This window comes from Marinifilum fragile JCM 15579 (assembly GCF_001310955.1).
Classification (GTDB): domain Bacteria; phylum Bacteroidota; class Bacteroidia; order Bacteroidales; family Marinifilaceae; genus Marinifilum; species Marinifilum fragile.
In genome coordinates this window covers 173,014-228,382 of the sequence record NZ_BAZX01000005.1, presented here as the reverse complement: position 1 = coordinate 228,382, position 55,369 = coordinate 173,014, and the positions used below count along the sequence as shown (strand labels likewise).

Genomic DNA, 55,369 nt, shown 5'->3' with positions numbered 1-55,369 from the left:
GTTGAGGAAGTACTTTTTTTGAGAAAACAAGCTCCTCAACCAATTGAGGAGGTACTTTTTTGGGAAAACGAGTTCCTGAACCAATTCAGGAAGTACTTTTTTGGGAAAACGAGTTCCTGAACCAATTCAGGAAGTACTTTTTTGAGAAAACGAGCTTCTGAACCAATTCAAGAAATACTTTTTTGAGAAACAAGCTTCTGAACCAATTCAGGAGGTACCCATAAATAGACTATACTTTTGGTAAGAAATAGTTCAAAATAAAAAGCTTGACCCAATACTGAGTCAAGCTTTTTGTTTGTATAACTGATAAAAACAATTATTTAACCTCCAAAAGCATCATTGGTGAAATACCTGTTTCATATTCTTTTATCAAAGTACCTTCGGTATCATAAGTCACAAATTTACCATTCGCGGTTGTACTTGGTGAAGTAAATACACATACTTTATTATCGTAAAATCCTACACCATTTATTCCAGAAACACCTTCAACTAAATTTTTAGCTGCAAAACTTTTGGTCTCTGTATCAAATACTGCAATTGCTCCAGAAATATTGTAGTTAGCATCGTAAGCTGATGTCATAACATATAGCTTTGAAAAATCATTATTTGCCGACATGATGTTTACATAGCTAGTACTGATACCATCAAGTTTATACAATTCATACTCATTCGTAGTTGTATTAATATAGGCTAAACCTGTTTCTGTTGAAGGAGTTGAATAACTGCTAACCTGAGAAGCATAAAGGTTATTCTTATTGTCTTTTACAAAATAACTTGATACTGCTTGAGTTTCGATATAGCTTATATCTTCTGTATCCAAATCTATAACTGCGATGCTCTTTTTATAATTTAATGCAGCATATAGTTTACCGTTAACAACAGCTAAACCTTCTGGTCCACCTTCTAAAGCAATTTTCTTAACAACTTTTTTAGTATCCAAATCTACTTTTGCTATATAAGAAAGTGTTATATCAGCCCAAATATCTCCACCCCAGCAAGAAACATAAAGGTAATTTCCTTCTGCTACACAATAACGTGGTTTGATAATGTCAGCCTCTATTCCATTTGCAGTTTGTTTCCATGATTTGCTATCCACCCAAAAAATCTGATCAGCATTGTTACCCATCATGTACACATTTCCATCGTAGTTGTATGCATATTGCACATTAGAAATCATCGGAACAGTATTCACTGTTTCGTAATGATTATTAGTTAAAATATCACTTTCCTTATCGTAAACTGAGATACTCGATTTATCTCCGGTATAACCACCATAATTAACTACATAACAAGTACCTTCACCAGGATCATTATCACTATCACTTGAGCTACATGAAGCCAATAAAGTAGCAGCAATAGCTAACATTGCCAAAAATTTGAACTTGATTTTCATTTCTATTTATTTTAGTTGATATTATAAGTTAAGCTTAGTCTATAATTAACACCTGGCATCGCATATCCATATGTAGACTGATAATCAGCATCAAGGATATTATTAACCAGACCTTTTATTTTGATTCTATTTTTGTCATTCAATTTAAACTGGTGTCCTACCGAAAAATTAAGAAGGAAATAAGATGACAGAATGTTTTTATCCTCTTCGTTGGTAAATTGTTGGTCGGTATACTTACAATCTATCGAAAAATTGGTGTTTTTATAAGTAAGTGTTGAGTAGACATTACCGCTATGTAATGGAACATACTCCATTTGTCGCCCGATTGCACTTGAATTCGTTTGTGATTTTTTACGTTCTGTTGAGGTATAAGAATAATTAAATCCTGAAGCTGCTTTTAATCCCCAAAGTGAGTAATTCAACTGCGTCATTAATTCCAATCCTTTACTTTCTACTTCCTGAACATTCTTAGGATACCAACCATTATCATTCACCCACAGTATCCAATCATCAACATTCAAATAAAAAGTATTCAGTTGGATATGCCCAAAAGTCTCTTTGTTTGAATAGTTCCACTTAAAACCTAACTCATAATTGATTCCCTTCTCTGGATTCAGATCAGGATTCCCTTGATCACCCCAAAAACGGTCATTAAAGGTAGGTACACGATAACTTTTAGCCACATTTCCGTTGATACTTAAAGCATGAATATCTTTTGAAAACAAAAGATATTTAAAGCCTATAGTTGGTGTAAAAGGAACAGTATAATCCGTTACCAAACCCTGACGCAGATTAATAGTTGCTGTTAGTTTACGATTAATTTTGTGATAATAGGATGCGTAAAAGTCAACTCTATCCTCAAATTCCAAATCACTGGAATAAGTGTAAACCGTTGGATATATTCTACTGGCTTTTGCACCTATCTTATAACTTATTTTTTTATTTAGCTCATGTTCAATTGATGCTTCTCCAATTATTCTCTGAGTCTGAATGGAATCATTGGTATTATCATTGTGAATACCATTGTCATACACATAACCTCCACTAATCTCATACTTAATGGCTCTTTTATGGTTTTTATAAGATGTCCACAATCTAACATGTTTGTCTTCATATGGTTCTTTAAAATCAGGTTTCGTAAGATTAGTTTGCATATTTTGCTGAATCAAATGCCAATCTTTCTCTAACCAAAGATTAAATATGAGTGTTTCTTGCTCCGAAAACTTATAATTGAATTCTTGAATTAAACCTTTGTTTTCAACATTTGCATTTCGCTGTTTATCCTCTTGCTGAAAAATGCCATTTTCAAAATCACGCACCTCGGTGTTCGTGAATTTAAAATCGTTGTCTTTTTTATAATAATAGGCACGGGTCACCGATTCAAACTTTCCATTTCCTAGATATATTTTTGTACCATACAACTCTTCACCAAAAGAACCATGAGATATTCTAGCCTCCGCTTTAACACCTTTTGTCCAATTGTTTTTAAGTCCCAAATGAATAGCTCCTCCAATACTTCCCGAACCATTAACCGTACTGGCACTACCAAATTGAACACCTACTTCATCGAACAAATACATTGGTACATTACTCATGTTCGACTGTCCTAACGTTAAAGAGTTAAGGTTGATACCTCCAAAATTGACACTGGTATGGTCAGGTGAAGTACCTCGCAAACGTATAGTAGATAATGTACCTGCAGTTGATTTTAAGGTAATAGGGAGAGTTCTTGATAATAATTGCTCTAAACTTCCATCGCGATGAGCATCAAATTGCAAAACTGGAATGGTTTCAATTTTTGCCCCGGATTGGTATTTCTTTAGCTTGCCATAACTCACCACTTCATTCAGCAGAATGGTGTCAAATACTGTTACAATTTTCTTCTTATTTGCATAAACAGAAGTACTGTCATTTGAACTATAATAACCATTAGTATAATTTGAATAAGCCGGACTTAAAACAAAGAATAACAGAATATAAACAAATACTCTTTTCATTATCATCTATATAATGAAGAAAATATTGGGATAACAACAGTTTGAGCTAATAAAACCTATCGTTTTCCAAACACCTTCTCCGAATGTTTTGAAAAATTGTATGCAGATTGGCAGGTCTTCTGGCTTGCTCAACTTTTATCAACCTTCCCATCCCCATTTGTGGACAGTGGTATCGCAGAATAAAAGCTTTTTATTTGAGCTTACAGCTACGGGAACAGCTCCGGACTTGAACCGGATTCCCTTTTCATCTCAATTTGTTAAGAAACAAATGTACGAGAACCAAATGCGTTGCAAATGTATGAAAAAAGACCAATAAATCCACTATTAACAAACCACTTTAAAACATGCTGTTTATCAATCATTAACAAAACATTCACTTATACTAAAAAGGGAATCTATTAAGATAGACTCCCCTTGTTTTGTCGTAAATGTTATATCTTAAAACTGATATGAGAATTTTGCCATAAATGCTCTGCCTGGCATATTATATCCATCTTTCTCTGTATAATTTTCATCTAATAAATTTGAAATTGACAAACCAACAGTATAGTTCTCGTTAAAAGAATAACTGGCTGAATAATCAAACACATAAGAAACCGGGTTACGCAACAATTCTTCATTCACTAAATCAGGACGCACCTCTTTCCCATTAAAAACAATTGGCTCTTTGGTAATATTTGGCCAATTGGAATAATCAGCCAAGTACATGTAGTTATTCTCATATCTGTGACCAATATATCTTCCATTCAACCTTGTCGAAAATCCTTTAAGATTATCGAACTCAACACCAAACGATGCTGTGTTATCGCGAACAAACCTCATTTCACCTTCCAGCGGATTACCTTGTGCATCAGTATACTTTACTGTTGCATCAATCAAATGAGTATAATTTAAATACAATCGTAAGGAATAATCATAGTCTTTTAATGCACCAAAATCATAAGAAGCGCTTAGTTCCAATCCATCCATGTCTGCACTTTGCGCATTAATATAGGTTGTACTGTAATCAGGCAAGGAACTTCTGATGATTTTATCTTTGTGATGCGTATTGAAATAGGTAAGGTCGAAATTGATACCTTTTCTGTAATTATCATAAGCCAAACCAAAGTCTGTTGTATTCGATTTTTCAGGGTCCAAATTTGGGTTTCCTACTGTTTTTGAAGTCCCTCTGGTATACTCCCCTGCTACTTGATATGCCTTAGGTGCCAAAAAAGCATCACCCCAACTTGCGTGTGCTGATAAGTCACCAATTAAATTATATTTTACGCCAATATTTTTAGTAAACACAGAGTAGTCCTCATTCTTCTTTGTATTTCCTAATAAATCATCAGCTTCCAGTTTAAACTTGATATGATCTCCTCTTGCTCCAAGCATCAAATTCAACTTGTCGTTTAATAATTTGAATTGCAATTGTGCATAAAACCCTGTAGCAATGTTTTTATAATCCGGTTGATAAGGAGCTTCAACATTACCGCTGGTATCGAAGTTGGTACTTTCGTATTTTTCGGTTTTATTATCCAAACCAAAGGCAAGGTTGTGTTTTCCTATTTGGTAGGAATCAGTTAATTGGAATCCATAGTTTTTGTAAACACTTTCAAAATCGCCATATCCATCGGAACCAACATCAATCGTTTTATTCTCCTCGTTTGAATAGAATGGAGAAAACTTGATGCTATGATTTTTGATTTTACCCACTACATCAAAACCCGTTGTAAAACGCTCAATATCCTTAGAGTCCATTCCTTCGGTATGCCAGAAATTACCAGGAGTTTCAATATCATCACCTCTGTAGTATCCGCCGTTCAGGTTAATCTTCCAATCCTCTGCGAGGGTAATTCCTAATCGAGTATTTAAATTGTAGGTAGTGAATTGTGTATTCACCATTCTTTCTCCATACGAACTTTCATCCAAAATCGATTTTGCATACTTCTCATCATACAAGTTGTGACTACCTGTTTTGTAATCTTTCCCTTGATTATTGAATGAAAATCCCAAATCAAAATCTACTTTTTCAGAAACAGAACCACCTAATGCTGCATTTAACTTAGAAGTTTTAAAGCTTCCATATTCAGCATCAATTCTTCCGCTTAACTCACCGGTACTATTTTTGGTCACAATATTTACAACACCAGCCATAGCTGCCGATCCATATTGGGCAGAAAAAGGACCTTTCAATATTTCTACTCTTTCTACATTCTGCAAATTAATACTTGCTATATTTTCAGTACCTGCTGGTTTTCCATCTACCAAAATCACTGTATACTTTACACTTGGCGAAGGAGTAAAACCACGCATACTAACCGTTGCCTGTACACCTGGGTATTGCAAAATATCAATCGATGCTGATCGTTTTAATAAACCCGCCACATCAACGGCTGGTGAGGCTTCAATCATTCTTTGAGTAATCACCTCAATTTTTTGCGGTAAATCCTTAAGTTTGGCATTCACTCTGGAAGCATTAATTTCAACTTCCTCTAAATTCAAATGCTTTACAACCTTTTTGTCATCAGTTGAATTTGGCACTTCATCAGCTTTTACTACAGCGTTAAATAATGACAGCAATGCAAAAGCAGTTAAAAATGTTCTTTTCATGTTTTTAAAGAATAAAATGAAAATAAGATTAACTAATGCAATGCAGACAGGGAGCTTAAAAGAAATTTCACAATATACCGTAAAGGACCAGTTATGGCAGAAAAATCCCTATTTAGTTATTGATTACTTTTTCGTTCGCTTGCTCTTTTTCCCGAAAGCAATGACTTAAATGTTTGCAGTGGCAGGTCTTCTGACTTGTTCTACTTTTTGAGGCCTTCCCATTCCTAAACAATATGGAACAGTGGCAAGGAGTATTTCAAAAAGCTATATTAGAACTTACAGCTACGGGTATAGTTCCGGATTTTCACCGGATTCCCTTTTCATTTCTACTTCTGATAATAGAGAAGTAAAAAACCAAATGCAGCGCAAATGTATACAAATTTTCTCTACAACTTTCCTAAAAAGATCGTTTATTCAACATCTTTTTACATCTGAATTAACTCGTGTGTAAAGTTTTTTTTAGGTAGGCAATTAACTCTTGAATACTGTTACAACAAATAACACTTTCATTCTGATGGATCTCCCATTTCATAGTATCTTCCAGTAATTTCACACAACAGTCTCCTACTTGCTCACAGGTAACCTGATATCCTTCTCGAGACAAGGCACGCTGCGTCCAAAATCCCATCACATCATTACCCAAAAGTTGTATGGTTTGTTTTTTCTGGTAATTCATGATAAAATTACCTGTCTTTCTATCGAAATTGAAAGATTTATTCTGAAAGGTATCTTCAATGCTTCTATTCAATACCAAATCTTCAGGAGCACCCACTTTTATTGGTTGATTTCTTGCCATTAACCAAATTAAATCGGCTGCTTGTAAAGCCAAATCCAATTCATGAGTAGACATCAAAATGGCTTTATTGGTTTCTCTTGCCAAACGATGCAGCAAACGCATAATTTCAACACGGTTCGGTAGATCGAGATGCGCTGTAGGTTCATCCAACATGATTAATGGAGTATCTTGTGCCAAAGCTTTTGCAATCATTACCCTCTGACGCTCACCATCACTCAATTGATTGATATAGTGATTCGCGTAATGCAGTAATCCCACCTGTTCGAGAGCCCATTTTATTTTATCATTATCAGCATCAGATAATTTCCCCATCCAGGAAGTATACGGATGACGCCCCAAAGAAACGATATGATATACCGTAAGATTGCCAACATTAATCCTTTCTGTAAGAACAATACTAAGAAGTTGTGCAATTTCTTTAAAGTTTCTATCTCGAATGGGAATACCTTCAACCAAAGTGCGACCTTCCAGTGGGGCTTGTATTCCGGCAATGGTTCTCATTAAAGTAGATTTACCTGCTCCATTGGGGCCAAGCAAACAAACCATTTCTCCCTTCCGAATCGTTAGGTTAATATCAGATAGCAAACACAAAGTATCTTTCTTCGATTGCTTGTAACCTATTGCAAGATCTTTGGTAACTAATATATTTTGATGCTCTCTCTCCTCTTTCATAGTTCCATTATCCACCAAAGGATGCTTTTACATTTCTACTCCTCATAATTACCCAAATCACTACTGGTCCTCCAAATAAGGCTGTTACAGAATTAATAGGCAATGTATTTTGATTGCCTGGCAATTGAGAAAAAATATCACAAATTAGCATTATTGCAGCTCCAATTAGCACTACTGCTGGCATTAACACTTTATGACTTGCTGTTCTAAAAATGGAACGAGCAATATGTGGAACCGCAACACCCACAAAAGCAATCGGTCCAGTAAATGCCGTTAATGTTCCAGCGATTAAAGCCGTGCTAATGATTACAGCAATTCTGGTTTTATTTACCGATATTCCTACTCCTCTGGCATAATTCTCTCCTAACAGCAATGCATCCATAGGCTTTATCAGGAAGAATGCCAAAATTAAACCTGCAAATACTATTGGTCCCATTACCTGCATCTCAACCCATGTCACACCCGCCAAAGAACCAAATGTCCAAACAATAAAACTCTGTATCTGTTCAGGCTCACTAAAGTATTGCAATATATTAACGATTGCCCCGGTAATACTTCCGAACATGATTCCTATAATCAATAATGAGACACTATCGGAAATTCGAATTGAGGCTAACGCTACCAGCAAAAACACAAGTGAAGCACCTGCAACAGCAGCAACCACCAAAGCCCAGTTTCCCAAAAAAGCGGAAACAACTCCAAAAAAGGCTGGAACAATTGCCGAGGCCATTACCATTAAAGCAACACCTAGCTAGCACCGGAACTAATTCCCAGAACAAAAGGGCCTGCTAATGGATTTCTAAACAATGTTTGCATCATTAATCCTGTTACCGATAATCCTGCACCTACAAAAATGGCTGTTAATGCTTTGGGTAACCTAAAATTAAGAACAATATAATTCCACGAAGTTTTCACCTCATTTCCTGCCAATATCGCAAACACCTTTTCAAAAGGAATATTTACCGATCCAAAAATTAGATCTAGCAACAATAAAGTGATGATGATAAGCTTAAACCGCCAAATAAAATAGATACAATTTTACCTTTCTGAGAAACCATAGTTCTGTTAATTCAATTTCTGATAAAAATGCAATTCATAATCCGGTAACAATTCCGGATGCAGAATTTTAATAATATCCTTAAATACCACATCAGGCTGTATTACTCCAGATTCAAACCAATCATTGGCACCACTCTCCTTCATTCTTTTGGTATAACAATATACCTGCTTTGTTTTGTACGACTCAAACAATGTGTACCTATCATCAAGGTTCTCCAGATCTTTTATTGTCTTACATTGTCCGGGACCGAACCAAATATCGGCATCATGTTGTTTGTCGAACACAGTTTCAAAACTTAAAGGCATACTCCCACTCGTACTATCCGAAAACCAACAATAATCAGCCTTTCCATCCCTAAGAAATTGAGCCAAATATGATTGTCCTCCTGGCATATACCAAGTACCTTTAAAATTATATCCAGAAAGAATTGTAGGTTTATTTTTAACGGTAGTTACAATTGATTTTAAATCATTATATCTTTTTTCAACCTCATCGAAATGCTGCTCAGCCTCTGCTTCTTTATTAAAAAAGGCAGCTATAAACTTGGCCCATTCGGCACGAGCTAAAGGAGAAGATTCCATCCATTCGATATTATATGCAACAGGCAATCCAGCTTGCATTAACTTTGTTTCTCTATCGGTGATCTTCATAAAACCTGCTACCATCACCAAATCTGGATCTATTTCAACAATCTTTTCGAAATTTAAGGTTTCGGCATGACCTACTGCCTGAATTTTACCGGCCTTAGCTCTTTTGTCAATTTCCTCATCGTAGATTCTATCCGGTAAAGAAACAGCTACAATTTTATCCTCAACGCCTAAGAATTTTAAAATTCCGATTTGAGTGCTCGAAAGTGCCGCAATACTTTTAACAGGAACTTCTACCAACAAACCATCATCAGGAAGCTTTCCTTCAAATTGATTTCCTCTATTTTTAAGGTAATATTTCTGAAAAACCTTGCCTTCGTTCCAAGGATCCCAAACTATCAATTCCTTCAAATTATTATCAAGAATTTTGATTTCGAATCCTTTTGCATACTTCAGTTTTGTTTGATGATAGAAAGCCTTATCAGCAACATTTGATTCTGAATTTTGTAAAGTCTTCTTTTTTTGCTCTCCTGATTGACATGCAACAAAACCTAAAACAGTCAGAAGCAACAAGTTTAGGCCGATCGTTTTTAATAAGTTCATTTCTTCCACAAATTATTGTGGGGAAGGATGATAAGAAAATACAATTCTTAAAATTATACTCCCGTTACTCAGTTCCCCGAAGTCACGAAATAGTTTCATTAATTAGGCAGGTATTCCGACTTAACTATCTTAAGAAAGTATTACGGCTGCGGGGACAGCTTTGGATTTTCACCAAATTCCCTTTTCATTCTTGAAACAAGAAACCCAATTGCTGCAAAGCTATGCAATATTTTGGAAATAAAAATAAGTTTTAGAATAATTGGAATTGCTTGAATTCATAAAAAAAGAGATCAAACCAAGGCGGATCTAATCTCTTATTTAAAATACAATCAGTATGGTTTTATACTGCCACAATTTCTTTCTTCATACCGTACAGAACAAAAAGAACTTCTTCTTTTTCCTTTTGCCCAACATCATTCATTTCAAGTGCCTGCAATATATCATCAAGAACTGCATTAAACTCAACATCACTAATGTTCATTCCCTTGTGAGTTGATAACATATCTTTTCCTTCGTATACACTTGGTCCACCTGTTCCCATGATGAAGAAGTTGGCGGCACTTTTCTTTAAAGTTGTAATATCGCTCTTGGAAAAGCGAGTTGAGATTGCGGCATTTTTAAGATGTAAGTCAACAGTATCACTAGCAATTTTTGTAATCCCATCGCTTCCGCCTAATCTTTCGTAAAGTGATAACTCCATAATTAAATCCTCCTTATTTTAAAATAAATAAGAATTTACGGAGAATTACCAGCAATGTCAATTAATTAAACAAACACTAGCTCAACGAAATTAAATAAAATGGTATCTTTCTCATTCTAAATTATACAAATCAACAAGTATGAAAAAACTACTATTCGCATTGCTTTTCATTCCATTTATGGGAATTGCACAAGATCAAAAACTACCTGAACATTTCTCTTGTCTGGAGTATTTTATGGGTAATTGGAAAAGTGAGACAACGGGAAAAGCAGGAAAAGGTATTGGAAAGCAATCTTTTGAAACAGAAATGAATGGTCGATACATTACATTAAATGTAGAAACCAAGTTTGAACCAAGCGAAAAATATCCTGAAGGTGAGTTACATATCGATAAAGGATACATCAGTTTCGATGGATTTCGTAAGAAAATCATCTATCGACAGTTTAATATCGAAGGCTATGTAAATCAATTTGTATTGGATAATTCAAAAGAGGGTGTATTTGTTTTTGAAACCGAAGCCGTAGAAAATGTTCCGAAAGGATTTAGGGCAAGAATCACTTTTGAGATTGTGGACGAAAACACATTTAAAGAAGGATTTGAATTGGCTGCTCCAGGAAAAGATTATTCGGGATGCATATACAATACATGGAAACGTATAAAATAGATGATGTAAAAATGGACACGCCATGGCGTGTCCTACAATAAATTATTTCGCTGTACTTCTAATTTATTTGTAAATTCATCCATATCTTTTGTGATGAATTCATGAACTACAATCTCTGGTTGCACTTCCGCAATGATTTCCTTCACTCGTTCTGATTGAAAAGGCAAATGTTGGTCGATTTGCAAAACATGCTTACGAGCTGCCGAATATTTTTCCCGCTGAGTAAGTTTTTCCCAATCCTGAGGAAAACCATTTTGTATCTGTTTCAACTGATACTCTCCCGACAAACTGCAATTCAGGTGCAAACTTTTAATTTTGGCTTGTACATCTTTTGACAATCTTGATATTCTATCCAAAACAAAATCGATAGCTTCATCCTCGCAACGCAGAGCTGGATTTGTATTCATTAAATGCCCTGTATCCAACAAAACATTCCAATTGCTAAACTCTAACCTTCCTGCAAAATCATCCACCTCTGCTGGAAATAGCAGATCCAAACCTGGCCACCACAAATTTTCTATAGCCAAAGTAACCGGAGGTTCTCCATCGGTGAATTCTTGTGCCGTACGGTTTAGCATCTCGGCCAAATTAGAACTCACTTCGGTATTCTTATAAGTAAAATCGCGAGAAAAGGCGTGATCTAACTCTACATGGGCCGCATGGATAACTGCATGAGCTGGATTAAACAGACTTGCATGTTCCCACAACTTCTTTTGCGTTTGCACCATTTCGGAAGCATTTCTTCCTCCACAACAAAATTGCAAGTAATCATTATTTACATCCGGGAAATAATATTTTGCAGCTTCCTCTCCTTTTCGCCAAACATCCAACCAAGTTACCCAAAAAGGCAAATGAATTGATTTTACTACTTCCTTTGGGATTTCATCAGATGGATGATCGTACCCTATTAGTAACTCCACACCATCTAATTCTTTTGTATTGATATATTCTTTTAATCCCTCCCATTTGTTATCGAATCGATCCACATCAGAAGGATGAACTGAAAAGTCTATTAAGTTTTGGTAGCTCATTGTCTAAAAATTTTGCACCAAAAATAGTTCAATACCAATAAGCAATCAAAACGATTGGTAAAATATATTAATCTGTGAGTGCATATTAGCACAGAATAAAATTTTTCAAAAAGAATCGAGATTACAATTTTAATGATCCAAATAAGCATTTTCGAAGCAGGAATTTCTATCAATTTTGATCACTTTTTTAGGAGCACAGTCCAAAAAATGACGTTTTGCCTCTTTTTCGAAAATTCCGTAAACGTTATCATAAACATGCAAAATGGTCAAATCATGTTAATAATGACAAAATTCTTTATTAAATCTGTGTAACGCAAACAATTTCGGGAGTTTCCGCAACCGTTATAAGTTCATTTTTTTGTTATTTCTCCACTTTTCAAGGATTTTATTTAGATCATTTCTACGAATAATACATAGATTTACAATGTCAGCATAAGAGAAATATCAAGAGCTGATTTTATTAACATTTAATTATTAAATTTTATTTGTATGAAAACAAAAAATGTAAATCTTAAAGGAATTGTATTGGGAGCATTACTATTCTTAGGCGCAAGTTCAGCTTTTGCCACCGGTAACATCAAAATCAATCAGTATTTGGACACAGATTTGTCTATCGTTTCTATCATCAACCCTACTGAATCGGTTTTAAAAATGAAGATCTACGATAGAGAAGGAAACCTTTACTACTCTAAAAAAGTAAATAGCACAACCACAGATCAGAAACTATTTGACTTTTCTTATTTGGAAGATGGCATTTACAAAATTGTACTAAGTGGTGCAGATGAAAATATTGAAAAAGAGTTCGTTATTGAAGGAAAAAAACTTAAAGTTACAGACGCTAAAGAAATTGCTGAAAAAACTTTATTCAGATCTAAAAACAACGACTTGTTCGTGAGCTACCTTTCTTTTGAAAATACGACTTTCAACCTTTCAATTACGGATGAATTAGGAAATGAAGTATTCGAAGAATCATATACATCAGCTCCAACTTTTTCAAAGAAGTTTAATGTTACTGCATTACCTGAAGGAGAGTACAAAGTACGTTTAGTTTCAAATAACAAAGAATACAATTATGCCTTCAGAAAATAATGACCAATGCGGGTCGTGTGACCAAATGATTCTATTGAATCACAAATTTTTAATAAGTGTATCCCTTTCATGTTAGAGATACACTTATTTTTTATTCCTTAAATTGTTATCGTCTATTTACGACTCAATATTTTCCATTTGAGGTTCTTCTTTTTCTACTACTGGCTCAGTTACAATTGGAGGAGCAATTACCACCGGAGTTTTCTTTGCAGAGATGTTTCTTACTTTTTTGATGATATGGGTAAACATGTACTCATCTGCTTTTTGCTTATCGTGAGCCATTACTACTTTTCCTTTTCTCGATATATCCGAAATCATCGTCCAAAGCGTATCAAATTCGCCAAGATTATTGTTTACATGTTCTCTGCGTTCTCTTAATTTCTGCTCCTGAAGAAGATTCTTCTCATAAATAGCCTTTGTGTCAGACTGAATTTCAAGGCCCAACTCCTCTGTATAACCTTCTGCTTTAAGCTGATCGATATTTTTAGCAATATTCTGTTCAATTACTTTCTGTTTTGCACAATATGCTTCAACATTTCTTTTTCTAATATCTTTTCTAGCTTCACGAATGCCAAAGTCAGCATACTTAACCACAAGCAATTTGTTTGCAGATTGCACATAGCTGGCCAACCTGTTTAGTTTAGGAATCAAATCATCCAAACTTTGATACAAATCACTGGTTATGGTTTTGATTTCCCCGGTTAGGGATTGGGTAGTTGTTAAATCTTGTACCTTGTGAATTTGGGCACTAACAGATGCAGTGAATTCATCGTTGTATTTTGGTGAGTATTCTTCGAATTTTGCTCTATCGCGTTGCAATAAGCTTAGTAGTAAATCACCTACAACTGGTAATTCTTCTCTTCTGAATTTAAAATAAGTTCCCATGACTTTTTTTTGTTTGATTATTATTATTTAGTTGGTTAAACAATTCTTCTCCTTTAAAATTTGTCTCTCCCTCCTCCTTAATAAATCTCAACTTCACAATTCAAAATTCTCTTTATTCATTCCTTCTTTCCATTATACAATTACTTCCTCTTACTCGCCCATTACTTCTTGTTACAAATCGATTCCTTCTTCTTACTTACTCATTACTTCTTGCTACAAAGCGATTACTTCTTCTTACTTACCCATTACTTCTTGCTACAAATCGATTCCTTCTTCTTACTTACCCATTACTTCTTGCTACAAATCGATTCCTTTTTGCTACTTCCTTCTATTTTATTAAAGAACACAAGTAATTTCTTTAAGATTAATAAGATTCCAGTACCACTTAACGAACATCTTTTTATTATGCAACACACCAATTTAGTATTTTTATATTTATATGTCAAGCCTTTAGCTTGATTTAATTTATATTTCCATAGCTTTTATTCTTCGAAAGCACACACTATAAGGAAACATTCGTTTAAAACTTTTTTAACAAATCTGTTTTTTGTAGAGCTTGCAAAACCCACAAATAACAGATATATTCACGCTTCGTTAAATAACGGGGTAATTATTATTTATTAAATAGATCAGAAAAATGAAAAAACTATTATTTGCAATCGCAATCTGCGGATTTGTACTAAGCTCTTGTGGAAACAAAACTAAAAAAGAAGCTTCATCAGAAAAATCATGTTGCCCTCACTCAAAAACTGAAGTAGTTGCTGAGAAAAAAGAAGAATGCACTGGATGTACTCATGGCACAAAAACTGAAGCCACTGCTGAAACTAAAGAAAAGGAATGCTCGGGAGAATGTGACCACCACAAAGCTGAAGCAAAATCGGATTGTAAAAAAGAATGTAGCAAGGAATCGTAAGCTTACATACAAGAATATAGAAAAAGGTCGCAGAAAAATCTGCGGCCTTTTTTGTTACATGCATTTTATTTTTATCGATCAGTAAAAATCATTTGTTCTCTTCACTCCAAATAACAAACTCAAATCAGAAATTGAGAACTCTTTAATAAAATATATCCTCAAGTCGGATAGGCTCTTTCTTTTTCATTGATAAAAAAGAAAGCAAAAATACTAGGGCGTGTAAGCACAAACTTCTTCTACTTGAAAACTTTAAGTGCGGCGGCGTGATCTTCTCAATTCTTCGAAGCTTCCCCGTCTTTCTAAAAGTTTTCTGCGGATAAGCAGCTTGTTCTTCCAATGCCCATTGAGCCACATCTAATTTTTAATTTAAATATTATCATCAATCATACATTCCTAATCATGTAAAATCAAATTTGTTTTGCATTGTGATATTCAGTAATTTAAATAGAATAACAAAATAATCTACAATATTCACATTCTCTGTAGGTTATCACAAAATTTCTTAATCATTCACCTTAAACAAATTTCAACATGGCTAAAGTTATTATTTTCGGAATATTGGATACAGCCGAATTGGCTCATTGGTACCTTGAGCATGATAGTGAGCACGAAGTAGTTGCTTTCACTGTAAACCAAGAATATCTAAAAGAAGACTCATTTAAAGGATTGCCAGTGGTTGCATTCGAAAGTTTGGAAGATATATATCCACCAAGTCAATACAAATTGTTCGCACCAATGACCGGAAGAAAAATGAATCAGTTAAGAGAAAAAGTATACCTGGCCGGAAAAGAAAAAGGTTATGAATACATTTCATACATCAGTTCAAAAGCAACGGTTTGTGGCAATGAAATAGGAGAAAACTGTTTTATTCTCGAGGATAACACATTACAACCTTTCACCAAAATAGGCAATAACGTAGTTCTTTGGAGTGGCAACCACATTGGTCATCATGGTGAAATAAAAGATCATGTACTTTTTACGTCACACGTTGTAATGTCGGGACATTGCACCATTGAATCGAATTGTTTTTTGGGTGTTAACGCTACGATCAGAGATTATTCGCATATGGCAAAAGGCACTTTACTTGCCATGGGTGCAAGTTTAACAAAACAAAAAACCGAAGAATGGGGAGTATATGTAGGAAATCCTGCTAAAATACTTGAAGGAAAAATTAGCCACGAATTATATTAACAGCTAAACAATTCTATTTACAAGCAAATCCATGAAGTGTTTTTCATGGATTTTTTATTAAAGAAATCATAATCATATGTTTTAGGTATTGGATTTCTATTTTTGAAAATTTATATTTGTCGCAAACATTTTCGTAAATGAGGAATTTGAAAAATTATATTTTGTGCCTAACGATGATAATACCAATGTTGGTATTGTTGGCTCATGATATTATTCCTCATAATCATCACCTACACCAGCTTGATGATCACAATCATGTTTCGGTAATTCAGGTTCATAAACATCTATATGAACATTCGCATGCCCAAACACACCAACACAATGGTGTTCATTGGAATCATTCTCATGAAGCAAATGCCGAAACATGTTGTATGCTAACTCATAATAGAGTTCAGAATGACAATGCCTACAAGGTCTTTTTACAATCGGACAAAATTCAGTTGGATTGTGAAGAAACTCAAAAGCTGCAAAGCTTTAATGTATACAATCAAAAATTAACTCCCGAACCACTTAGGTTCATTCCACACAGGAGGGGTCCGCCCAATTCATTCTTAGCCTAAGACTGAAATTCAACAACTTATTGAAGTTGTATTGATATTATTGTATAATATACTCATGTATAATAATACAATAAAGTCAAGCGTAAATACACAAAGTATTCAAATCATTTATAACAAAAGTTGTAGAGGTTTCACTTGGTATTCTTAAGTGAATTGCAATGAGATACCTACAACCTAACTCAAATTTCAATCCAATGAAAAAATTATTATTTGTTCTGTCCATTTGTGGACTAATGTTTACCTCATGTGGTAATGCAGGTAAAAAATCAGAGAAGAAAGAAGAGATCCATTCTCATGAAGGACACGATCATGACCATGACCACGGTGATGGAGCACATTCTCACTCTCATGATAGCGATGCACATGATCAAGAAGAATTTGATGTTGATAGCACCAAGTATGAAGAAGGACACGATCATGACCATGAACATGAGCATGATCACGAACACAATCATTAAGCATTAATACTGATTCGGAGTTAACTTTCTCCGAATCAGTCAATGAAATTTTGAGTTATAAATACAAGAAAAGAGAAAATGAAACAATATATCTGGATAAGCTTAGCCTTATCATTATTAATGGCATGTAAACCAAATACCAATTCGCATGGACACGATCATGGCGGACACTCACATGAAACCGATACTCATGCAGCACATGATGAAGAAGATCATTCGACCATGAGTTTAACCCTGTACAACGAGAATACAGAGTTATTCGTAGAGTTTCCTAAACTCATGTTGGATCATGTTTCAAAGTTTACTACACATTTAACCAACCTGGAAACCTACAAACCTTACAAAGAAGGAAGCGTTAAGGTCATTTTAATGGTAGCAGGGAAAGGTTATTCGAACACGGTAAATTCGCCTGCCAGAGATGGCATTTTCACGCCTTCATTGATGCCTAAAAAGGCTGGCTCAGCTACATTGGTTTTTGAGGTAAATTCGAAGTATGGCAAAGAAAAGTTCGTTGCTAAAAATATCCCTGTTTATAAGAATCATGAAGAAGCAGATAGTGCAGCTGATCAGGAAACATCAAGTGACAATGAAATTAGCTTTTTAAAAGAACAAGCCTGGAAAATTGATTTTGCTACTTCTGAAGTTAAAAATTCAAACTTCCAAAACATTATCAAAACAACTGGTACATTACAACCTGCGGTTAATATGGAAAAGCAAGTGGTTGCCAAAACCAGTGGTGTAGTTCATTTTAGTTCTACCGATATTGTTGCAGGTAAAACAGTTGACAAAAATACTTCATTATTCCTCATTACAGGGAAAGGATTGGCTGGTAACAACTTGTCTACTCTATATACTGAAGCAAAACTAGAACTAGAAAAAGCCAAGGCTGAATTTGACAGAGCAAGTACCTTACGAGAAGATAAAATTGTAACGGAAAGAACATTTTTAGAAGCTAAAGCGGCCTACGAAAATGCCCAAGTTAAATACAACAGTATCAACAAAAACTATAATGCCAGCGGACTTTCCATTCTTTCTCCGGTAAACGGATTTGTTTGCGACGTATTTGTGAACGAAGGTCAATATGTTGAAAAAGGCACTGTACTTGCCAAAGTAGATCAAGGTTCAAAATTGATGTTGAAAGCGGATGTTTACCAAAAGCATTTAAAAGAACTTCCTAATATTAAATCGGCAAACTTTAAACTTCCTTATCGCAATAAGGTATTTAGCACCGAAGAGTTAAATGGCAGAATGATTGCCTATGGAAAAGACATTCATGAGGATGATTATACTACGCCATTGTTTTTTGAATTGGACTTAACGCCAGAACTATACTCAGGCTCATTTGTTGAGGTTTATCTAAAATCTGAACATGCCAAGAATGTATTACACATCAAAACATCGGCAATTCTTGAAGATCAAGGTTTGAAATATGTATTTGTACAAACCGGAGGAGAAAGCTTTGTGAAAAGATTTATCACAATAGGTGTCGATAATGGTCGTGAAGTTGAAATCCTTAAAGGTCTCCGTGCAGGAGAAAGGGTGGTTAGTGAAGGAGCATATTTTGTAAAACTTGCTTCCCTTGCAGGATCATTGCCAGCGCATTCTCACGAACACTAGAAGCCTGGATCAATTAACTGATTTAAGAATTAAAAAAGATACATTGTGCTAAATAAAATCATACAATATGCATTGCACAACCGCATTCTTGTAATGTTTGTTTCTGCCTTACTAATTATTGGCGGTAGCTACACTACATTAAATATGGATGTGGATGTGTTTCCGGATTTAACAGCTCCAACAGTAGTTGTTATGACCGAGGCTCACGGTATGGCGCCCGAAGAAGTGGAAAAACTTGTTACTTTCCCGATAGAAACAGCCGTAAATGGAGCTACTGATGTTAGAAGATTACGTTCATCCTCATCGGCAGGATTCTCGATTGTTTGGATTGAATTTGAATGGGGAACCGATATTTACAAAGCCAGACAAATTGTTAGTGAGAAACTAATGCCATTGTCGGAGATGTTACCCGAAGGAGCTGGTAACCCTACCCTTGCGCCTCAATCCTCAATTATGGGTGAAGTATTAATGATTGGACTTCAATCAGATAATGTTGATCCTATGGAGCTAAGAACCATTGCCGACTGGACCATCAGACCACAATTGCTTGCCATTAATGCGTTGCCCAGGTTGTTGTTATTGGAGGTGAATACAAGCAATATCAGATTCTTGCCAATCCACAAAAAATGCGATATTACAATGTAAGTATCGATGAGTTGATGAAAGCGGCTGAAGCCACAAATCAAAACTCAGCTGGTGGATTCATTAACGAGTATGGAAATCAATACAACATTAGAGGAATTGCCAGAACTTCTAATTTTGATGAACTTGGCAATTCGGTTGTGAAAATGTATAAGAATGTTCCGATCCGAATTAGCGACATTGCTGAAGTTAAAGCTGCAGCCGCTCCAAAAATTGGTTTGGGAACCATTAATGCCAAACAGTCAGTTTTACTAACCGTTAAAAAGCAACCTGGCGTTAACACCCTAAAATTGACAGAAAAACTTGATGCTTCGATTGAAGAGCTCACAAAATCATTACCCGAGGGAGTAAATGTAAATACACACATCTTCCGTCAATCGGATTTTATTAATTCATCCATTGGCAATGTGCAAAAGGCTTTACTGGAAGGATCAGTTTTTGTAATCGTAATACTGTTCTTGTTTTTAATGAATTACAGGACTACTATGATTTCACTCTTGGCGATTCCAATTTCCTTATTGGTAACAGTAATTACTCTTAAATTTCTAGGTATTACCATAAATACCATGACCCTTGGAGGTATGGCAATTGCAATTGGTGACTTGGTAGATGATGCCATTATCGATGTGGAAAATGTTTACAAGCGATTGAGGCAAAATCATCTTCTGCCAAAAGAAGAACGTAAAAACCCTTTGCAAGTAGTTTACGATGCTTCTTGCGAGATTCGTTCATCCATTATTAATGCAACCTTTATTATTATTGCTGCATTTTTACCTCTTTTCTTCCTTACTGGGATGGAAGGACGAATGCTGCAACCTCTTGGTATTGCATTTATCGTTGCCTTGTTTGCTTCATTAATCGTTGCCATTACACTAACTCCTGTTTTATGTAGCTTCATGCTTACAAGCGATAAAATGCTTGATAAGAAGAGCAAAGAAAGTTGGTTGGTATCTCGTTTAAATAAAGGGTATGAAGCCTCGCTTCAAAAAGCGTTAAATCACAAAAAATTAATATTAAGTGGTGCTGGTATTTTGTTTGTCGCATCCATTATTACTCTTACAAACCTTGGACGCAACTTCTTACCTGATTTTAACGAAGGTTCATTAACGATTACGGCCATTACCAAACCAGGAATCGCTCTTGAGGAATCAAATAAAGTTAAGGTCTTGGCTGAAGAAGCACTTCTTACCATTCCCGAAGTTCGATTGACAGCCAGAAGAACAGGTCGTTCAGAATTGGATGAACACTCTTTTGGTGTAAACACTTCGGAAATAGAAGTTCCATTTACTTTGACCGATCGAAGTAAATCAGAATTTCTACAGGAGGTACGTGAGAAGTTGAATCAAATTCAAGGAGTAAACTTTGCTATTGGTCAGCCTTTAAGTCACAGAATTGACCATATTCTGTCTGGTACAAAAGCCAATATTGCAATCAAAATGTTTGGTGACGATTTGAATCTCATGTTTCAGACTGCGAATCAAATTAAAACATCTATTTCAACTATTGAAGGTGTAGTGGATGTAAACGTTGAACAGCAGGTAGAAATCCCTCAGATAAGAATTACTCCAAGAAGAGATATGTTGGCAAAATATGGTATCTCCATCACCCAGTTTTCGGAATTTATTCATGTAGCATTTGGAGGTGCCAAGGTTTCTGATGTATTTGAAGGGATCAGAGCTTTTGACCTGATCGTGAAATATAACGAAGAGAATCGAGGAAGTATTGAAGCCATAAGAAATGCACTAATTGACACATGGGATGGGAAAAAAATTCCATTTAGCTATGTGGCAGACATCCAATCTTTATCAGGACCTAATACCATAAACAGGGAAAATGTACAACGTAAATTGGTGGTTTCGGCCAATGTTGCAGATCGAGATTTAAGTGGTATTGTAGCTGACATTCAAAAAAGTGTAGATGAGAATATCAAACTACCAGAAGGATATCGTATTGAGTATGGAGGACAATTTGAAAGTGAAGCAAAAGCATCAAGAGTCTTAATGATCACTTCTATTTTCAGTTTGCTAATCATCTTTCTGTTGTTATTTCAGGAATTTAGAAGTTCTCAATTGGCTGGAATCATCATGCTTAACCTTCCTTTGGCATTAATTGGTGGAGTATTTACCATTTTCTTCACTTCAGGCATGCTAAGTATTCCCGCAATTATTGGTTTCATTACCTTATTTGGAATTGCTACCAGAAATGGAATTTTGCTAATATCCAACTATCAGAGCCTAAAAGAAAAAGGTTTACAGCTAAAAGAGATCATTTTAAATGGATCGGTGAACCGACTAAGTCCTATTTTGATGACGGCATTAACGGCAGCACTGGCATTAATTCCAATGGCTTTGGCAAGCGATCAACCTGGTAATGAAATTCAAAGTCCAATGGCAGTTGTAATATTGGGTGGCTTGCTTACCTCTACCCTTCTGAATATCTATGTTATTCCGATAGTTTATTTGGTGTTAAACAAGAAAAAACAAGAAGATGAATAAAATTGTATTCGTAATCATGATATCAATTCTGAGCCTTTCTGCAAAGGCTCAGAATACTGTTCAGGATGTGCTTTCTGCAATTGAAAAAAACAATCCTGTGCTGAAAGCAAATGAACAGTTTTTTGAAGCGCAAAATCTAGGATTTAAAGCGCAAACCAATTTGGACAATCCTGAACTGGAATGGGAAAAAAGCTTTTCATCAGATGAAGGAAAACCATATGAAATATTGGTAAGTCAAAGTTTTGATTTTCCTACGAGTTACTTGTATAAGAATCAGCTTAAAAAGGCGCAAATTGCTAATACGGAAAACTACAAAGCAAAATCGAGACAGGAAATATTGTTGGAAGCAAAACTGCTTTGCATTAACTTGATTTATTACAACAAACAAAAAGCTGAGTTGAATAATCGTTTAAGTAATGCAGAAAAGTTAAATGACTTGTTTCAAAAAAGATTGGAGGAAGGAGATGCAACAATTCTTGAAGCCAATAAGATTAAAATGCTTCGTTTGAATACCGCAAATCAATTAAAAATGATTGAGAGTAAAGTTTCTAACCTTACGGATGATCTTATTAAACTAAACGGAGGTAAACAAATTGATCTCAACTTGCATGAATATCCTTTAATGAGTATCGATCAGGGTATGAAGGAATTATTAACTCAATCATTGAATGCTGATCCACAATTAAAGCTATTGAGTACTAAAGAGGAAATTTCTGCCAAAGAAACTTCGCTTGTAAAAACAAACTCGCTACCCAAGTTTAGCATTGGATATCGCTATTTAAATTCGGATATCTTGAAACAAGCCAATGGAATAAAACTTGGACTTAGCATTCCATTATGGGAAAATAAGAACAAAGTTAAAAGAGCAAGGTTGCTGGAACAATTTAGTAGAGAAGAATATCTAATTGGCAAAATGGAACTTGAAAATAAATTTCTGAAACTTTTTCGAAACTTTTTGAACCTTGAGAAAAGCATGAAAGAGTATGAGGGAGTTTTTACAGAGAAGCATTACGATACACTTCTTCAAAAAGCCTTAACTCTTGGAGAAATATCAAGTATTGAGTACTTTACAGAGAATATTTATTATTATGAAAGTGTTGATACTTATCTCGAAATTGAACATGAATATTACAAAACCATGTCAGAATTATTAAAATTTCGTCTTTAATATTATTTAGAATGAGTTAAAATACCGTTTTTTTTAGAACCTTTTAAAAACATACGGCGTAGAACATTCAAAACGATTTCCGTTTTTAAGGTTTAAAGTGAATAGATAGAAGAGGATGGAGTGGTTACCATCCTCTTTTGTATTTTACACCTCTCCTATTTTTCCTTTTTTACAGATCTTATCTATATGATATTTAATCTGTTCGACAACACCATGTTTAATTATTTTTAATCTTTTTATTGTTCCATTTTAATTTTATTCATATATTGCTCACGAATTTTCCATGGAAAGTTCAGGTTTTAAAGTGAATATGGAAAAGGACGGAGTGGTTGCCGTCCTTTTTTATTAAACTAAAAGCCAAAAAAAAGCGAATAAACCAATTGATTATCCGCTTTCGATATTATCTTTTATTCGTTACTTAAATAGTTTCTTTAACAGATCTTTTCCTTTTTTCTCTAATTCCTTTTTGGTTTTTCTTTCCAGCTCTTTTGCAATTGCTTTCTGAGCCTGCTTTATTGCTTTACTTAAATCAGGTTTTACTATCGGATTATCAACCGTTCCGGTAATTTTAACTGCTACATCAAATGCTGGCACATTTTCAAGACCTGGTACTTGAGTAAAAAGTTTGTTGATGTCACCTCCCAAATCTTCTTTTGGCAATTTCATATCCATAGTAAAATCAAGCTTTCCATCAACCGACTGTGTTCCATATACCGTTGCTGGATTTCCTGCAATTTTTGTCGTAAATGGCTTCACAACCACATTCCCATTTGTGATTTCAAATTCCATATCGAACTGAGAAACCGAAATTCTTTTGTACTTATCATTTTTTAAGGCTGCAGCCAAAGCATCAAAAGCTTTGTTTTCCTTAATTAAGATTTTGCGAGAATGTAAAGCTCCTTTCCCATTTAAGCTTGCAGGAATTGGATTCATTTCAGTATCAAGCAAACCAGTAATATTCATATCTGACGAGACCTTTCCTTCACAGTTCATGGCTATTGGCATCATCTTCTTAATCATACTAAGGGAATGGTAAGCATTATTGATGTCAAAGTCATTAATATCCAGACCAAAATCAATCTCAGGCTTAGTAACATCAATGGTTTTGTACATCCCATTCATGGTCATATTCCCTTTAAGCAAATTCATAGAAAGGTTGGTAAGTTTGGCAGATGCATTCTTTACCACAATTAAGCCTTTCACATCTTCAATGTCCATTTTATCAAAACGAATGGTATTAAAGTTGGAGCTTAATCTTAAATCCAGATTTGCAGGAACCTCGATAACCGATAACGGCAATGTATCCTTCGAATTTTCAACTTCCTTGGTTTCTTCGGCCATAAACTCGTTCAAATCCATCATCTTCGAACTCAAGTTAAAATTGCCTTTAAGAACTTTCCCCTTCATGGTATATGGAATGTAATTCTCAATTTTTCCTTTCAGTTGAATATCTGACTTTCCAATTCTAGAATCAAATGAACTAAGACTAATATAACGTGGAGTAAAATCAAGAACTGATTTTATAATTTTAACTCCCTGCGGAAAATCTGGTGTCGTGAATACAAAATCATTCAACACAACACTTCCTTTCGCCATAAATTTCTCAAACTCCTCGTTTTCGATTACCGAATATCGTCCCTTAAAAACCACATCAGAATTAACCATACCAGCAATATTTATACTATCCATAGGAATGGCATGCTTAATCTTTTCAAAATCAACAATTCCTTTAAAGAATCCACTTATCAATGGATCTGTCATTGGATTTTTCACATGTATTTCAGCATCGAAAGGATTGTTAGCTACCTCAAAATGGAATTTATTGACATCTGTTGTAAGCAAATCCAATTCACCTCCTGGGTGATTCACCTGGGCATCAATCTGAATATTCTGAACTGACTCTGGCAAGTCAACATATTTTAAACTTGCTTTGTCCACTTTCAATTTGGCGCCAAAAGCAGGATATGATTCTTCTTTATATTCTCCTTTTGCAAAGGCATTTAATTCAAATTCACCAGAAGTTTCCAAACCTTCCAAATCAGATTTAAATACATCAGGCACCATAGCCAACAATGATTTGAAATCTGTCTTCTCAGCATTTAATTTAAGGTCCATGCTATATCCATTGTCAAGCATTCCGACCTGGCCATCAATTCCAAAATGCAGATCATTAATACCCAATTGATTTTCCATGAATTTAAAGATCATGTTTTCAAGATCAGCTGCAAGATTAGCAGTTAAATTCATGCTTGCATTGTTCAAGTATCTTGCTCCTTCATAATCAAAACTAATACCGGTTAAAGTGGTTGCAACATTTAAGTTGGTTTCCTTTGCCGAAAAATCACCACTTAAGTTCAAATCCAAATCTTCCACCGCAAAAACAGCCTTCATAGAGGCATCATCATATAACAATCCGAAATTCTCTATTTTAACCTCATCAAAAATTACTTTAAAGTCAGAAGCTTCTCCCGATTCTTCAACAACAACTTCTTCACCTGTCGACTTTACAATATCCCAATTGGCCTTACCTGTTTCTAAAACTTTCGCCTTAACTTTTGAATCTGCCAACACAATAGTACCAACTTTGATCTGAGATCCTGATAAAGCTGAGGATAAATCTACAGCAGTATAAAGTCTACCCACAAAAGCCAATGTATCCGATGCAAATTCATTTTTACCTACCACACTTACATTTTGTAATTCAATATAGAGGTTGGGAAAATTTTTAAGCATAGATAGAGAAAGATCTCCAATTTCTACTTTTGCATCAACGGCATTATCAATTTCAGCCTTTACTCTTTCAAATATCTGATCTTTAAAAAAATAAGGCAGAATAATCAATAGCGCTAAAAGGAAAACTAAGATTCCTCCAAAAATTTTAAGAAACTTCTTCATTGCTAAAAGTTAATTTGGTTTTACATAACAAAAATAGAAAATACTTAAAGAAATACATCAACTGATGGTTTTAAATTCCTGTAATTGTAAAATTAATTTTTTTTCGATTGATCTTTTCCTTCTATCTGAAAGATTTATAGTTTTTTAAGATTTAGAAAGGATTTTAGAAGTTTTTTTTTTATAAAAAAAAGACAAAAAACACTTGCATTACATTTCTAATTTTCCCTATATTTGCAGCGCCTTTAAGGCAAGACGGACGCGTAGCATAACTGGATAGTGCACACATTACGGCTGTGGAGGTTGGGGGTTCGACTCCCTCCGTGTTCACCAGAAAAGACTCATCAAACAAAGATGAGTCTTTTTTTTATGCAATAAACTTTGCTAGAATCAGACACAAAAAAACAAAAATTTAAATACTTGATTGTAAAACAAAAAAGATATTTTTTCGTATTTTTTACTGAGTAGCTTGCAATTAATAGGTAATTTTCCCTATATTTGCACCGCCTTTTAAAGGAAACGGACGCGTAGCATAACTGGATAGTGCACTTGGTTACGGCCCAAGAGGTTGGGGGTTCGAATCCCTCCGTGTTCACTGCAGGACTTATCAGTAATGATGAGTCCTTTTTTTGTACCCTAATTCTTACTGGTTTACTGTACATCTTTTGCTACCAAAACTTTCCTATGGAAGAGAAATGAAAATAAAGTTGCTACCCGACTAATCCATTTTTTTTAATTTCGCCTCTAAGAATTAAACATTATGGCAAAAACGATTAAAACAAACGCATTACGACTACTTGATAAACATAGAGTAAACTATGAGGCGAAAGATTCCACCAATCTAAAAGCCAGAGATATGAGTGATCCAGATGCTTCTCTTATTCACAAAACTCTTGTTACACGTAGCATTAGCAACGAACTCTATGTTTTTATCATCCCACTGTCGAGTGAATTGGATTTGAAAAAAGCTGCCAAAGCTGCAGGTGAAAAGAAAATATTGATGTTACCAGAAAAGGAATTATTACAAAACACTGGTTACATAAAAGGAGGATGCTCGCCGATTGGCATGAAGAAACAATATAAAACCTTTTTAGAGCTTAGTTCTGTTTCAATGGAGCAAATTATTGTTAGCGGTGGAAAAGTGAATTTTAGAGTAAAACTAAATCCACTGGATTTAATGCAAATTACCAACGCCAAAGAGTTTGATCTGATTCAAGAATTATAATATACTTACAACAAGTAAATCATCAATTTCAATAAGTCATTCACCTTATTTTTAATAAGATGGTACAGTAAAGACTTAAGCTTCAAAAATCTCATGTTAACTGTAAAAAGAATACAAGCTTCAGTAATTACTATACATTTTCGAATTTAGATTCATCTAATTTTGTCATTACCAACAAAATAAGATAATTTAAAAGAAAAAGTATGACAAAAATGAAATGGGATGAATCCAATATTCCAAATCAAAAAGGAAAAGTTATAGTTGTAACAGGATCGACAAGTGGAATTGGAAAAGAAGCTGTGAGAATTCTTTCCGACAAGGAGGCTACTCTGGTTATGGCTGTTCGAAACACTGAAAAAGGAGATTTGGTTGCAGCTGAAATTCAAAATACAAATCCGAAAGCCATTATTAAAGTTATACCACTTGATTTGACCAGTTTGGAATCGATTAAAGATTTTGCGGAAAACTTCAGCCAGTATTTCAACAGGCTGGATGTTCTCATCAACAATGCTGGTATCATGATGTGTCCTTTTGGCAGAACAGAAGATGGCTTTGAAGTGCAAATGGGAACCAATCATTTGGGACATTTTGCTCTTACAGGGCTTTTAATGCCTCTGCTTAAAAAGACCAAGAATTCAAGAATTGTGGTTACTTCAAGTGTTGCACACAAATTCGGAAATATTAATTTATCAGATCTGAATTGGGAAAACAGAAAATACAATACCAACAAGGCATATGGCGACAGTAAATTAGCAAACCTTTATTTTGCCTATGAATTGGTTCGAAAATTCAAAAATGATGCTGATGCACCCATGGTAACTGTAGCTCATCCTGGGTGGACAAGAACAGAACTACAAAGACATAAAGGTGGAATTCGATTTCTGAACAATTTCTTCTCTCAAGTTCCTGCTATGGGAATTTTACCATCGCTTCGTGCGGGATTCGACCCCAATGCAAAAGCAGGCGAATACTATGGTCCTGCTAAATTCTTCGAAATGCAAGGATATCCGGTTAAAGTAAAATCGAATAAACTTTCACATGATGAAGAGATTGCTAAGAAATTATGGGACTTGTCGGAAGTAATAACCGGAGTAAAATATTAACAGTGAACAGTTATCAGTAAGCAGAAATTAAAATGACGATCGTTTATCGTAATCGAACATATACTGTTGGATAATCCAACAATTGTTTTAATTCACACTCTACAACTTACTGTTAATCTTACATATGATGATTTGGCACAATACTTGGCTGGCAATTAATAAATTGTTAAAAGTTTGTATAACTTACAAAACCTAAATTAATTGTTAAGCTAAGTATCATTGCTATGAAATTAATACACCTGAGCATTTTAACAGCTCTTCTTCTATCCTCTTTACTACTTTTCGCAAAAGATTACCAATACAATGAAAAAAATGGAATCAGAACCTTCCACCAGGGAAGTATGTTTGTAAAGGAAGGAGTTCCTTTCCTAACTGTTAAAGGCGATTCTTACGAAATGGGTTTGCAGTATGGCGTTCTGATGAATGATCAAATAGTGGAAATGCAGGTGAAAGTTGACAGCGTAGTGGAAAAATATGTTGGCAAGTTTTTCCTGAAAAAATGGATTGCCAATATGGTATTGAAGTCCAAAATCAGGAAAATAGAAGAGCGGATTCCTAAAGAATTTATACAAGAATTGGAAGGAATGGCCGAAGGTTGCGACCTAAGCTTACGAGAAGTAAAAACCATTGCTTACTTTCCTCAAATCTTTTTTGAGATCAGCTGTGCTTCCTTTGTTTTAAAAAATGAAAATGGCATTGTGCATGGCAGAAACCTTGACTGGCCTGGAATTGAAATTTTTTCCAAGTTTCCATTAATTGTAAATTATCATCGAAAGGATAAAATTCCAACTACCATTTTGAGCTTTGTATGCTATCCAGGAGCTTATACAGGCATGAATCACAATGGATTAAGCATGTCGATTAATATGAATGGCTGCCCAATACCCGAAGACAAAGAAGAAAGTGAATGTGACCGGCATGCCAATGCCTTTTGAGTTGCGTTATGTAATGGAAAATGCAGATGAACTAAGCGAGGTTGATAAAATCTTTAACAATTACAGTACACATGGTTGGTTTATCACCGTTGGTAGCAATAAGGATCAATCTGGTGCGATGTATGAATTGACCAGAGGACAATGCATCAAAAATAAAATGCAGGATAATTATGTTGGCGTAACCAACCTTGCTGTATCTGAAAAAGGAAGATATGAATACAGTCCGATTAACATGCATGGAGAAAGAAATATCACACGAGAAGACAAACTTAAAGAGCTTTACCAAAACATCTCTAACGAAAACTTGGTAGACAAGGCATACCAAATGGTTTCGTCTACTACCTACTACGAATTACCACATGATACTTCGTGGGGATGTTCCATAAACAATGATATCACTGTAAAATCATGCATCATGGACAACACCAATCAAAAAATCTATTTTGCCTATGGCGAAATGCTTGCCGGATGCAATCAATTTTTAGAATATGATCTTGCAACACAAGATGTTTCTGTCTATAAAGAGAAACAAACTATACCCGATGAAGACTACCTAAAAAACAGATTGGTCTTTAAAAAATGGTATAGGGAAAATTGTTCCGAAAAAAAGAAATTGGAGAAGGAAGATTACCTTCAGATGATTGAAAAAGTGAATCAATTGGAATTACAGCCAGCTTACAAATACAATCTGCTTTCGAGATGCTATATAAATCTTGAGAATAAAGAAAAGGCTAATGAATATGCAAGTAAATATATAGCTGAAATGCCAACATTTGGCTCAGCCTATATGACACAATTTACAATCAGCCGACTATCTAAAGATTATGAGAAGGCAATACAATCTATTCAGGAAATGCTTGAAAAAGCACACAACACTCCTTCAGATTATTTTTGGGCAAAACGTCAAATGATTCTAATGTATGACAAACTTCAGGCACAATCACCCAAAGAAGAATATGTGAATAAGATAAAAGTGCTGAATGAAGAATTAAAAGAACTTTGCAAGCCCTTCTTCCTTCGAAATGGGTAAAATCGGAATTGGAGAAGATGGATGAGATTGTAAAAAAGTATTTGTAGGAATCTAAAGTCTTTTCAAAATAAAAAAGAGGGTGTCCAAAAAGTAAGTTCAATCGAATACAATGTCATGTTGAATGAAGTGAAACATCTGTTAATCAAAGGGACAGATTCTTCTCCCGAGGCTTCGGGAGAAGAATGACAATAATATTGAACTTTTTGGACACCCTCTTTTGTTATGTATTTATTTTTTTCGATACTTCGGCTTCATCTTTAATTCAGTAGGACGACTTGAGTATTCCTTTTTGCCAAGCTCAGGAGCTGCTTTGAAATTTTCAGGAATCTCTCCCCCAGTTTTGGCGCTTCTCTCAAGCATCATTTCCAAGGCCAATGCATAATCGTAATGTATTCTTGCATCATCCCTTGTTGTATCATTGTATGCGATATAACGCAAATATTCTACACATTTGTAAAACCATTCATCAGGATAATCTGCTCCATAACGTTTGTTAAGCCTTACCATGAACTTTAATCGATCAATCACCTTTTGTTTGTTAAGGGTGGAATCGGCTAACAATGCATCAATCGATTTTATGGCATGAGTATAGTCTTTTTTGAAATGAATGTTATCAGAGATCTTCTTCAATCGAATATTAAACTCTTTTCCTTCAAAATCACACAATGTAGTCATTACTTCTGCACTGCAATACTGTGTTTCATTTGCCAATTTCTTATCCACCTCTTCCTTCCCGAATAGTTCAACAAACTTGTTGTAATTATCGGAAACCTCCTTCAAATATGGGTTATCATATCCTGAAATGCAATCATTATACAGTTTCCATATGACAGGTTCAGTTAATTTTCCTCCATTCTTAATGATTTCATCGAAGCCTGCCTTTACAGCATCTCGTTTGTAAATTGATGACATATACCTCACATAATTGATCATGAAATCCTGATCACGATTCCCCTCATCATATTGTGAAAGGATGTATTCCGATGTGGTTTGAGGCTGCAATGCTGCTTTCCCAAGGGCAATAAATTTTTCTGATGATTTTCTCCCTCCACTTCTGTGTACAATCTTTTCATTTTCAGGTTTTATGAATGCATAAGTTGGGTAAGATTTCACTGCATATTTCTTAGCCAGCAATTTACCTTCTTCTGTTTCAGCATCTATCTTTAGGCAAACAAATTTACTATTGTAGAATTCCCCAACCTCTGGCAAAACAAACACTGTTTTAGCCATATTTAGGCATGGTCCACACCATTGCGTGTAAAAATCTATAAATAGCAACTTGTCTTCCTTTTGAGCTTTTACCTTGGCCTCTTTCCAATTGCCATGAAAGAACTGAATTCCCTCTGTTTTTTCCGCAAACACACTGCTACTAATAAAAAGTAACAATGAAATTTGCAATATTTTTAGTTTCATCTGTTTATAATTTATTTCCTATTGTCAGATGGAACTCTCGATGAATTTTAATCATTACCTCCCGTGAGCACTCAAACTCTGTTCTCATGTGTGCATTTTAGAATATTAAAATTCATGTTCGTTTCATCATTATATCTCTCTTATTGCGATAACTCTCCCTACTTTTTTAACAATATCACCACTAAAAAATGAACTGATAAAGACAGTCATCTTCAATCTAAAATAAGGATAAGATATGCAGTATTCTACTGATACTGCATACCTTATAAGAATTTATTTTTTTAATATCCAGGATTTTGATCCACTGGATTTCCATTCGTTTCACTTGATGGAACTGAAGAGATTCTGAAATTTTCGATTCGCTGACGATATTGTGCTTCAGCATCGCTTCCTTGGGCAATTGCTTTATCCAATGCTTCCCTAAGAATATCATTTCTCTCCAACAATTTTTCTGCTCCAAATCTTCTTAAAGCAAAATATTCATGCCAGTTTTCAAATGACATCTCGATTAACCACTCGTTACAAATTGCAGTTTCAATTTCCTCCTGTGTTGCATGAGGAACAGGATTGGCTCCTGCACGCGCTCTGATTGCTGCAATTGGAGCATATGCATTTTCATATGTACCACCACTACGATATATAGCCTCTGCTTTCAACAAATAAATTTCTGCTGTACGCAAATACATTAATGGTAAGTTATTTGATGAGTTAACAAGTTTTTTAACCGTTGGGTTGGTATAAACCGTTCCTGCCGTTCCGTAACGATAATCAACTACAACGGTATCACCAATAATTGCATTGTATCTTGGATCATCTCCCAATAGATTGATGTAGTTAGAAGATGGGCCCCATTTTCCAGAACTAAAAGAAGTTATTCTTGTTTCAAGACTGGATGCTTCAGTGTCTCCAAATACTCTACCAAAAAGAATTTCGCCGGTACTTTCCCAATCGGAGAAAATTGTTGAGTAATCAGGTGCCAAGGCATTTTCAGCATGAGCCAGTACTTCATCTGCCATACTTATACAGTCAGAATATCTTTCCATTTGAAAAAGCACTCTTGTTTTTAAAGCTTTGGCAGCCACTTTTGAAGCTTGTGAACATCCCGAATAGTCAGGACAATAATCTATTGCAATCTCCAACTCTTCCAGAATCATTTCATAACTATCAGCAACTGTAGATCGATCTTTCTTCACATTTTCAATTGACGGCAAATCGTTACGAATAATTAAACCCAACTTACTATCCATATCCCAATGCTGGGTGAATCGTAGCATTAATCTTTCATAGGCCAAAGCTTTTAAGAAATGTAATTCTCCAACAATTTCTTCTTTTCTGTTTCCTTCAAAATCATCAATTCCTTCAATAGCAGACAACAAAAAGTTGGCATTCTTTATTAATCCATAATCATAGGACCATTCATTACTTCCATTACCATACAATACTGGCCAATAGCGTTCGTAAAACCAAACAGCATTTCCTCTTGTCCACCATTCAGGTTTTCTCATGGTACCAGCTTTAAAACTACCTTCAACCATAATATCCCTTGAATCGTAAGCATCAGCAGATAAGTTTGCATATACCCCGATTAAAGCCAATTCAACCTTTTTAGCATTGGTGATGGCCCCATCTAAATCAGCCTCGTACGGAGGCAATTTTTCTAAAAAATCATCTGTTGAACAACCAAACAGCAAAACACTGATTAGTAATATATTTATATATCTTTTCATAGAATTTGCTTTTATAAGTTTAACTTCAATCCAACTGAATAAGTTCTAATTCCAGGGTAACTGGTTTCATAGTTACCTCCAAAATTACCATTAGCGTTCACTGTCGCAGGATCGGTTCCCGGATAGGAAGTAATTGTGAATACATTCGTGCCTGACACATAGACTTGTCCACTTACAGGTAAACCTTTAATCTTTGGAATATTATACGAAATCCTCAAGTCCTGTAATCTAAAATAAGAAGCATCGTGTAAACTCAATGTAGTCAATGCAGGAACTCCCTGTCCCAAATAAATTGCCGGAATCTCAGCATCGGTATTCTCTGGTGACCAACGATTGTACAAATTGTAATCAACAAGTCCTGTTAATTGTCTTGGTACATTCTGTAATGTTTTACCATAGTACTTCAAGCCTCCAATCTGGAATCCAAAATTGGCAGTTAAGGAGAAGCGCTTGTACTTGATATCTGTATACATTCCTCCAAACAAATCCGGATCAGGATTTCCGATGAGTGTCTTGTCTTTACTGTCTACTTTCCCATCACCATTTAAGTCTGTAAATTCAAGGTTTCCAGGATACAATGTTCCGTAATAAGAAGAGTGTCCATTGTCTACAGCATTTGCATTCAACTCATCAATTCTTTCCTGATTTTGAATGATGCCATTGTACTCATATCCAAAGAAAGAACCCATGGCATGTCCAACTGCCAATACCTGTGATCCTGTTCCCTGAACAATGGTTCCACTGGAATTCTCAACTGCACCCTCTTCTTCCAATTTTCGAACTTCATTCTTATTGGTAGCAAGGTTCAGTCCCAAATCAAACACAAAGTCTTTTCTATCAATAATCTTTGCTTTAATATTGAACTCAAATCCCTGATTTCTTACACTCCCAATATTGTAATACATATCCTCTACAGCCATACTTGAAGGAAAAGAGAATAGTCTTATTAGGTCTTCTGTATCTTTTCGGTAATAACCTAATGATCCTGTCAATCGATAATTGAACAATGCAAAATCCAATCCTGCATCATACTGTGTTGAAAGCTCCCATTGGATGTCTTTGTTACCTATCTGAGAATGCTCAATACCTGGCTGATCATTATATTTGGTAGCCCTGTACAAATCTCTGTTCGAATAACTATTTAGGTTCTGAATACCAGTCTTACCCGCTGAAACTTTTAATTTTAGGTCATTTATAAAGTCAGCATCACTTAAAAAGTCCTCTTTGTTGATTCTCCATGCAATTGCTCCCGATGGGAAGAATCCGTAACGATTGTTCTTACCAAACATAGAAGAACCATCGTAACGAGCAGTAACAGTAAAAAGATACTTATCATCATACTTGTAATTTAAACGAGCAAATGAAGAAAACAGGGATCTCCCTCTCTTTCTATCTTCTGATCTATCAAAATCAGTTCCTGCAGAAACATTCGTGTAGATCTCATCCATTGCAAAACCACTCTTTGCAAGGTAACCCGACTGGCTTTCAAAGTCTTCATAAGAAACACCACCAACAAAGTCAATATTATGAACTTCATTAAATGTTTTTGCATAACTCAAGGTATTGTCAAGCACCGTATTGTAACCTCTGCTTTCAGCCTTGCTTGCCGATGCTTCATTGTACCAACTCAAATAACTTGGCGAGAATTGATAATTGTAATTCATGTATTGATTTACCGAGAAACTGGTCTTGAATTTCAGGTCTTTCAATACGGTTAGTTCTCCGTAAAGATTACCGGATAGCCTGTATTCATCTGAGTTGTTGATCTCGTTTGATTCTGCTACTGGATTCACATCGTAATAAGAAACTCCATCCTCACCATATACAGGTAAATCAGGACGTTCTCCCTGAGCTAAAAACATGGAAGTACCTGATCGGCTCTGATCTGTGTAAGACAAATTGATTCTTGTCCCGATCTTAAATTTAGAATTGATATTGATATCCAAGTTCACACGTCCTGAATATCTTGTCAGATCATCATGAACAACCATCCCCTTGTGATCCATTACGGAACCGGAAATAAAATAAGAGATATCCTTACTTCCACCACGTACTGACAGGTCTATATTCTGTCTGTTTGCTGTTTGTTTTACCAAATCAAACCAATCGGTGTCTGCGTCACCAACATATCCACCATCCGGATCAAGAATGTTCTCTGCCGTTCTGTTTCCCGGATCTACTACCAATGTTTGGTTGGCCAATTCAGTTAAATAGGAACGGAACTCATCTCCATTAAGCATTGAGAAATTTTTAATCTGAGAATCCGTAGAGTAATTATAGGTAACAGAAAATTTAGCTTTCTCATTCAACCTACCTCTTTTGGTAGTGATCATCAACACACCATTTGCAGCCCTTGATCCGTAAATGGCCGAAGCAGAAGCATCTTTCAACACATCAACCGAAGCAATATCAGAAGGTGGAATGGAATTTAAAATCTCCGAATCATCGGTTGGAACACCATCAATCACATACAATGGTTCATTACTACCTGTAAGCGATGTGGCACCACGAACTCTTACTCTTACCGTTTCACCCGGACGACCTGTGTTTCCGCTTACCATTACCCCTGCAGCCATATTCTGCAACAGTGAGATAGAGGATGGAACGTTTTTCATTTCCAACTCCTTCTCAGAAACACGGGCTACCGAACCTGTAAAATCTCTAACAGCAGTTGTTCCATATCCAACAACAACAACCTCTGCCATCTGCTCTGTATCCGAAGTTAATGTAATGTTTTCTACCTCCTGTCCATTGTAAACAACTTCCTGAGGCAACATTCCAACAAAAGAGAAAATTAATACTGCATTTGGATTTTCCAATTCCAAAGTATAGTTCCCGTTGATGTCGGTAGCAACACCTGTAGTGCTCCCCTTAATTACAACAGATACACCTGGTAAAGGCTCCCCATATTTATCGGTTACTTTTCCTTTCAATTTTTTCTTTTCCTGCACTTCCTTGATAACGGGAACAGGATCTTTTTTGGTAATGATTACAAAATCTTCAACAATTTCGTACTTTACCGGTGCTTGCTGACAAATTTCATTCATCACCTCTTCCAAACTGGCATCTTTCATATCCAGCTGAACTTCAATCTTATCGTTTATTTCATGCACATTGTACATGAAATAAGTTCCTGTTTGATGGTTTAAATCTTCCAACACATCAACCAATGATGATTTGACCTGAACACTAACTTGTTGTCCGAGAAGAACAGATGCAGAAAGCTGCAAACTTCCAACAAGAATTAAAATAAAACTTAGCTTCATAACAAGCAGGGTTTTTCGAATGGAAGGTGACATACACCTCCACATAAGGTTTTTTTTCATAACTTTATGGTCTAGATTAATACTGCCATTGACAATTCTCAATGGTTGTTATTTGTTAAAACAGGGAATGTGGCCGCATTTCCTGTTTTTTATGTGCTCTTGGGTGGCCGCCACAAAAGCGCAATATCTTTATTCAGGTTTCCCTACAATTATTTTATCATCTTTAATAGCAAACTTTACATCAGCTATCTTTTCAATCATTTCAAGTGTAAAGTCCAAGGATTTGTCTTTCTTGGCTGCACCTGTAAATCTGTATTCACGATACTTGTAATCGGTAAAGAAGAATTCAACATTGTACCATCGGCTTAACTGATGGCAAATTTCTTCCAATGACTGATCTTTATAACGAAACACTCCATCTTTCCATGAGGTATACAATGCTGTATTTACCTTTTCTACCTTAAATCGATTGTCTCCTTTTTTTACTGTAGCCTGAAATCCGGGCTTCAACAACTCCTTATTGCCCAAACAACTTAGCTCTACGCTACCCTCAACCAAAGTCGTTGAAATGTGCTCCTCATCATCGTATGCTGATATATTAAAGCTTGTTCCCAGCACCTTTACTTCGGTATCGTGAGACGCTATCACAAATGGTTTGCTCGGATTGTGCGTAACTTCGAAATAGGCTTCTCCAGTTAATTCCACTTTCCTTTTGTTTCCCACAAACTGCACAGGATATCTTAAGCTCGATTCCGAATTCAACCAAACTTTTGTTCCATCCGCTAATACCAGCGAGTACTCTCCTCCTCTTGGTATTTCAATTTGATTGTAAATCACCCTGTCTTTAGCAGAAGAAGCATTATCATATATCAATTCGCTATCGGCATTTTTTTGAATCAAAGTCCCATCCGCTTCAGTTATCAACTCCTTGTCACTCTCTTCAAGATTCACTTTCTGTCCATTTTCAAGCGTAAGTACCGCCTTTTTAGTGCCAATGCTTGATATTTCCGCAAAATTGTAGTCCTTTTCAAAATCATAATCATTTCTTACCTGCTCAATCATGAAATAGCCAACTGTAAATAAAACAACAACTGCTGCGGCATAAGGCAACCAGGTATGTAATTTTCTTACTTTCGATCTCTTTTCAGGCTTCGATAATGATTTGCTAATATTCAACCATGCATTTTCTTTTCGAATTTGATCCAGCTTGCTCAAAGCATCACTCTCTTTAAAAAGAGCCAAATATTTGGCAAACTCCTCCGTATTGGCCTCATCTTCTTTCAGCCATTCCTGTAGCTTTTGAACCCCCGAATCAGAAATCCTTCCTTGCTGATATTCTTGAATTAACTCTAATATATGTTCTTGCGAAATGTGCATTTTCTTCATTGTTTAAACCTATAAGTGTGTTTTTGAGAAACGGGTGACAAGTTTTTTCAATTTTTTTCCAAAATATCTTTTAAAGTAGTGAATAATGGGAAAGTTGAATGAGTAATGAGTATGAAAAGTTCGGAACTCATAGCTACTTCCTCAACTTTTTACTTTATATCCCGATTCTCGGGACCAGAAGAGCTGGCTTTATACTTGTAGCTTTACGGTATCAAAATCATCACCAATACATCCAAATTACTGCGCAACTGCTTTAAAGCTCTAGAATAATGTGTTTTTACTGTATTGATGGAAATATCCATTTCTTCAGCAACTTCGGCATATTTCATTTTCTCAAAAGCGATGGCTTCGAAAACGGCTTTGCATTGGGCAGGTAAAAGAGCAATCTCTTTATAGAGTTTTTCTTTTCTTTCTTCCAATTGCTGACTTTCGTATTTGTCTTCGATGATATCGTAGGCCTTATTCTCTATTTCTTCGAATCGAAATTTTTGATCTTTTTTTATCTGATTAATGGAATTGTTGCGAACAATAGTAAACAGGTATGACTTTATGGAACCAGTAAATTCTATCATCCTCTCCTTTTCCCACAAGTTGATGAAAGCTTCCTGTACAATGTCTTCTGCTTTCTCGTAGGAATCGAAATATTTATAGGCAAATACGCAAAGCGGGGTGTAGTACAAATCGAACAACATACGAAGACCTGTTTGGTCTCCACTCTTAAATTTTTGAATGATATTTTGTTCGTGTTGCTTCATATTTACTGCGGTAAAAGTAAAAAAGCTTGTGGAAAATACAAAAGACCATTGGATACAAGCCATGAGCTAAGAACAATTCCATTTTTCCATAACTACGAATGACTTACGGTCACACAATAAAAAAAGAGACTCTCCGTATTTGACCAAAGTCAACAGAAAGTCTCTTACCACCAACTAAATTGTAATGAAAGGGAAGGCTAGTACAGATTCCTTCCCTTTTATACAGATCATGTTCATTGTGCTTGCAAAAGCCCAGCTTACATCCCCAACCCACTCCCTTAGCAAAAGAGTAAAAACTTTACCAATTGGGTTGGATCGGGTTTTATGAAGCAAGCTGAGGCTCTTGCACACATCACTTACCTTTGTTAAGCTGCAAGAGGCAACAACAAAGATCAAAACAACAATAAAAAGCTACTAATTTCTAAACCATACTCTTGCTGTCGGAAATATTATGCAAGAGTGGCTTATCTTAAAATTAGAGTCTTTCTGCCTGTCTCAAACAAAAAGACTCTGCTCTATCTAAAGATTATTTAATACAATTCACTGGCAGGCAGTTTACCCACCAGTGATTTACTTTTCAGAAGTTATCGCATTGTAACCACAAAATTTTCCATCCAGTTAGCTGGATTGTCGTTGTTACCCAACTCAAAAGTATAGATCTCATAAATTCCGAATGGAAAATAATCAACAGCTACACTCCAGCCATTTTCTGAACAAAGAATATCCAGGTAGTCATTGATATCTGCGTCGTTATTTATTTTATCAATTGCACCGGTCCAGTCTGCACTGGTAATGATATCTCCTCCAGTACGTACAATTTTGAATTGGTGCTCTGCTGTTATTTCATAAGTAACCGGGACAAATGCAAAGTTGTCGCCTGAGTTGTCTCTAAATACTAACCCATCGCCCAACTCTACTCCATCAGGGCTAACATATCCGATCACAGCCAATAGCTTATCAAACACAGGCTCCTGATCTCCTCCAAGTATCTTGCCTGCCAAATCTTTCATTGGGCCTTCCGAACCATAAGCTCTCAACAGCATTCCTTTCATACCGGAACGGTCGGCAGTAGCCAATGATTTATCGAACAACAACTGAGCTACACCAGGCTGAGGATAAACAGGTACAAGAGAGAAAACAAACTCACCAAGCATACCTTTATCGCCAACCATCCACTTGTCCTGAGCTTCATCGAACACCAATTTACTAAGGGTATCCCCTTCGATAACAATCGGGTTCGAAAGCTGAATTCCTTCGTGAGTATACACAAAAGCGGCATCAGCCTGTTCTATATCTTCGCCATCAACATTGTAGGTAGCACTATAGGTAAGGTCTTCCTTGCCTTCAACATTCCATCCTGCATCATCGAATCGTACATAGAAAGGATTCTCTTCAGAAGCATTGTTAATTCCTGATGTAATACGAATCAATTGGTATCTGCTATTTTTCCTTTTAGCAGTGAAATCCTCAAAGCCGGCCTGAATATCGGTCATGTCCCAATCCTGTGCAGTCGCTCTTTCAAGTACCATGTCTGCATCATTCATTTTGCCGCGGAAAAACAATTTACCATTTTCCTCTTTCATGAAAATGTATTCCACTTCGCCACCTAAACCTTGTGCGCCAAAGTATGCGCGAGGCTCAACCATCCAGTATAGCACATCGTTTGGAGTATTGAACTGCAAAACAGTTCCCTCCTGGTGATTGATAAAGAATTCAGATGTTCCCTCATCAAAACCGCTATTCATAAGTACCGTTCCGTTATTCTGATCTTCGGTTTGGGTAAACTTAAAAGCAATAAAACTACCCGAACTATGCTCATCGGTTCCAATGCCTGTGAAAACAGTTTTCCATCCAAACTCTGCCTCTGTTAATAAGCTGGTCAAATTCGACTTGGAGCCTTCTATCCTTTCGCTTACCGTTTCATCGAACACATACTCAAAGTCTTTCTCACAAGAGGAGAATACCGTAAGTATTGCCAATATGTATAATAATTTTTTCATGTCTTTAAAATTAGCATTCAGCCCTTTCAACCCTAAGCATCACTGGCTTACATATTCGCCAGTGAGCATATAATGGCTGATCATGGGCGTTTCATCTGTCTAAAATCTACTCTTCTTAATTAGCTACAACAACTTCGTTTACAGCATTCTCAAGACGTTTCTGCAAACTATACAGGTCAATTCCCCATATTTCTTTGTAATAGGTGGTAGCAATATCAACTTTCGCATTGAATTTGTGATAAGCATCCACAGCCTCAGGGGTGGTCATCTTGTTCCATGTATCGTAGTTCCATGACCATGCCCACTCGTGAAGTTCTTTCTCCCAATCGGTTAAATACAGGTCACCAAATTCCTCGGTCAACACGCCATTTTCATCTCTTAGCTGAGTATTATACAAAAGCGGCACATTGCTGTTCATTACACGATCAAGCATTCCAGCCACAGTCTCAACAAAATCCTCATTCTCTTCAGACATGGCATAAGGGGTGATAAACCTTTCAGGCGGGCATCTCCTGACCACACGTCAATCCAGTTTCCGGTATAATCACCTTTACAAATTTCCTTGAAATCCAGAGGATAGAATTTGGTTTGGTGCATAATGTGAGCAAACTCATGATGTACCACATGAAATGCTTCAAGCACAGCCTTTTTCCTTTTTTCCAGTTTCACTTCAGGTGAATCCCAATCGTAGCCAGCTACACCAAAATTATTCACATCAAAAATGGTCACTTTACGGCCTCCTTCTGCAAGACCAAGGGTATAGGATCCATCCTTGTTGAATTGTTTACTTCCTACCAGCACCAATAACTTAGGCATGTACTGCTTCAGGAAATCAGGATTTCCCCCTACAGTTGCTTCTTCCTCATAAGATTTGATCCAGATGTTCAGGTATGCCTCAAGAAATTCCTGTGCCTTCTCAATGGTAGGAGGTGTTACATGAAACTTATTTTCAATTTCCGTGTCGTCCCACTTGTATTTTACTTCCACATTGTAAGGAACTGTCAGATTATTATAAATCCACGTATCCAGGTCATTCTGGTGGCCTTTTTCAACCACCACAACTGATTCATCAATCAAGCTATCTTCTTTATCACATGAAGACAAAGAAAACATCAGGGATGAAATGAATAATAATATATATAACTTTTTCATCTGTTTTAAATTTGTGTCGTTTAACGATTATTTGCTTCCAGTCCATATTGTTGAGCCATAGCAGGAATTTGCAATACTTTTCTTGCATCCTTAGCCTCCAATACGACAGGCGTGCTCTCATTTACTTCATGGATTACCTTTATATTGAAACGACGAATATCAAACCATCTCAGACCGTTGTAGGCAAATTCTCTTCGGCGCGTATGGATGGCACAGTTCAGGTAAGTACGTGTCTTTTCATCCAAGTCATACCAAGGATCCAAATCTGAAGCAGCATGTGAATCCTTACTGAAACGTTCCGTTATCTTTTCTTCGGTCACCTTGTTTTCATCCGTAAAAGGAGCTAATCTCTTTTCAAAGTAAAGATTCAAATCATCCTCGGCCTCGGTATACTTTTTCAGCATGACATTGGCCTCAATGCGGTTAAACAAAGCTTCTTCCGCAACGATTTTCGGTGTCATGGCATAGTAAAGCCCGATATCAGCATTCACATCCATTCTTTTAAAGAAGTAGCCCCATTTCCAGACAACAAGATTATTGGAAACTGTAACTGCACTTTGAGTCCATGCGTTACTGCTCGCTCCTTGTACAAAAACATTGTCGAACACTTTTGAAAAAATATCATGGGACAGACCATAGCGAAGTAATCCCTGGAAAAGGCTAAAGTTATAAGTGATATTACTTGTTAACATCAGGTTAGCCGGCTCTGTAGCTTTTGAATATTCAGCTGCCTGCTCATTAATACCCATCAGGTTGTATTTTCCGGCCAGGTCTCTCAACTTGGCAGAAGGATGAGCTCCCAAAGCTGCAGTAGCGTAGTCCTTCACCTTTTGCCATTCGCCCTTGTACTGGTAAAAGCGGGAAGCAAAAGTATTAGCCGCAGCTACATTAAAGTGATATTTTGGCACATCATAAGCGTTATCCTCGATATGCTTAAGTCCTTCAAGCAAGTCCTTCTCTACCAATTCATATACCTTGGCAACAGTTTCTCTCTTGTAGTCTTTAAATACCACGTCTTCCACTTCGGTTACGTAAGGCACACCCAAATCGGTATCGGCTGTAGCCGGATTGTAGTGCTGTCCCCACAAGTTCACCAACATGAAATGGCAGTAGGCTCTTACCAAAAGTGCTTCTCCGTAATAAGGCAGATACTCAAAAGGAATGTCCCCCTCCACTTTGGTGCTTTCAATAAACTCCAAAGCCTGGTTGGCATGGGCAATGGCATTGTAGCAAGACTCCCAATAACCTGATGGAGAATCCTGCAGGGTTTCGGTAAACTCTTCCCAAAAGTAGCCTTGCTCGTTGTTTCGGAACACTTCGTTGCCTTCGCCTCTATCTGCAACATTATCAGACATAGAGTAGCAAAACAATCCATAGGTCATCTCAGGGTACGCACTGGTAAGCAGTTCTTTGACTTTCTCATCTGAATCCAACACCGTGCGGTTGTCCGGGGTGGTATCCAGATATTTATCACATGACATTAATCCAAATGTCACTACAATGCTCAGTATATATAGTATTTTCTTATTCATCTTCTATTATTTTAGAATCCTAATTTAAGCGAGAATGTAAACTGTTTTGGAACCGGAAGAGCAACACCACCTGTTCCAAAGAACTCCGGATCTTGTCCATTAAGAGATTTATCTGAATACAACAGGTACAGGTTGGTACCCTGTGCTTTCAGCGATGCACTTGCAATTCCCATTTTTTTTAAGAAGTCTTTTGGCACTTTGTACTCCAACGAAACCTCTTTCAGGCGAATGAAATCACCCTTGGCCACTCTCTGATCCGAATAATTGTAGGCGTTATAAGTAGATTCCAGTTCAGATCCATACTTGTCCTTTAATCTTTTGGAAGCAATCACCGGAATATTGGTGTACTTCTCATCGCCAGGAAGAAGCCATCTGTTCTTCATATCCTTGGTAATGGCATCCATATCGGAGTAAGATGCATGGAAAGAAGGGTACAAACGAATCACATTTCCAAACTGATAGCTACAGAATACGTTCAATGTCCAGTTCTTGTATTTGAAATTATTGGAAAGTCCACCGGTAATCTTAGGATCGATAGAACCCTCGTACTTCAAGTGGTCAACAGCATCATCCTGGAAATAAACTTCACGTGTTACATTTCCCTCCTGGTCGTAAAACTGAGGCAATCCCAATTCATCTAATCCGGCAAAAGGAATCGAGTACAAACCACGAACCGGTCCTCCCTTAAAGGCTCCCCCTTCAGCTTTCACCAAATCGAAAATCATTGGACTGTTCTTCAGGTTGGTGATTTCATTCTTGTTATAAGCGAAAGTCAGGTTGGTATTCCAATTGAAATCTTTACTCACAATATTTTGAGTTCCCAAGCTGAATTCAACACCTTTGGAAATCATATCGGCATAGTTGGCAAATTTCCAACCTTCACCACCCACTCCGGATGTTCTTACATAAGCAATCAGGTCAAATCCTTTACGATGGTATGCATCAACACTTAGAGACATACGTCTAAACAAACCTAAATCAAAACCGATATTGGTTTCATACTGCTTCTCCCAGGTTAGTTCTGAGTTTTCAAGTGAAGCTATATACATGGCATTTTGCTTCTCAGAATCGTAAGGAGTTGTGGTAATTCTGTTTCGGAATACCACCGATGCATTGTTAGCAGGCCCCATGGAAGCAGTCAGACCATAAGTTCCTCTGAACGACAGGTTGGACAACCACTCAACATCGGTTAGGAAATCCTCTTCCTTGGCATTCCACTTACCTGAAAGGTTCCATGTTGGCAAGTATCTTGCACTTTTCGATTTCCCCAATCGGTTCGAGCCATCAACACGAACGGTACCATTAAGGGTATATTTTCCATTATATGAGTAGGCTGCGTTTGCAAAAGCAGCAACAAATCGGTCTCTAAATTCCTCCATTCCAAAATAGGAGAATCCAGATTCGTTGGTAGCTTTAATTATATTAGGGTCGGTAAATACCACGCCACCTTTGTTGTACTGGTATCCGTATCCATTACTAAAATCGTACTGACGGTCCACATATTTCAGTTCCTGCCCTAACATTACATTTACCGAATGAATCTCATCAAAAATACGGTTGTAGTTCAACATATTTCTGAAGTACAAATTCTTCATGGTATTGTTTTCCTTATTGTAGAAACCACCATTAGGAAGCACCGAAATTGGTCTAGAATTGGGAAGTGTAATATCTTTCCACAAGTATTTATTGTCATCAGCAATAACAGGATCATCAACCCCGGCATTATAGGCTGCCACAACATTAGAACCTTCCTTAATTAGATGCTCGTTTGATGATTTCACATATCGAAGCGATCCTGTAAAATTGTAATTCAAATATTTGTTGAATTTGTAGTCCAGGTTTCCTTGAATTGACAAATCCAACACATCAAGGTTGATCTGATTATTGTCATACTCCTCAAGGATATTAAATGGAGCGTAGTTCATACGAACATATTCCAGATTACCATTTTCATCGTAAGGAGTAATGGTTCTACTGGTGTTCATTGCATAAGAGAACGGGTTGATATCAAACTCTCTGGAGTAATTTCCGCTTACAACATCATTGGTACGGTTAAAAGTACCCGGAGTTTTTTGCTCACGAATAGACCCTTTGGTTTGCAAGCCAACAGAAAGTTTTTCGGTAATTTCAAAGTCACCGCGCATATTCACCGTGTAGCGATCTACTTTATCGGCGATGGTCCATCCCTCATCGTTCAACCACGAAGTTGACACATAGAATTTAGAAGCTTCAGATCCTCCGGAAAAAGAGATTGAATGATTTTGCTGCAAAGAGTTTCTAAACAGAATATCAAACCAATCGGTATTTGCTTTTTCGTATCTGCGTAGAAAATGAGCTCTGGCCTCAGGCGTATTTTCCAAACCAAACTTACCATTCTCATAGGAGTTGATCAGGTTGTACATCTTGTAAAAAACACCGGCATCTTTGGAACGCATCATACCTGCATGATCCAACCATCCCTTGTCTTCCATCTCCATGAACATGGCCATCTGATCCTGAGAATTCATGATATCGTAATCGCCATAATTAGGCTTCATTTTAATGGTGAATTCCGAACTTACGCGAATTGAATTCTTCCCTGTGCGCCCTTTTTTGGTAGTAATCACAATTACACCGTTCATGCTCTTGCCCCATAAAGTGCAGTTGCCGAAGCATCTTTCAAAATCTGGAAATTCTCGATATCATCGGCATTCAAACCTGCCACAGAAGAAGAGATCAAGGTTGCAGCATCGCCCGAAGACAACTGGTCTGGTGATATGTCAACAACATCTTCCAATACAACTCCGTCAACTACCCATAAAGGCTTGGTATCACCGTAAATAGAAGAAGCTCCACGAACACGAATTTTAGGAGCTGCACCAAAAGTTCCCGATACATTCTGTACAGAAACCCCTGCTACTTTCCCTTCCAACATACGTCCAACATCGGCAACACCGGCAACTTTTGCATCTTCTGCTTTCAATATAGTTGCAGAACCAGTAAACAATTTACGGTCGATTTTCTGGTAACCTGTAGTAACCACAACCTCAGCCAACTGCTCCGACGAAGCTGTTAATGTAATATTTAATTGAGTTTGGTTTGTAACAACAATTTCCTGAGGTTGCATTCCAATAAAAGAAAACACCAATACATATTCCTCTCCTGCTGGAAGTTCCAATAAAAAATTCCCATCAAAATCGGTAGATACACCTGTATTTGTTCCCTTAATGATTACAGACACACCCGGGAGTGGTAAGCCCTGATCATCGGTTACCGTACCTTTAATCTTTTTTTGCTGTGGTGCTTCCTTTAATGGATTAAGCTTAACAATTTCCTTAAAGGTGATCACTTCTTCTTCTACTTCACATTCCAGTCCTCTTTCACGAAGTATTTGATCCAATAACATTTTCACCTCTTCATTTTCAACTTCAATGTTTACTCTTTCAAAGTCATCAAATAACCCTCTTTTGTACAAAAATCGAAGTCCTGTCTGATCCTTAATTTCATTCAAAACGTCCAGAATTGTAGCCTGTTCCATCTCCAAACTCACTTTTTGATTCTGCGAGTAAGTCTTTGCCATTGTACTATATGAGAGCACAAGCACCAGAAATACAAGGATTTTCATTTCCAATAGAATTTTAAGCCATCTCCTTTTGAGAAAACAGCCCATTTGGTTGTTTTTTTTCATAAATTTGTAATCTAACAAGTTAAAATTGAGGGTAAATATTTTGCAGATATTTAGCCCGGTTTATTTAAGCGGAAAGTTTTTGCAGAACTTTCCGTTTTTATTTACGACTTACTATTACAACATCCTCCTTCACTTCAAATTTTACGCCTGATGATTTCTCAATGAAATACAGCAACTTATTGATTTCTGTATAACGCTTCATGTCACCAATGAATTGAATATCCCTGGCAGAATTGTCCGCAAAGAACACTTTTACATTGTACCATCTTTCCAGCCTCAACATGATTTCTTCCAGGCTTTCATTATTGAACAGGAAGTTCCCATCCTTCCAAGCAATGTAGGGATATACATCTACCTGCTCGGTAGTCATGTTTCCCTCTACAGTGTTGGCATTTAGCAAATCACCAGCTTTCATTCTCTTCTCTTCTGTTCTTTCGGCGATTTTCACACCTATACTACCTTCCACAAGTACAGTTTTTATCAATCTCTTGTCATAAGCATTTACATTGAATTTTGTCCCGTACACCCGAAGGTCCTGATCAAAAGAATTTACAATGAAAGCTTTCTGCCTATTGTGAGCTACCTCAAAATATCCTTCGCCTTTCAGATACACTTTCCGACTTTTTCCCGTGAACTGTACAGGGTATTTCAATTCAGAATCTGCATTCAGCCAAACCTTGGTACCATCTGCCAATTGCAAGTTGAATTCCTGCCCTCTTGCCACTTTAATTGTGTTGTAAATTAATTCTTTCGACTTAGCAGCGTCCTTATTGTAAACAATCCCCTTCAAAGTATCTATTTGCAGTGTCGATCCATCTTTCTCTTTCAATACCTTTTGGGTATTCATCACTTGATATTTTTTCCCGTTGGAAAGGATCAACTCTGCTCCTTTTTGGCCTGGCTCTATTCTGGTAACCTGTGCCAATTTCTGCTCCTGCGTAAAATTATTTACCAAAAATGTCAAACCTAAACCAAGAAGTAAAGCAATACTAGCGGCCACTGACCACTGCACTATTCTTTTCTTTCCTGTGATTTTTGAATTAATTCTTCGTTTCGCTGATAATACATTTATCTGATCCCAATTCTGAATATTGCCGAGTCTGTAATAGGCTCTTACAATCTCACGATACCGTTCTTTGTTCTCATCGCTGTCAACAAGCCATTCCTTCAAATTCTTAGTTTGATCATCTGATGCCTTCCCATTTAAATAGTCCAGCACATCATGTAATATATCTTCTTTCGACGTCATCTTCTTTTTCATATGCTAGTGGAACAAAATGAATATGAAAATGGGTGAATCAAAATGATTTTTTTTCAGAAAAATATTTCGACCCTATTAATGTGGGAGTTACAAATGAAGAATCTACTTCCGTTAAGACTTGAGAAAATCAAAAAACAGGCGACTAAGAAAAGCAAAGTCGAAATTAATGAGGAGTACAAGCGAAAATCATCCTAAAGAAAAAACAGATGAAAGAGATCCTTATGATCTTTCAAATCTTCTTTCAATTTGGATATTCCGTTCCTTAGCAGGGTCTTTACGGTATTCACGGAAACTTCCAATTCTTCAGCAGCTTCCTTGTATTTCATATTTTGAATCATGATGCACTCTACCACCTTTCGAGTCTTTTCTGGCAGTTCTTCAATGGCTTGCTTCACTTTCTGAATTCCCTCTTCAGCAATTCGTCGGGCCTCTTCCTCTGCAATCTCCAAATGAGAAAATTCAGCCGTATCAGAGAGTATATCTTTTTTGTTGATGTGATTTAGCGAAGCATTTTTAACCAATGCAAACAAATAGGTACTTAGAGTGTTATTATACAACCTATCAAACAGCTTGTCATTCCAGAATTTAATGAACAGTTCCTGAACAACATCTTCTGCCTTATGGATGTCGTTTACAAATGCATTTGCATACAATACCAAAGGTTTGTAATAACGTCTGAACAAAAAATCCAAGCCTTCTTTGTCCCCTCTCCGGATATGTTCTAATATACTTTGGTCTGTAATCATGATTATGGGGTTTCCGCACAAATATATTCATGTTTTTGGAAAATCATAGAGGCGGACCAGAAAACTGTTCTTAAGCATAGAAGCCACAAAATAAAAATGTAAACTCATATGTTTAGATAAATTATTAAGACAAACATCGATAACTTACAAATTTGTATACGTCTGAATTTCAAGCAATGTAACAAAACCAATCCAATCTAAACATCTACACTCCCATAAAACCCAAACTGTTAAATAAAGTTAAATTCAATGAGTGTAAGAAACTTGACACATTTGACAGATAGTATTGTCATAATATTTATTTAACTTGGATGGAAGTTTTGGAAAGACAACCCACCGGCTGGTCATCAACCTTGTAAAACTTTGACGGGTCGCACTTGGAAGAGGAGGCCGATGGGCTCTTTTCAAAAATACTTTAATTCAGCAACAAACTATATTCTTACATCTTCTTTTATACCAATATGCAATTACTCAGGACAGATGGCTATTTATATTGACTAAAAGTGAAGAATAAAGGGATTGCTGATAAAAAATCAAAAGATATGACAGTAAAATACAAAGTCATTGAACGAGGCCAGCCTGGCGTAGCAGGTGGAGGCGACAAAAAATTCTATGCCAACACTATAACTAATGGTGAGTTAACACTTGAAAAGCTAACCAAGCGTATTGAAAAAAACAGTACGGTTGGTGGTGCTGATATTAGAGCCGTACTATACTCTTTGGTAGAGGTAATGCAAGATGCTCTTGAAGAAGGTTCAATTGTTCGTTTGGGAGAATTGGGTAGTCTTCGAATTAGTATTAGCAGCACTGGTGAAACAGATGAAAAAGATGTTACTATGAATTCCATTAAAGGTGCAAAATGCATCTTTACTCCTGGCAAAGAATTAAAGCATATGCTTAAAAATTTAGAATACGAAAAAGTAGACTAAAAACAATTGTAATTTAACCATAGTCATATAATTTGTTTATGGTGTAAATTTCTATAGCCATCTGTTAAAAAAAACGTAGTTACGTTTTATTCAAAACGTGCTTACGAAAATATCAAAACGTAAGTGCGTTTTCTTTACCCAGTAACTCACCTGTTTACCGGATAGTTACAATCTTATTTTTATTTTCTATCAAATTAGATTATAATAATACAGTGAATTCACCTATCAACTGCCTTATTAATGGTAAAAACCGGATTAATCCTGTCTCTAGTATTACGTAATAGTAAAAGGAGCAGACTCAACATTCTAAGCCCACTCCTTTCCAATCAAAAACTAATAAATTCTTGAGATTTTACTGATATACACTTTATAATTAAATTCTCAAGCTCTCCCGCTGATGGTTTGCCTGCCCAAGAATCAATCTTATTTTCCACATTTATTAATAACAAGGTACTCTTAATTATAGGCTCCAACAGGAGTTTATAATTCCTGAAATCATCCTAGATTCTAATCTTGCAATATCTCCTTTTATGAATGTTATATTCACTTCGGTTATTAATAACAGGGGAGTGATCAAAATTGATCACTCCCCCAGATACTAAATGGTTGTCAAATCTTATAATGATTTTGATTCATTATTATAGTGTTCTAATTCGGATTCTGTATAATCTCCGGATTTTTAAGAATATACTTCATTCCTATTGGGAATGCCCATCGATTTGAATTAGCTTCAAGTCTATATTCCACACCTTCAATAGTACGACTTAAGCTAATATTAGCATCATCATAAACGTTGTAGCGCTTTAAATCAAACCATCTAAGCCCCCTGAATGCCAATTCTCTTCTACGCTCTTCTTTCACTATTTCAAGTGCTTCAACTGCATTTGATGCACTTAATGCAGTGTATGTACCTTTAGTATAGCGTTTCTCTCTGATTGTATTTACATCATTCATTGCAAGAGCATAATTTCCTTTACGAGCATTACATTCAGCTCTCATTAAATAAACTTCGGCAACATTTACACCAAATGGCTTATAGGCAGCTTCCATTGGATTATATATATAATCTACAATTTCAGGAGGCCAATAGTCTTTTATTAATCTTTTTGAAAATCGAAGATCATCCACCTCATACAAACTCACTAATTCTTGACTTGGAAAAATTAAACTAGATTGATCTGTAGAATATTTTAGAAATAAGATCTCTTTATCTTCATACCTTTCCGGATATTCAAATACAGATGGGAACCAAGGGTTATCAGAAAAATCATTAAAATCATATAAAAAATCATACAACGACAGACAATTTTCCGCATTGCTTAAAGCACTTGTATAGTCACCCATAAATAAAGCTACTCGGGCCATTAATCCATAAGCTACTGCTTTCGATGGTCTATGGTTATACTCTGCCAACTCAGGCAAATACTCTATTGATTCTTCAATATCTTTAATTATCTGATCATAGACTTCTTTAACAGTGCTCCTTGTCAAATCTGCCAAAAGATCTGGTTTTAATAATAAAGGTACTCCTAAATCTGAGGCCGAACTTGCCTCATTATAATGCTTCCCGTAAATATTTACTAAAATAAAATAATTAAATGCTCTATGAATTTTCGCCTCTGCTAACAGTTGCTGTTCTTCCTCATCTGACGTTCCACTTAACTTAGACACAATCAAATTTGACACATAAATTTGATTATAAGCATATTTCCAATCATTATCTTCTTCCTCATCCAATACAATACTATCATCCCATATGTAAGTTTTTTGTATTCTAGTCTGATATTCAATCTTATATGACTCATCAGGAATTTCCATATCATCACTACTAAATAGTACGTTTTTATAGCCTAATGTAACGGCCTTAGAAGATCCATTATGCCAAACCTGATCCAACATTAATCTGAAATCTTTTGCCTCATTTGGAATAATTTTCCCTTTGGGTGTAATATCCAACCAGTCATCACACGATGTGAGTAACAATAGTGCACTTACTACTAAAAATATATTTTTCATTTTACCAAATATCATAAATTATTAAAAACTTGCCTTCAAACCAAAAGTGTATTCCGGCTCTTGAGGTAATCTGTACATTGATGGAATATTTTCCGGATCAATATGATCTTTATTAAATGTTAAGACAGCTATATTTCTCATCTGAAATGACAATTTTAAAGCACTTAACTTAAGTTGTTTTAAATATTGCTTAGGTAATTCATATGCAAAAATTAATTCTTTAAAGCGAATATGCGAACCATCTAAAACATTATGACTTCCATTTGCAGAGTATAAATTATAATAATTTATTCCATCATTCCTGTATTGAGGTAATTTAGGGATGTCTGTTATATTTTCATCACCGGATCTCATCCATCTTTTTTCAAAATCTTCATGAATATGTTTTATTCCTGGTTGGTTAGGAAGCACGTCATAACTTATAGTAGGTTTTCTAAAGACATATTTCATTTTATAAACAAACAGCATGCTTAAACTAAAGTTCTTGTAAGAAAACCTATTTGATAAACTTCCATAATACATTGGAACTCTTGAACCTTCATATTTTAACCCTTTGACATCTTCCAATGTTGTATTATGATCGATTTTATCACCATTCTCATTATAAATTTGAGGTGTACCTTCTTCTGATAAACCAGCCCATTTATAACTATAAAGATAAGACAATGGTTTTCCCTCCATCAAAGATCCACCTATATAACCGGAGACCGTTTCATTAGGCATTTCAACTCTTTTAACTTTACTTTTATTATATGAGAAATTCATACCAACATTCCATTTGAATTTATTAATCAAAGCTGCGTAATTCACTGAAATATCAAGACCCTGATTTTCTAATTTTCCATTATTCAATAAAGCACTAGAAAATCCTACTGTTGAATTAAGGTTTACATTACTTAATAAATCCGTACTATTTTTCATGTAGTATTCCAAGCTACCATTTAAACGATGATTAAAAAGAGCATAGTCAACACCAAAATTTGTAACTGCTGTCTTTTCCCATCTCAAACTTGGATTTTCAGGATTCATAATATAGGCATATTGCAATTGAGTATAACGATCAGTAGCTACTCCTGCAATAAGGTAAGGACTTGTACTTTTATCCACGTTCCCGTTTAATCCGTATGTTACTCTTAAATTTAGACGATCTACAAAACTTAAATTAAAGAAATCTTCCTTGTTTATTTGCCAATTAATACCTGATGACCAAAGAGGTGTACTTCTGTACTTATCATCAGCACCAAATAAATTTGAATCATCCAATCGAGCACTTCCTGTAAAAGTGTATTTATCTGCATAAGTAAAAGCAAAATTTGAATAATAAGAAGCAAATCTATTTTCAACCTCTGTAAAAGTTGTTCCTTCACTTATAAATGTTTTTGCTCCAGCAAAACCAACAGGAACTTTCATTGCATAGTTTACTGAAACGTATTGCAAACTTTCAGGATCATAGCCATACTTTTTTAATCCATACCCCTGAGTCACATGCTTTCTTGTTTCTATACCAGCTATTGCATTTATCTTATATAATCCATCATTAAATTCTCTATTAAAATTTATCTGAGAACGAAATGTAAAAGACTTGTAATTCGAATTGTCCTTATTTAAAATAACTCCTTTAGGTATTGAATTAATCAAATCTCCATTTTTATCTAATGAAGTGTAGTAATTAACCAAATTACGCGTATAGAAGGTTTGTTCATTAAAAACTTGCTCCAATTCAGTATTTCCCCATTCGTACTGAAATTTCGCATCAAAATCCAAGCCTTTCAATATTTTATAATTAAGACCTGCAAACAGCTTAACATCCTTTTTATCTATGCTATTATCCTTATTATCGAATTCTTGTTTAATGTTATAATCCCAATTGTAAGGATAACCCAGGCTTGCTGCATAATCTTTAGTGCCTTGATCGTAAAAATGGCTCTGAGGAATATAGTTACCATTCTCATCCAAAATACTTTGATATTGACTGATATTATTTATTTCTGAAAGAGGAATTCCATTTTCCTTTCTTTGACGAATGGTAAAGCTAGCTCCCATATCAGCTTTTAACCTACTATTCAACTGTGTATTAAGTCTAATATTAGTTATAATTCTATCATCATCATTTTCTCTAGAAAACCCTTTAGTATCAGCATAATTTAAAGACACATAATAATTACTTTTTTCTGAGTTTCCGCTGATGGCAAGATTATACTGAGAAGATGTAGAATTTCTTAAGAACAGATCCTTGAATTCTTTTCGAGAGTCAATTGGTCTTAATCCATCAATAATCTCATTTGCCTCACTATCACTTATTACACCTTCTCTCGCTTTTATATAGCTTCAATTCCCTGAGTCAAAGGCCAACGGTTATTATTATTGGGTAAATTCATCCATTCATAGTCAGATAAATGTTTCTCCAGCTCTAAAAGTGAACCCGTAGAAGCATAGGTAAGTTCATTTAAATCTGCCAATTTTCTTATGGTATGATCCACACTAAAATCAATATTAACTGACTTATTCTTAGATGCCTTTTTAGACACAATTACTATAACACCATTCGCTGCACGAGCCCCCCAAATTGATGCAGCTGCTGCATCTTTCAAAACTGTCATACTTTCAACATCATTCGGGTTTATGGTTTCTAGATCACCTTCTATTGGAAAGCCATCAACAACAATAAGCGGACTCACATTTGCGTAAAAAGTACTTTTTCCTCTAATTGTAAATGAACCATCTGAGTTATAAAGCACACCCGTAGCTTGTCCCTCGAGCTTTCCCATAATACTTGTGGATATTTTTTCATCAAGCTCCTTTACGCCAACTTTCTCAAATGCACCAGTAGCTCTCTCTTTCGAAATGGTTTGGTAACCAGTTACCACAACCTCTGCCATCTGCTCTGTATCCGAAGTTAATGTAATATTTTGTATACTTTGTCCATTGTACAAAACTTCCTGAGGCAACATCCCAACAAAAGAGAAAATTAAAACTTCCTTATCTGATTCCAGTTCCAAACTGTAATTTCCATCAATATCAGTAGCAACACCTGTGCTGGTTCCCTTGATTACAACAGATACACCAGGAAGAGGAAACCCATCTTTATCGGTAACCTTACCTTTGATGGTTCTCTTTTCTTGTTGTTTTTCCTCAACAGCAGGCACAGGAACAATTTCCTTCTTTTTGATCACCACCACTTCTTCGTCCACAACGTAATCAAGATCAGTACCTTTAAGTAC

The 55,369-nt window shown here is 35.9% G+C and carries 40 protein-coding genes, 2 tRNA genes, 1 pseudogene and 3 riboswitches (1 of these 46 cut by a window edge); of the genes and pseudogenes, 17 read left to right on the top strand and 26 right to left on the bottom strand.

Going from position 1 to position 55,369, the window contains the following annotated elements; genetic code table 11:
• Positions 1–316: 316 nt before the first annotated feature.
• The 8 genes from JCM15579_RS06775 to JCM15579_RS06745 form a co-directional block, all read right to left on the bottom strand.
• Positions 317–1,393, bottom strand: a complete 1,077-nt coding sequence (locus JCM15579_RS06775) for a DUF5074 domain-containing protein (RefSeq protein ID WP_054717591.1) — start codon at positions 1,391–1,393, stop codon at positions 317–319.
• 11 nt (positions 1,394–1,404) lie between these two features.
• Entirely contained in the window at positions 1,405–3,390 is a 1,986-nt protein-coding gene (locus JCM15579_RS06770) for a TonB-dependent receptor (protein ID WP_172677383.1), read from the bottom strand.
• 92 nt (positions 3,391–3,482) lie between these two features.
• A riboswitch (cobalamin riboswitch) is annotated at positions 3,483–3,689 on the bottom strand.
• 139 nt (positions 3,690–3,828) lie between these two features.
• Entirely contained in the window at positions 3,829–5,982 is a 2,154-nt protein-coding gene (locus tag JCM15579_RS06765) for a TonB-dependent receptor plug domain-containing protein (RefSeq protein WP_054717585.1), read from the bottom strand.
• Between the two features lie 163 nt (positions 5,983–6,145).
• Positions 6,146–6,356: riboswitch (cobalamin riboswitch) on the bottom strand.
• A 62-nt stretch (positions 6,357–6,418) separates the two neighbouring features.
• Positions 6,419–7,465 (bottom strand): ABC transporter ATP-binding protein, encoded by a 1,047-nt coding sequence (locus tag JCM15579_RS06760; protein ID WP_218186088.1) that lies wholly within the window; start codon positions 7,463–7,465, stop codon positions 6,419–6,421.
• On the bottom strand, positions 7,458–8,180 hold the full coding sequence (locus JCM15579_RS06755) for an iron chelate uptake ABC transporter family permease subunit (RefSeq protein WP_262493493.1): 723 nt from the start codon (positions 8,178–8,180) through the stop codon (positions 7,458–7,460). Before JCM15579_RS06755 ends, JCM15579_RS06760 begins: the two co-directional genes overlap by 8 nt.
• 17 nt (positions 8,181–8,197) lie before the next feature.
• Complete coding sequence (locus JCM15579_RS21835; protein WP_262493492.1) at positions 8,198–8,437, bottom strand: iron chelate uptake ABC transporter family permease subunit; 240 nt, start codon at positions 8,435–8,437, stop codon at positions 8,198–8,200.
• Positions 8,438–8,515: 78 nt separating this feature from the next.
• Complete coding sequence (locus JCM15579_RS06750) at positions 8,516–9,700, bottom strand: ABC transporter substrate-binding protein (protein ID WP_083464568.1); 1,185 nt, start codon at positions 9,698–9,700, stop codon at positions 8,516–8,518.
• A gap of 88 nt (positions 9,701–9,788) precedes the next feature.
• Positions 9,789–9,923: riboswitch (cobalamin riboswitch) on the bottom strand.
• 117 nt (positions 9,924–10,040) lie between these two features.
• Positions 10,041–10,400 carry a group I truncated hemoglobin gene (locus tag JCM15579_RS06745; protein WP_054717578.1) on the bottom strand — a complete coding sequence of 120 codons (360 nt, stop codon included), beginning with the start codon at positions 10,398–10,400 and terminating at the stop codon, positions 10,041–10,043.
• Positions 10,401–10,539: 139 nt separating this feature from the next.
• Between JCM15579_RS06745 and JCM15579_RS06740 the strand changes: the two genes are divergently transcribed.
• The gene (locus JCM15579_RS06740) at positions 10,540–11,064 is read left to right on the top strand and encodes a hypothetical protein (RefSeq protein WP_054717575.1); all 525 of its coding nucleotides are present in this window, start codon (positions 10,540–10,542) and stop codon (positions 11,062–11,064) included.
• Positions 11,065–11,096: 32 nt separating this feature from the next.
• On the opposite strand, the gene JCM15579_RS06735 is transcribed toward JCM15579_RS06740, so the two are convergent.
• Positions 11,097–12,095, bottom strand: coding sequence for an apurinic/apyrimidinic endonuclease family protein (locus tag JCM15579_RS06735; protein WP_054717573.1), 999 nt, complete (start codon positions 12,093–12,095; stop codon positions 11,097–11,099).
• A 489-nt stretch (positions 12,096–12,584) separates the two neighbouring features.
• Between JCM15579_RS06735 and JCM15579_RS06730 the strand changes: the two genes are divergently transcribed.
• The gene (locus JCM15579_RS06730; protein ID WP_054717571.1) at positions 12,585–13,184 is read left to right on the top strand and encodes a T9SS type A sorting domain-containing protein; all 600 of its coding nucleotides are present in this window, start codon (positions 12,585–12,587) and stop codon (positions 13,182–13,184) included.
• A 117-nt stretch (positions 13,185–13,301) separates the two neighbouring features.
• Here the strand turns inward: JCM15579_RS06730 and JCM15579_RS06725 are convergent, their stop codons facing one another.
• A complete protein-coding gene (locus JCM15579_RS06725) occupies positions 13,302–14,069 on the bottom strand; it encodes a hypothetical protein (RefSeq protein WP_054717568.1) in 768 nt (255 codons plus the stop codon).
• 637 nt (positions 14,070–14,706) lie between these two features.
• Here JCM15579_RS06725 and JCM15579_RS06720 point away from each other — a divergent pair.
• The 8 genes from JCM15579_RS06720 to JCM15579_RS06690 all read left to right on the top strand — a co-directional run bounded on the left by JCM15579_RS06720 (position 14,707) and on the right by JCM15579_RS06690 (position 23,113).
• Entirely contained in the window at positions 14,707–14,982 is a 276-nt protein-coding gene (locus JCM15579_RS06720; RefSeq protein WP_054717565.1) for a hypothetical protein, read from the top strand.
• A 531-nt stretch (positions 14,983–15,513) separates the two neighbouring features.
• The gene (locus JCM15579_RS06715) at positions 15,514–16,173 is read left to right on the top strand and encodes an acetyltransferase (protein ID WP_054717563.1); all 660 of its coding nucleotides are present in this window, start codon (positions 15,514–15,516) and stop codon (positions 16,171–16,173) included.
• Positions 16,174–16,310: 137 nt separating this feature from the next.
• Complete coding sequence (locus JCM15579_RS06710) at positions 16,311–16,733, top strand: hypothetical protein (protein ID WP_172677382.1); 423 nt, start codon at positions 16,311–16,313, stop codon at positions 16,731–16,733.
• Positions 16,734–16,927: 194 nt separating this feature from the next.
• Entirely contained in the window at positions 16,928–17,191 is a 264-nt protein-coding gene (locus tag JCM15579_RS06705) for a hypothetical protein (protein WP_054717558.1), read from the top strand.
• Between the two features lie 78 nt (positions 17,192–17,269).
• Positions 17,270–18,808 carry an efflux RND transporter periplasmic adaptor subunit gene (locus JCM15579_RS06700; RefSeq protein ID WP_054717555.1) on the top strand — a complete coding sequence of 513 codons (1,539 nt, stop codon included), beginning with the start codon at positions 17,270–17,272 and terminating at the stop codon, positions 18,806–18,808.
• Positions 18,809–18,853: 45 nt separating this feature from the next.
• On the top strand, positions 18,854–19,453 hold the full coding sequence (locus JCM15579_RS21830; protein ID WP_218186087.1) for an efflux RND transporter permease subunit: 600 nt from the start codon (positions 18,854–18,856) through the stop codon (positions 19,451–19,453).
• The gene (locus JCM15579_RS06695) at positions 19,387–21,945 is read left to right on the top strand and encodes an efflux RND transporter permease subunit (protein WP_218186090.1); all 2,559 of its coding nucleotides are present in this window, start codon (positions 19,387–19,389) and stop codon (positions 21,943–21,945) included. Before JCM15579_RS21830 ends, JCM15579_RS06695 begins: the two co-directional genes overlap by 67 nt.
• Positions 21,938–23,113, top strand: a complete 1,176-nt coding sequence (locus JCM15579_RS06690) for a TolC family protein (protein WP_054717552.1) — start codon at positions 21,938–21,940, stop codon at positions 23,111–23,113. The genes JCM15579_RS06695 and JCM15579_RS06690 overlap by 8 nt, the downstream gene beginning before the upstream one ends.
• 414 nt (positions 23,114–23,527) lie before the next feature.
• Here the strand turns inward: JCM15579_RS06690 and JCM15579_RS06685 are convergent, their stop codons facing one another.
• Positions 23,528–26,008 (bottom strand): AsmA-like C-terminal region-containing protein, encoded by a 2,481-nt coding sequence (locus JCM15579_RS06685; RefSeq protein ID WP_054717549.1) that lies wholly within the window; start codon positions 26,006–26,008, stop codon positions 23,528–23,530.
• 254 nt (positions 26,009–26,262) lie between these two features.
• On the opposite strand from JCM15579_RS06685, the gene JCM15579_RS06680 reads away from it, so the two are divergent.
• From JCM15579_RS06680 to JCM15579_RS06655, 6 genes are all read left to right on the top strand, one after another.
• Positions 26,263–26,338: transfer RNA gene (locus tag JCM15579_RS06680), tRNA-Arg, on the top strand.
• 188 nt (positions 26,339–26,526) lie between these two features.
• A tRNA-Arg gene (locus tag JCM15579_RS06675) sits at positions 26,527–26,600 on the top strand.
• A gap of 165 nt (positions 26,601–26,765) precedes the next feature.
• Complete coding sequence (locus JCM15579_RS06670) at positions 26,766–27,230, top strand: YbaK/EbsC family protein (protein ID WP_054717547.1); 465 nt, start codon at positions 26,766–26,768, stop codon at positions 27,228–27,230.
• 203 nt (positions 27,231–27,433) lie between these two features.
• Complete coding sequence (locus JCM15579_RS06665; protein ID WP_054717543.1) at positions 27,434–28,333, top strand: oxidoreductase; 900 nt, start codon at positions 27,434–27,436, stop codon at positions 28,331–28,333.
• Between the two features lie 224 nt (positions 28,334–28,557).
• Positions 28,558–29,268: a C45 family peptidase gene (locus JCM15579_RS06660; protein WP_054717541.1), complete on the top strand. Its 711-nt coding sequence runs from the start codon at positions 28,558–28,560 to the stop codon at positions 29,266–29,268.
• Positions 29,204–30,298, top strand: a complete 1,095-nt coding sequence (locus JCM15579_RS06655; protein ID WP_172677381.1) for a tetratricopeptide repeat protein — start codon at positions 29,204–29,206, stop codon at positions 30,296–30,298. The genes JCM15579_RS06660 and JCM15579_RS06655 overlap by 65 nt, the downstream gene beginning before the upstream one ends.
• A 228-nt stretch (positions 30,299–30,526) precedes the next feature.
• Here the strand turns inward: JCM15579_RS06655 and JCM15579_RS06650 are convergent, their stop codons facing one another.
• The 12 genes and pseudogenes from JCM15579_RS06650 to JCM15579_RS06595 all read right to left on the bottom strand — a co-directional run bounded on the left by JCM15579_RS06650 (position 30,527) and on the right by JCM15579_RS06595 (position 49,203).
• Positions 30,527–31,711 carry a thioredoxin family protein gene (locus JCM15579_RS06650; protein ID WP_054717535.1) on the bottom strand — a complete coding sequence of 395 codons (1,185 nt, stop codon included), beginning with the start codon at positions 31,709–31,711 and terminating at the stop codon, positions 30,527–30,529.
• Positions 31,712–31,992: 281 nt separating this feature from the next.
• Entirely contained in the window at positions 31,993–33,438 is a 1,446-nt protein-coding gene (locus tag JCM15579_RS06645; protein WP_054717534.1) for a RagB/SusD family nutrient uptake outer membrane protein, read from the bottom strand.
• Between the two features lie 11 nt (positions 33,439–33,449).
• Positions 33,450–36,764, bottom strand: a complete 3,315-nt coding sequence (locus JCM15579_RS06640) for a SusC/RagA family TonB-linked outer membrane protein (protein WP_054717532.1) — start codon at positions 36,762–36,764, stop codon at positions 33,450–33,452.
• 129 nt (positions 36,765–36,893) lie between these two features.
• Positions 36,894–38,090 carry a FecR family protein gene (locus JCM15579_RS06635; RefSeq protein ID WP_054717529.1) on the bottom strand — a complete coding sequence of 399 codons (1,197 nt, stop codon included), beginning with the start codon at positions 38,088–38,090 and terminating at the stop codon, positions 36,894–36,896.
• A gap of 203 nt (positions 38,091–38,293) precedes the next feature.
• Positions 38,294–38,845: an RNA polymerase sigma factor gene (locus JCM15579_RS06630; RefSeq protein ID WP_054717527.1), complete on the bottom strand. Its 552-nt coding sequence runs from the start codon at positions 38,843–38,845 to the stop codon at positions 38,294–38,296.
• 584 nt (positions 38,846–39,429) lie between these two features.
• Positions 39,430–40,845: a DUF4302 domain-containing protein gene (locus JCM15579_RS06625; RefSeq protein ID WP_054717525.1), complete on the bottom strand. Its 1,416-nt coding sequence runs from the start codon at positions 40,843–40,845 to the stop codon at positions 39,430–39,432.
• A 115-nt stretch (positions 40,846–40,960) separates the two neighbouring features.
• Positions 40,961–41,958 (bottom strand): annotated as a pseudogene (locus tag JCM15579_RS21385) (substrate import-associated zinc metallohydrolase lipoprotein).
• A 59-nt stretch (positions 41,959–42,017) separates the two neighbouring features.
• Entirely contained in the window at positions 42,018–43,529 is a 1,512-nt protein-coding gene (locus tag JCM15579_RS06610; protein WP_054717516.1) for a RagB/SusD family nutrient uptake outer membrane protein, read from the bottom strand.
• 11 nt (positions 43,530–43,540) lie between these two features.
• Positions 43,541–46,150, bottom strand: a complete 2,610-nt coding sequence (locus tag JCM15579_RS06605; RefSeq protein WP_218186086.1) for a SusC/RagA family TonB-linked outer membrane protein — start codon at positions 46,148–46,150, stop codon at positions 43,541–43,543.
• Positions 46,147–47,133, bottom strand: a complete 987-nt coding sequence (locus JCM15579_RS20705; RefSeq protein ID WP_218186085.1) for a carboxypeptidase-like regulatory domain-containing protein — start codon at positions 47,131–47,133, stop codon at positions 46,147–46,149. Before JCM15579_RS20705 ends, JCM15579_RS06605 begins: the two co-directional genes overlap by 4 nt.
• 160 nt (positions 47,134–47,293) lie before the next feature.
• Positions 47,294–48,457 carry a FecR family protein gene (locus JCM15579_RS06600; protein WP_083464567.1) on the bottom strand — a complete coding sequence of 388 codons (1,164 nt, stop codon included), beginning with the start codon at positions 48,455–48,457 and terminating at the stop codon, positions 47,294–47,296.
• Positions 48,458–48,648: 191 nt separating this feature from the next.
• Entirely contained in the window at positions 48,649–49,203 is a 555-nt protein-coding gene (locus JCM15579_RS06595) for an RNA polymerase sigma factor (RefSeq protein ID WP_054717510.1), read from the bottom strand.
• A gap of 542 nt (positions 49,204–49,745) precedes the next feature.
• Here JCM15579_RS06595 and JCM15579_RS06590 point away from each other — a divergent pair.
• Positions 49,746–50,132, top strand: a complete 387-nt coding sequence (locus JCM15579_RS06590) for an HU family DNA-binding protein (protein WP_054717620.1) — start codon at positions 49,746–49,748, stop codon at positions 50,130–50,132.
• A 648-nt stretch (positions 50,133–50,780) separates the two neighbouring features.
• Here the strand turns inward: JCM15579_RS06590 and JCM15579_RS06585 are convergent.
• From JCM15579_RS06585 to JCM15579_RS06575, 3 genes are all read right to left on the bottom strand, one after another.
• Positions 50,781–52,148, bottom strand: coding sequence for a RagB/SusD family nutrient uptake outer membrane protein (locus tag JCM15579_RS06585; RefSeq protein WP_172677380.1), 1,368 nt, complete (start codon positions 52,146–52,148; stop codon positions 50,781–50,783).
• 21 nt (positions 52,149–52,169) lie between these two features.
• Positions 52,170–54,302, bottom strand: coding sequence for a SusC/RagA family TonB-linked outer membrane protein (locus JCM15579_RS06580; RefSeq protein WP_157471367.1), 2,133 nt, complete (start codon positions 54,300–54,302; stop codon positions 52,170–52,172).
• Between the two features lie 164 nt (positions 54,303–54,466).
• On the bottom strand, positions 54,467–55,369 hold the 3' portion of the coding sequence (locus JCM15579_RS06575; RefSeq protein ID WP_172677379.1) for a carboxypeptidase-like regulatory domain-containing protein. Its footprint extends 234 nt past the window's final position; the window shows 903 of its 1,137 coding nt (coding positions 235–1,137); its start codon lies beyond the right edge, outside the window; its stop codon occupies positions 54,467–54,469.

Bases quoted from the DNA above. Each gene is read 5' to 3' on its own strand.
- JCM15579_RS06775 (WP_054717591.1), bottom strand. From the start codon at position 1,393: ATGAAAATCAAGTTCAAATTTTTGGCAATGTTAGCTATTGCTGCTACT.
- JCM15579_RS06770 (WP_172677383.1), bottom strand. From the start codon at position 3,390: ATGAAAAGAGTATTTGTTTATATTCTGTTATTCTTTGTTTTAAGTCCG.
- JCM15579_RS06765 (WP_054717585.1), bottom strand. From the start codon at position 5,982: ATGAAAAGAACATTTTTAACTGCTTTTGCATTGCTGTCATTATTTAAC.
- JCM15579_RS06755 (WP_262493493.1), bottom strand. From the start codon at position 8,180: ATGGCCTCGGCAATTGTTCCAGCCTTTTTTGGAGTTGTTTCCGCTTTT.
- JCM15579_RS06750 (WP_083464568.1), bottom strand. From the start codon at position 9,700: ATGAACTTATTAAAAACGATCGGCCTAAACTTGTTGCTTCTGACTGTT.
- JCM15579_RS06745 (WP_054717578.1), bottom strand. From the start codon at position 10,400: ATGGAGTTATCACTTTACGAAAGATTAGGCGGAAGCGATGGGATTACA.
- JCM15579_RS06740 (WP_054717575.1), top strand. From the start codon at position 10,540: ATGAAAAAACTACTATTCGCATTGCTTTTCATTCCATTTATGGGAATT.
- JCM15579_RS06735 (WP_054717573.1), bottom strand. From the start codon at position 12,095: ATGAGCTACCAAAACTTAATAGACTTTTCAGTTCATCCTTCTGATGTG.
- JCM15579_RS06730 (WP_054717571.1), top strand. From the start codon at position 12,585: ATGAAAACAAAAAATGTAAATCTTAAAGGAATTGTATTGGGAGCATTA.
- JCM15579_RS06725 (WP_054717568.1), bottom strand. From the start codon at position 14,069: ATGGGAACTTATTTTAAATTCAGAAGAGAAGAATTACCAGTTGTAGGT.
- JCM15579_RS06720 (WP_054717565.1), top strand. From the start codon at position 14,707: ATGAAAAAACTATTATTTGCAATCGCAATCTGCGGATTTGTACTAAGC.
- JCM15579_RS06715 (WP_054717563.1), top strand. From the start codon at position 15,514: ATGGCTAAAGTTATTATTTTCGGAATATTGGATACAGCCGAATTGGCT.
- JCM15579_RS06710 (WP_172677382.1), top strand. From the start codon at position 16,311: ATGAGGAATTTGAAAAATTATATTTTGTGCCTAACGATGATAATACCA.
- JCM15579_RS06705 (WP_054717558.1), top strand. From the start codon at position 16,928: ATGAAAAAATTATTATTTGTTCTGTCCATTTGTGGACTAATGTTTACC.
- JCM15579_RS06700 (WP_054717555.1), top strand. From the start codon at position 17,270: ATGAAACAATATATCTGGATAAGCTTAGCCTTATCATTATTAATGGCA.
- JCM15579_RS06690 (WP_054717552.1), top strand. From the start codon at position 21,938: ATGAATAAAATTGTATTCGTAATCATGATATCAATTCTGAGCCTTTCT.
- JCM15579_RS06685 (WP_054717549.1), bottom strand. From the start codon at position 26,008: ATGAAGAAGTTTCTTAAAATTTTTGGAGGAATCTTAGTTTTCCTTTTA.
- JCM15579_RS06670 (WP_054717547.1), top strand. From the start codon at position 26,766: ATGGCAAAAACGATTAAAACAAACGCATTACGACTACTTGATAAACAT.
- JCM15579_RS06665 (WP_054717543.1), top strand. From the start codon at position 27,434: ATGACAAAAATGAAATGGGATGAATCCAATATTCCAAATCAAAAAGGA.
- JCM15579_RS06660 (WP_054717541.1), top strand. From the start codon at position 28,558: ATGAAATTAATACACCTGAGCATTTTAACAGCTCTTCTTCTATCCTCT.
- JCM15579_RS06655 (WP_172677381.1), top strand. From the start codon at position 29,204: ATGGCTGCCCAATACCCGAAGACAAAGAAGAAAGTGAATGTGACCGGC.
- JCM15579_RS06650 (WP_054717535.1), bottom strand. From the start codon at position 31,711: ATGAAACTAAAAATATTGCAAATTTCATTGTTACTTTTTATTAGTAGC.
- JCM15579_RS06645 (WP_054717534.1), bottom strand. From the start codon at position 33,438: ATGAAAAGATATATAAATATATTACTAATCAGTGTTTTGCTGTTTGGT.
- JCM15579_RS06640 (WP_054717532.1), bottom strand. From the start codon at position 36,764: ATGAAAAAAAACCTTATGTGGAGGTGTATGTCACCTTCCATTCGAAAA.
- JCM15579_RS06635 (WP_054717529.1), bottom strand. From the start codon at position 38,090: ATGAAGAAAATGCACATTTCGCAAGAACATATATTAGAGTTAATTCAA.
- JCM15579_RS06630 (WP_054717527.1), bottom strand. From the start codon at position 38,845: ATGAAGCAACACGAACAAAATATCATTCAAAAATTTAAGAGTGGAGAC.
- JCM15579_RS06625 (WP_054717525.1), bottom strand. From the start codon at position 40,845: ATGAAAAAATTATTATACATATTGGCAATACTTACGGTATTCTCCTCT.
- JCM15579_RS06610 (WP_054717516.1), bottom strand. From the start codon at position 43,529: ATGAATAAGAAAATACTATATATACTGAGCATTGTAGTGACATTTGGA.
- JCM15579_RS06605 (WP_218186086.1), bottom strand. From the start codon at position 46,150: ATGAACGGTGTAATTGTGATTACTACCAAAAAAGGGCGCACAGGGAAG.
- JCM15579_RS20705 (WP_218186085.1), bottom strand. From the start codon at position 47,133: ATGAAAATCCTTGTATTTCTGGTGCTTGTGCTCTCATATAGTACAATG.
- JCM15579_RS06600 (WP_083464567.1), bottom strand. From the start codon at position 48,457: ATGAAAAAGAAGATGACGTCGAAAGAAGATATATTACATGATGTGCTG.
- JCM15579_RS06595 (WP_054717510.1), bottom strand. From the start codon at position 49,203: ATGATTACAGACCAAAGTATATTAGAACATATCCGGAGAGGGGACAAA.
- JCM15579_RS06590 (WP_054717620.1), top strand. From the start codon at position 49,746: ATGACAGTAAAATACAAAGTCATTGAACGAGGCCAGCCTGGCGTAGCA.
- JCM15579_RS06585 (WP_172677380.1), bottom strand. From the start codon at position 52,148: ATGAAAAATATATTTTTAGTAGTAAGTGCACTATTGTTACTCACATCG.